This is a genomic window from Caulobacter sp. GW821-FHT09B08, assembly GCF_059418225.1.
Genome location: NZ_JBWKPL010000002.1, coordinates 801,272 through 845,365 on the forward strand (window position 1 = coordinate 801,272; position 44,094 = coordinate 845,365).

The window sequence follows — 44,094 nt, forward strand, 5'->3', positions numbered from 1 at the left end:
TCTTCGCCCTGTTCGACCGGATCCCGCGCACATGACCGGCACGCTGGAGTTCACGATCCTGGGCTCCGGCTCGTCCGGCGGCGTGCCGCGCGCCGACGGCAACTGGGGCGACTGCGACCCCGCCGAACCGAAGAACACCCGCACCCGCTGCTCGATCCTGGCCCGACGCCTGGGCGGGCAGGGGGCCGAGCACGACACCACCGTGGTGGTCGACACCGCGCCCGACTTCCGGCTGCAGGCGGTGGCGGCGGGGATCAAGCGGGTGGACGCCTGCCTGTTCACCCACGACCACGCCGACCAGGCCCACGGTATCGACGACCTGCGCCCGTTCTTCCTCAACAGCCGCCGACGGGTGCCGACCTATATGGACGCGGCCACCACCGCCAACCTGACCCAGCGGTTCGACTACATCTTCCAGACCCGGGGCGGCTATCCGGCCATCTGCGACGCCCAGGCCATTCCGCCCCACGGCCAGCCCTGGGAGATCCAGGGTCCTAGCGGCGCGATCCCCGTGACAACCTTCGACGTCGACCACGGCGAGATCCGCGCGGTCGGCTACCGGATCGGCGGGGTGGCCTATACGCCCGACGTGGTGCGCATTCCCGACGACAGCTGGGCGGCTTTGGAGGACCTGGACGTCTGGATCGTCGACGCCCTGCGCTGGACCCCGCATCCCACCCACGCCACGGTGGAAATGGCCCTGGAATGGATCGCCCGCGCCAAGCCACGCCGCGCCATCCTGACCAACCTGCACATCGACCTGGATTTCAACGCCTTGGCGGCGAAACTTCCGCCGGGCGTCGAGCCGGCCTACGACGGCCTGCGCTTCACGGTCTGACGCCCCTTTACGCTCCCCTTATGTCCCAGGGCTCCATCCGCATGGAGCCCTTACGCGCCTCCGTGGTCCTGTTCCAGCCAAGTTAGCTGGAGGCCGTAGATGGCTGATCTGTTCTTTCTGGCGCTGGGCGGCGGGCTGTTTCTGGCCTTCGCCGCTTTCGCCGCTGCATTGAGGCGCGTGTGACCATGCTGGTGAGCGTGCTGTGGGGAGCCGGGGCGTTCGTCGTCGCGGCATACATGGTCGTGGCGCTGCTGCGACCCGACAAGTTCTGACGGAACTGATCTCATGAATTGGCAAGGCTGGGCGGAAATCGCCCTGACCCTGGGCCTGGCGGTCGCGATCGGCTGGCCGCTGGGCTCGTACATGTCTCGGGTCTGGAACGGGGAGCGCACCTGGCTCGATCCCGTTCTTCGGCCGTTCGAGGCCTTCTTCTACACCGCCTGCGGCGTCGATCCGAAGAAGAGCCAGACCTGGCTCGGCTATGCCGGCGCGCTGCTGGCGTTCAACTTCATCGGCTTCCTGCTGGTCTATGCGGTGCTGCGCCTGCAAGGCGTGCTGCCGCTAAACCCGCAAGGCTTCCCGGGCCTGTCCGGGCACTTGGCGTTCAACACCGCCATCAGCTTCGTGACCAACACCAACTGGCAGAGCTACGCCGGCGAGACGACCATGTCGGCGCTGAGCCAGATGCTGGTCCTGACCACCCAGAACTTCGTCTCGGCCGCCACCGGCGCGACCATCGCCGCGGCCCTGGCCCGGGCGTTCGTCGCCAATCGCGGCGAGGGCGTCGGCAACTTCTGGGCCGACCTGATCCGCACCACCCTCTACGTGCTGCTGCCGCTGTCGTTCGTGGTGGCCGTGGTGCTGGTCGCGCTCGGTATGCCCCAGACCCTGTCGGCGGGCGTCACCGCCCACACCCTGGAAGGCGCCGACCAGAAGATCTCGCTCTACGCCGTGGCCTCGCAGGAGGCCATCAAGATGCTGGGCATCAACGGCGGCGGCGTCTTCAACGCCAACTCCGCGCACCCGTTCGAGAACCCCACGCCGCTGACCAACCTGATCACGGCGATCTCGATCAACGTGCTGGGTTGGGCCGCGTTCTTCGCTTTCGGCCGTAGCGTGTTGGCCAAGAAGGACATTCGCGCCCTCGTGATGGCCGGCATGATCCTGCTCTCGGCCGGCGCGGCGACGGTCTATCTGACCGAAACCCAAGCCGCTCCGGCCCTGGTCGCCGCCCATGTCGACGCCGCGGTCAACATGGAAGGCAAGGAGACCCGCTTCGGCGCGCCGGCCACGGCCGCCTGGGTGGCCATGACCACCGGCGCCTCGAACGGCTCGGTCAACGGCATGCACTCCAGCCTGATGCCGCTGGGCGGCGGCATGGCGATGTTCCTGATGCACCTGGGCGAGATTCTGCCCGGCGGCATCGGCTCGGGCATCGCGATCATGATCGTCATGGCCATCCTGTCGGTGTTCGTCGCCGGCCTGATGGTGGGCCGCACGCCGGAATACCTCGGCAAGAAGATCGAGGCTCGCGAGGTGCAGCTGTCGATCCTGGCGGTGCTGGCCATTCCCGTGGCCACCCTAGGCTTCTCGGCCATCGCCGCGGTGCTGCCCGAGGCGCTGAAGGGCCTGATGCACAGCGGCCCGCACGGCTTTTCGGAGATCCTCTACGCCTACACCTCGGCCACGGCCAACAACGGTTCGGCCTTCGCAGGCCTCACCGCCAACGCCCCCTGGTGGGACGCGACCCTGGGCGTGGCCATGGCCATGGGCCGGTTCCTGCCCATCGTCGCGGTTCTGGCCATGGCCGGCTCGCTGGCGGCCAAGCCGAAACTGGCTCCCTCGGCCGGGACCCTGCCCACCGACGGCGGCCTGTTCATCGGCCTGCTGATCGGCGTGATCCTGATCCTGGGCGGCCTGCAGTTCTTCCCCGCATTGGCGCTGGGTCCGATCGTCGAGCACTTCCAGGTGCTGGCGACCGTGGCCAGCCTCCACTGATCGCAAAGGCGATTTGAAGATGACTTCCATCGATGTCCAAGCCGGGGAGGCCCGGCGCAAGCCGGCCACCCTGGCCGGGGGGCTGACCGCCCCCATCCTGGCCCGCGCGGCCAAGGACGCCTTCGTCAAGCTGGATCCGCGCAAGCTGACCGGCAATCCGGTGATCTTCGCCACCTGGATCGTGGCCCTGCTGTCGACGGTCTCGGCCGTCGCGGCGGTGGCTGAGCACCAGGCTGCGGGCTTCGCCGTCCAGATCGCGGCCTGGCTCTGGGCCACCGTGCTGTTCGCCAACCTGGCCGAGAGCGTCGCCGAGGGCCGGGGCAAGGCCGCGGCCGACAGCCTGCGCGCCACCCGCGTGACCACCAACGCCAAGCTGATCATCGACGAGAAGACCGGCACGGTCATCCCGACCGCCGCTCACAAGCTGGTCCCGGGCGAGGTGATCCTGGTCGAGGCCGGCGACGTGATCCCGACCGACGGCGAGATCATCGAGGGCATGGCCAGCGTCAACGAGGCGGCCATCACCGGCGAGAGCGCCCCCGTCATCCGCGAAAGCGGCGGCGACCGCTCGGCCGTCACCGGCGGCACCACCGTGGTCTCCGACTGGATCAAGGTGCGCGTCACCGCCTCGCCGGGCTCGACGTTCCTGGACCGCATGATCGCCATGGTCGAGGGCGCCGACCGTCGCAAGACGCCCAACGAGATCGCCCTGGCCGTGCTGCTGGCGGGCCTGACCCTGATCTTCCTGATCGCGGTCGTCACCCTGCTGGGCCTGGGCAAGTTCTCGGGCGTGGCCCTGGATCCGCTGGTGCTGGGCGCGCTGTTCATCACGCTCATTCCCACGACGATTGGTGGGCTCCTTTCGGCGGTGGGCATCGCCGGCATGGACCGGCTGATGAAGCACAACGTCCTGGCCACCTCGGGCCGGGCGGTGGAAGCCGCCGGCGACGTCGACACCCTGCTGCTGGACAAGACGGGCACCATCACCTTCGGCAACCGCATGGCCACCGAAGTGATCCCCGCGCCCGGCGTGCGTCCGGAGGCCGCCCTGCGCGCCGCCGTCAGCGCCTCGCTGGCCGACGAGACGCCGGAAGGCCGCTCGATCATCGAACTGGGCCGCAACCAGGGCCTGACGGTCGACAAGCCGGAGGGCGAGACCGCCATCGCCTTCAGCGCCTCGACCCGTCAGTCGGGCCTCGACGCCGGCGGCATGTCCTGGCGCAAGGGCGCGGTGGACGCCGTCTACCGCTCGCTGGCGCTGGATCCCAAGCTGATCCCGGCCGAACTGACCGCAGCCGTCGACCGCATCGCCCGCTCGGGCGGCACGCCCCTGGCGGTCAGCGAGAACGGCGCCCTGGTCGGCGTCATCCACCTGAAGGACGTGGTCAAGCCGGGCGTCAAGGAACGCTTCGCGGACCTGCGCCGCATGGGCCTGCGCACGGTGATGATCACCGGCGACAACCCGGTGACCGCCGCGGCCATCGCCTCGGAGGCCGGCGTCGACGACTTCCTCGCGGAAGCCACGCCCGAGGACAAGATGCGCCTGATCAAGGAGGAGCAGGCCAAGGGTCGCTTGGTCGCCATGTGCGGCGACGGCGCCAACGACGCCCCCGCGCTTGCCCAGGCCGACGTCGGCGTGGCCATGCAGACCGGCGCCCAGGCCGCCCGCGAGGCCGGCAACATGGTCGATCTGGACAGCGACCCGACCAAGGTCATCGAGATCGTCGAGGTGGGCAAGCAGATGCTGATCACCCGCGGCGCGCTGACGACCTTCTCGATCGCCAACGACGTGGCCAAGTACTTCGCCATCATCCCGGCCATGTTCGTGGTGGCCCTGCCGGCCCTGGGGGTGCTGAACATCATGCGCCTGCACAGCCCGCAGAGCGCAATCCTGTCGGCGGTGATCTTCAACGCCTTGGTGATCGTGGCCCTGATCCCGCTGGCGCTGAAGGGCGTGAAGTACCGGGCGATCGGCGCGGGCAAGCTGCTGTCGCAAAACCTGCTGGTCTACGGCCTGGGCGGCCTGGTCGCCCCGTTCGTCGGCATCAAGCTGATCGATCTGATCATCTCGGCCCTGGGGCTGGCCTGATGTCCGGCCCGATCTTTCGCGACCTGCTGTTCGGCGTCGGGGCGGTCGGCCTGATTTTCCTGGTCGCCCTGACCACCCAGTCTCTCTGAGCCTCGTCCTTCGAAGCTCGCCAAGTTTCCTTTTGAAAGAACCTCTTCCATGAGCAAGTTCGCTTTCCCCGTCCTGATCGCCGCCGGCGCCCTGGCCCTGTCGGCCGGCGCGGCCAGCGCCCAGACGGGTGTCCAGTTGAGCTACAATGTCGGCGTCGCCTCCGACTACGCCTTCCGGGGCGTCAGCCAGACCGACGAGAACCCACAGTTGTTCGGCGGCGTCGGCCTGTCGGCCGGCAAATTCTACGCCGGGACCTGGGCCTCCAACGTCGACTTCAACGACTCCACGGACGCCGAGATCGACCTCTATGCCGGCTTCAAGCCGACCCTGGGCATCGCGACCCTGGACCTGGGCGTAATCTACTACGGCTATGTCAACGAGCCGGACGGCGCCGACTACGCCAACACCGAGTTCAAGGTCGCGGCCTCGGTTCCGGCCGGCAAGGGCTCGCTGGGCGGGGCGGTGTTCTACAGCCCCGACAGCTTCGGCGCCGCCGACGAGGCGACCTACTACGAGGTCAACGGCAGCTATCCCGTGGCCGCCAAATGGAGCATTTCGGGCGCTCTGGGTCGCCAGACCTACAAGGGCTCGGGCGACTACGCGACCTGGAATCTGGGTGCGGCCTATGCGATCACCGACAAGCTTGCCCTGGACCTGCGCTATGTCGACACCGACCAGCATGACTTCGGCAAGCTGTACGACAGCCGCGCCGTCGCCACGCTGAAGGCCACGTTCTAGAGGAGGCTGAAACCATGCTCTCGCATCTTCGTCCGGCCATCGTCTCGATGGGGCTGTTCACGGTCCTGCTGGGCCTGGCCTATCCGCTGGCCGTCACCGGCGTCGCCCAGGCGGCGTTCCCGGGCCAGGCCAACGGCAGCCTGGTCAAGGACGCCAAGGGCGCGGTCGTCGGTTCGGCCCTGATCGGCCAGAACTTCGCCCAGCCCGGCTATCTGCATCCGCGCCCCTCGGCGGCGGGATCCAACGGCTACGACGCCTCGGCCTCCAGCGGCTCCAACATGGGTCCGCTGAACGAAGCCCTGGCCGAACGGGTCAAGACCCAGGCCGACGCCCTGCGCGCCGAGAACCCCGGCGCGGTCATCCCCGCCGACGCCGTGACTGCGTCGGGCTCGGGCCTGGACCCGGACATCTCCCCGGCCTATGCCAACTTCCAGGTTCCGCGCATCGCACAGACCCGGGGCGTGGCGGCCGCCGAGGTTCAGGCGGTGATCGATGCTCACGTCCAGGGTCGGCTGTTCGGCTTCGTGGGCCAGCCGCGGGTCAATGTCCTGGCGGTCAACCGGGCGCTCGACGCTCGCTTCACCAAGGGCGGATAGTGCCGGCCGACGATCCGAAACGTCCCGATCCCGAGGCGCTCCTGGCCGCCGCCGTCAAGGCGGGCCGGGGGCGCCTCAAGGTGTTTCTGGGCATGGCGCCGGGCGTGGGCAAGACCTACGAGATGCTGCGCGCCGCCCGACGCCGCAAGGCCGACGGCCAGGACGTGCTGATCGGCCTGGTCGAGACCCACGGCCGCCGCGAAACCGAGAGCCTGCTGCGCGGCATGGAGGTCCTGCCGCGCAAGCCCATCGACCATCGCGGCCACGTGATGATGGAGTTCGACCTCGACACGGCCCTGGCCCGCAAGCCGGCCCTGCTGCTGGTCGACGAATACGCCCATTCCAACGCCCCCGGCTCGCGCCATCCCAAGCGCTGGCAGGACGTGGAAGAACTGCTGGCCGCCGGCATCGATGTCTGGACCACCCTGAACGTCCAGCACCTGGAGAGCCTGGTCGACGTCGTCCAGCGCATCACGGGCGTCCGCCAACGCGAGACCGTGCCCGACAGCGCCCTGTCGCGGGCCGACGCCATCGAGGTGATCGACATCACCCCCGAGGAGCTGCGCGAGCGGCTGGTCGAGGGCAAAGTGTATGTGCCCGAGACCGCGCGCCTGGCCTCGGAAAACTTCTTCAAGGTCGAGAACCTGACAGCCCTGCGCGAACTGGCCCTGCGCCGCGCGGCCCAGACCGTGGACGACCAGCTGGTCGCCACCATGCGCGAGAAGGGCGTGGAAGGCCCCTGGGCGGCCGGCGAGCGCATCCTGGTGCTGGTCGGCGGCGACGCCATGGCCGGAGGCCTGGTGCGGGCCGGGCGGCGGCTGTCGGACATGATGATGGACGCGCCCTGGACGGTCACCCACGTCGACCGTCTGGACCAGCCGGCCAAGGGCCCCGCGGCCACCGCCCGCCTGCGCGACGCCCTGAAGCTGGCCGAGCAGTTGGGCGGCTCGACCGTGGTGCTGGGCGGGTCCGACATCGTGGCCACGGTGATGGCCTATGCTCGCCGCAACAACGTCACCCAGATCGTCATCGGCAAGTCGGCCGACAGCCGCTGGCGCGAGCTGCTGGGCAAGTCCCTGGCCGCCGCCCTGCTGCGCGAGGCCCGGGGCGAGGCGATCCACGTGGTCACGGAGGCTGTTCACGAGACGATCGTCGAGCCGCCCGTGCGCCGGCCGGCGGCAGGCTGGACGTCCTACCTGCTGGCCGCCGGATGCGTGGCCGCCGCCACCCTGGTGGCGTGGGGGCTGGACGTCGCCTTCGACCGGGTGGACCTGGGGATGATCTTCCTGGCGGCCGTGCTGGCCGCCGGGGTGCTGCGCGGGCTGCGGCCGGCCCTGGCGGCGGCGACCGTGGCCTTCTTCGTCTACAACTACCTGTTCCTGGAGCCACGCCAGACCTTCGCCATCGGCTCGCCGACCGACTTTCTCACCCTGGTGGTGTTCTGGGCCGTGGCCCTGGCGGCCGGCGGCCTGGCGGGGCGGGTGCGGGACCAGGGTCGCGACGCCCAACGGCGGGCCTCGGCCGTGTCGCTGCTGCTGGCCGCCAGCCGCACCTTCTCTGCGGCCGCCGGGCGGGAAGCCGCCGCCAAGGCCCTGGCCGAGCAGACCGCCGCGGCGGCCGGCGCCAAGGCCGTGGTGCTGCTGCCGGTCCAGGGCGAGCTGACCCCCGTCGCAGGGGCGCCCAGCCTGGACGAGCTGGACGCCGCGCCCATGGCCGCCGCCCGCTGGGCCTGGGAGAAGGGCGAGGCGGCCGGTTTCGGCACCGGCACCCTGCCTCAGACCCGCTGGACCTTCTGGCCACTGGAGGGCGTGCGCTCGCGGGCCGGGGTGGCCGGCGTCGAGGCCGGGGCGATGGCTCCCGGCTCCGAGGACGAGCGGCTGCTGCTGGCCTTGCTGGAGCAGGGGGCGGTGGCCCTGGAACGCGCCGAGCTGGCCACCGAGGCGGTCGAGACCGAGACCCTGCGCCGCGCCGACCGTTTCCGCTCGGCCCTGCTGAACTCGATCAGCCACGACTTGCGCACCCCGCTGTCGACGGTGCTGGGCGCCTCCAGCACCCTGATCGACTACGGCAAGGGCATGACGGCGGCGGTGCGCGACGACCTGCTGGTCAGCATCCGCGAGGAGGCCGAGCGGCTGAACCGCTATGTCGGCAACCTCCTGGACATGACCCGGCTGGAGGGTGGGGCGCTGCGCCTGCGCACCGACTGGACCGACGTGCGCGACGTGCTGGGCGCGGCGGCCGACCGGGTCTCGCGCCGTCTGGGCGACCGCACTCTGGCGCGCGACTTTCCGGCCGAGCTCAGCCTGGTGCGGGTGGATTCCAGCCTGCTGGAGCAGGCCGTGGTCAACATCCTGGAAAACGCCATCGCCTACAGCCCCGGCGGCACGCGCATCGAGATGGCCGCCTACGAGGACCGCGCCAACCTGGTGATCAGCATCGAGGACGAGGGCAGGGGCATTCCCACCGCCGAACTGGAAAAGGTGTTCGAGAAGTTCCGCCGCATGGAAGAGCCGACCGACCGCAGCCAGGGCGCGGGCCTGGGCCTGTCCATCGCCAAGGGCTTCATCGACTCCATGGGCGGCCGCATCGCCGCCGCCAGCCCGATCCACGACGGCAAGGGCACCCGGATCCTGATCAGCCTGCCCAAGGCGGTCGCGACTCCGCATCATCTGCTATGACTGAGCCATGTCAGCCGTCCGCCAACGCATCCTGATCATCGACGACGAGCCCCAGATCCACCGATTCCTGGCGCCGGCCATGGACGCCGCCGGCTACGAGCCCCTGCGCGCCGACAGCGGCCAGGAGGGCCTGCGCGGGATCGCCCTGTGGTCGCCCGACGCCGTGGTGCTGGACCTGGGCCTGCCCGACATGGACGGCAAGGACGTGCTGGAGAAGGCCCGCGCCTTCTACGAGGGCCCCATCGTCATCCTGTCGGCCCGCGACCGCGAGGCCGAGAAGATCCAGGCCCTGGACCTGGGCGCCAACGACTATGTGGAAAAACCCTTCGGAGTCGGGGAGTTGCTGGCGCGTCTTCGCGTGGCTTTGCGCCAGCGCGGCGCCGCCCACGGTCCCATGGAACCGATCCGCGCCGGGGCGGTCGAGATCGACCTGGAAAAGCATCTGGTGACCCGTGATGGCGCCGTGGTGAAGGTCTCGCCCCGCGAATACGACGTTCTGGCCCGCCTGGCTCAGGCGCGAGGCAAGGTGCTGAGCCACAAGGACCTGCTGACCGCCGTCTGGGGTCCCGCCCACGCCCACGACACCCAGTATCTGCGGGTGTTCGTCGGCCAGCTGCGCCAGAAGCTGGAAGTCGATCCCTCGACCCCCAAGATGATCCTGACCGAGCCCGGGATCGGCTATCGATTCATCGGCGACTGACCTGGCACATGAAATGAAGCGGCGATACTACTGCTATTTCAAACTCATACGCGATCAATCCGATAACCCATGATCATGGTTGGTCAGAGCCTTCGCGCCGTCGGCCGTGATCACCCAGCCGCCGCCGTTGCGCTCTGCCAGGCCGAGGTCGGTCAGGGCCCTGGCGTCGGCGATGTTGATCCAGTCCACCGCCTGACCCGCCTTCTTGCGAGCCAGGTTTCTCAGCGCCACGAGCTGGTTGGGCGAAAGCGCCATCCTATTGCCCGCCCGACAGCGGATCGGGGGAAACCATCGCTCGCCGGCCGCTCACGCGTTCCAGTTCCTGCTGCATCCGCAGGACCTGGCCGCCCAGGCTGACGACGTCGTCCTGCAGTTGGGCGTTGCGGCGCTTGAGATAGTCGTTCTCGCGGCGCAGGGCCTGGGCGTCCTCGTCGGTCATTGGCCGGCCTCGCGGACATCGGGCGTGGCCCGGATGACCGCCCGCAACAGGGCTCTACGCCGCGCCGGCAGGTCCGCAGCCCGCAGCTCCAGCCGGGCGCCCGGCACGACCCGACCCTTGTGGCGATTGCCGAGGAAGAAGGATTCGGCCCGGATTTCCCGGGCGGTGATCTGGTGGATGCCGATGGTTTCCAGCAGGGCGGTCCAGCGCGTCGCCTGACGCGCGTCCGGACGGTCGGACATGGGGTCCTTTCAGGCCGGCGATCCCGCATGGCGCGGGGCGATCACAGGCGCTGTCGATCATAGCGCGGTCGCGCGCCAATAGCTCCGATGCTTTTGAATTAGCTCAGGGCGTCGGCTGGGCCACCAGGCGCGCCGGACTGGCGGGATAGCGCTGGGCGAGCGCATCGGCCTTTCCCGCCAAAGCCTTGTCGCCATAGGCGTCGGCCGCCGCAGCGAACAGCGGCAGGGCTTCGGACGAGGCCTCGTCGGGCCGCAGCTCCGGGTAAGGGAAGTCGGCCTCGCGGCCGACATAGGGCGCCAGGAAGTCGAAGGCGGTGCGCAGGCTTCGGCCGTCGGCGCTCTGGTAGCGCCACAGATCCAGCCCCACGCAGCGCCCGAACTGCGCCGTGCCGACGAGGGCTTCCAGGGCGAAATAGCTATAGTGCAGGGCGCGGGTGCGGGTCAGCTCCAGGGGCAGCGAGCCGTTCGGGGCCACCTGGGTCGCGATCCGCCGCGCACCGGCCTCGGACACCACCTTACGGGCGACGTCGTCCTGGCGAGCGAACAGCGCGAAGCCGGCCAGCTGATAGTCGAACCAGATCCCGTGATTGTTGGCGGCGGCCTGTTCCTCGCGGCCATTCGGGTCGGTGCGCATCCAGGTCGTGTAGTCGGCGAACCAACGCTCCAGACTGTTCTGGTCGGCGTCGGACAGCGCCTTGGACGGCGCCAGCAGGCCGACGCCCTCGATCACCCGCAGCAGGCGATAGGTGTCCAGCACGCCCTCGGCCCGGCCGGTGGTGCGGCCCGGCACGCCCTGGGCGTATTTGGTGTTGGGGTTCATGCGCGTGGCCGGATCCAGGAACCAGACCCGCAGCACCTGGGCGGCCTTGGTCGCGTAGCGGGCGTCGTCGGTGAGGTAGTAGGCCAGGGACAGCGCCTCGACCCCGGCGCTCATGGCGTCCAGGTCGGAGACGTCGAAGGCGTTGGTCGAGCGCTCGGGATTGAACTCGCCGTCGCGGCGCACGTAGGGCTCGCCGTTAGGCTTGGTCGGATCAGGCCACCAGTAGGGGCCCATCGAGATGTAGTCGTGCTTGTCGCCGCTGGGCGGGACGCGGGCCTTGTCGACGACCGTGTAGGTCGGGCCGGCCAGGGCCGCGTCGGCGCGCTTGATCACGGCGGCGTAGGCGGGGGCGATGGCCGGGTCGGTCCGGTGGGCCTTGGCGTAAGTTAGGGCCTCAGGGCTCCAGCGGAAAACGCGGCGCCCACCGAAGGCCGAGGCGGTCCCGTCGCCGCCCTTGCAGACGCCGGTGGGCGCGGTCGGCACCGTAGGCTCGGCGAAGGCAGGCGTCGCCAGGACCGTCGACAGGAGAGCGGCCAGGCCGATCAGAGCCTTCTGGGTTCGCATGATCGGCCTCCCGAATCCCCGACGCTTCCCGACGGGCGTCGCTCCAGGCGCACCATAGCGACCACCGCTCACGGCGCAAGATTGGCCTGACCAATTCTAGATTGGTCAGTTAGGTCGCTGCGCCACGCCAGTCGGCGCCCGTAGCCGCGAACAGCCGCACCGCATCGGCCAGGCGCTGGCCTTGGGCGCGGACCCGCGAGGCCTGGACCTCGTGGACGCGGCGCTGGGCGTCGAGCACCTCCAGCAGCGTGCCGCCGCCCTTGTCGTAGGCGACGCGCGCCAGGCGTAGGCTCTCGCCGGCCTGGGCTTCGGTACGGCCGTAGGCGGCGATGGTGGCGTCGTCGGCCGACAGGGCCGACAGGGCGTCAGCCACCTGGGCGAAGGCTGTCAGCACCGTCTGCTGATAGCGCGCCGACGAGGCCATGGCCGCCTCGCGCGCCTGCTGGCGGCGGGCCTTCAGCGCGCCGCCGTTGAAGATCGGCGCGGTCAGGCCGGCGCCGACGTTCCAGGCGGTGGCGTCATAGGAGAAGATGTCCTGCGGCTTCAGCGAGCCCTGAGTCAGGGAGGCGGTCAGCTTGAGGTCGGGATAGAGATCGGCCGTGGCCACCCCAACATCGGCGGTGGCGGCGTGCAGCTCGGCCTCTGCGGCCAGGATGTCGGGCCGCTTGCGGACCAGAGCCGAGGGCAGAGCGACCGGCACGGGTGCGGCCAGGTTCAACGCGTCCAGGGTGAAGTCCGGCGCGGTCCAGTCGGCGGGCGCGTGACCGACCAGCAGGGCCAGGGCATGACGCGCGGCGGCCAGTTGGCCCTCCAGCGGCGGCAGCAGGGCGCGGTCCTGCTCCAACTGGCTCTGGGCCGAGACCCTCGCCGTGGCGGTCGAGCCGCCCAGGGCGTTGGCCTTGTGGACCAGATCGATATTGGCCTGGTCGGCGGCGATCATCTGGTTCACGGCCGCGATCTGGGCGTTGAGCGTGGCGATGGTCAGGGCCTGGAGGGCGACATTCGAGGTCAGGGTCAGATAGGCCGCGTCGTTGCGCCGGGCCTGGGCCTCCAGACGGGCGGCCGCGCCCTCGATCCGGCGCTTGTTCCCGCCGAACAGATCCAGGTCGTAGCCGACGCTTCCGCCCACCGAATAGAGGCTGAAGGTCGGGTTCTCGAGTTTGAGGTCACCGAAGCTGGTGAAGCCGAAGGCCTGGAGATTGGCGCGCTCGCGGTTGATCCCGGCCGTGGCGTCCACCTGCGGCCCCGCCGCACCGCGCGCCTGGGCCAGGGCCGACTGCGACTGTCGCAGGGTGGCGTCGGCCTCGGCCAGGGTCGGGCTGTCGGCCAGGGCCTGACGGATCGTGGCGTCAAGCGTCGGCGAGCCGAAGACGGTCCACCAGGGGCCGGCGGCCGGCGCGGCGTCGAGGCGCGCCTCGGCGGGCGCGGCATCGCCCTTGGCGGCGTAGGCCGTGGCCTTGGGCGCGTCGGGCGCGGTGAAGTTAGGCCCTACGGTGGTGCAGGCGCCGGCCAGGACGGCCGTGGCGGCGAGGGCGGCGAAGGACTTAGTGGTCGGCGACATGGACGGTCTCTCCCCCCGATTTCTTGGGGGTCTTCATGATCAGGATCAGGGGGGCGCAGAGGAAGGTGACGCCCAGCATCAGCCGGAAATCATCGACATAGGCCAGCATCTGGGCCTGGCGGAAAATCAGGCCGTCGAACCGGGCCATCGCCTCGGTGGTGGCCAGGGCCAGGGGCGCATAGGCGTGGTAGAGCGGATTGTCCGGCCGGGCATGCTCGACCATCATCGCGTGATGGGCCTCGGTCCCACTGACGAAGCGGGCCTGCATGATCGAGATGCCGGCGGCCGAGCCGAAATTGCGGATCAGGGTGAACAGGCCCGCGCCCTCGGCCCGGTGCTGCGGCTGGACGGTGGCGAAGGCGATGGTGCTGAGCGGCACGAAGATCAACCCCGTGCCGATGCCCGACAGGAAACCGCCGACGACGATCAGCTGGCTGTCCATCTGCAGAGTGAACCGGGTCATGAACCACAATCCCAAGGCGCTGGCGCCCAGGCCGATCGACAGCAGCACCTTGATGGGCATCCGGCCGATCAGGTGGCCCACGGTGAACATGGCGATGAACGAGCCGATGCCGCGCGACATGCTGACCACGCCGGTGTGCGAAACCGAATAGCCCAGCAAATTCTGCATCAGCGGCGGCAGCAGGGCCAGGACGCTGAAAATCAGGATGCCGATGAAGAAGCCGAAGACGCAGCTGGTGACGAAGTTGCGGTCGGCCATCAGCATCCGGTCGACGAACGGCTTGTCCGCCGTGGCCAACTGCACCGCGAAGATCCACAACGCGATGACGCCCACGATCAGATAGGCCCAGATCTCGGTCGAGGAGAACCAGTCCTGGCCAGGCCCCCGGTCGAGCATCAGCTGAAAGCCGCCGATGGCGAAGGCCAGGCTCATGAAACCCAGAACGTCGAACCGCTTGTGGGCGCCCTTCTTCTCGGAGAGGAAGATGAACACCCCGATGAAGGCCAGGACGCCGATCGGCAGGTTGATGAAGAACACCCAGCGCCAGTCGAGATTGTCGGTCAGCCAGCCGCCCAGAACCGGACCCAGCAGCGGCCCCAGCACCGCCCCGGCCGACCACATGGCCATGGCCGAGCCGTGCTTCTCGGGCGGGTTGATGTCGAGCAGCACCGCCTGGGACATCGGCACCAGGGCCGCGCCGAACAGGCCCTGGAGCAGTCGGAACAGCACGATCTCGAACAGGCTCTCGGCAATGCCGCACAGCATGGAGGCCACGACGAAGCCGGCGATGGACGCCAGCAGCACGATCTTGCGACCCATCCGGTCGGCCAGGAAGCCGGTCAGCGGGGTCATGATCGTGGCCGCCACGATATAGGAGGTCAGCACCCAGGTGATCTGCTCGGCCGAGGCCGAAACGCTGCCCTGGATGTGGGGCAGGGCGACATTGGCGATCGTCGTGTCCAGCGAGCTCATGACCGTCGCCAGCATGACGGCGATCGTGATCGGGATCCGATTGGCCGCGTCGCCCTTGCCGTTGCCGGCGCCGGTCATTTCGCCGCCGCGTCCTTGGCCGAGCGGATATCGACCTTAACCTTGGCGCTGAGGCCGGCGCTGAGCTGCGGCGCGCTCTCGTCCAGCGCCAGGCGCACGGGCAGGCGCTGGACCACCTTGACCCAGTTGCCGGTGGCGTTCTCGGGCGGCAGCAGGGCGAAGCTGGAGCCGGTGCCGGGGCTGAAGCTGACCACGTGAGCCTTCAGGGTGTGGTCGTAGGCGTCGATCTTGATCGTCGCCGGCTGGCCAACCCGCATGTGGGCCAGCTGGTCTTCCTTGAAGTTGGCCTCGACCCAGGGCTTGCCCGAGACCAGCCAGAACAGGGTCTGGGAGGCGGCGACGCGGTTGCCGACCTGCAGCTGCTCGACCTTGGTGACCACGCCGTCGGCGGGGGCGACGATGGTGGCGTAGCTCAGGTCCAGCCGGGCGCGGTCGAGGGCGGCCTTGGCCTGCATCACCTTGGGCTGACGGTCGGCGGCGACGTCAGGATGGCCGCCGATGTCGGCCAGGGCCGAGGCGATCTGCTGGCGCACCACGGCGACCTGGCGGCGGGCCTGCTCGGCGTCGTGAGCGGCCGCGTCGGCCTGGGCCTTGGTGGCGACCCCAGCGGCGGCCAGGTCCCGCTGGCGGGCGGCCTCGCGCTGGGTGTAGGCGACGGTCTCCTCGGCGGCCGCCAGGTCGGCATTGCGCTGGTCGTAGACGGCGCGCGAGCCTTGGGTCTCAAAGCGGGCGGCGGCCAGGGCGGCCTCGGCCTGGGCCACGGCCACCTCGAAATCGGCCGGGTCGAGACGGAACAGCACTTGGCCCTTCTTGACCGGCTGGTTCTCCGTGACGTCGATCTGGACCACCCGCCCGGCGACGCTGGGGCTGATCGCGGCCCGCGCGGCCTGGACATAGGCGTCGTCGGTGGACTGCGACTTGCCGCCAGTGAGGACGAAGAAGGCCACCACGCCCAGCAGGATCGCCGGAACGCCGATCATCAGGGGCAGGCGCAGCCGCTGTCCCAGGGTGCGCCGCGTATAGGGATCTCGGCCGTGCCGACGGGCCGCCGCTTCATCGAGTTCGGCGATCGTCTGTTCGCCTTGCGCGTCGCTCACACGCTGCTCCACGTCTCAAAGCGGCCGACGTTCGCGCGTCGGCCGCGGGTCTCGCACAGAAGGATGGGAAAGGGCCGGGGAGGGCCTTGCCTTGGCCGGAGATAGGACTCCCCCGCTCATGAGCAAAATGATATTTCGTCACGCATAAGATGAATGAAGCGCATTTCAAAAATCTCGACCTGAATCTCCTCCGCGTCTTCGACGCCTTGCTGGAGGAGGAGAGCGCGACGCGGGCGGGCTCCAAGCTGGGCCTGACCCAGTCGGCGGTCAGCCACGCCCTGGGTCGGCTGCGGCTGTCGCTGGGCGACGAGCTGTTCGTGCGCGGCCCCTCGGGCCTGCAGGCCACGCCGCGCGCCGTCGAGATGGGTCCGTCGATCCGGGCGGCCCTGAAACTGCTGGAAGCGGCCGTCACGATCCCCAGCTTCGATCCCGCCGTCACCGAGCGCGTGTTTCGCATCAGCGCCAGCGCCTACCTTTGCTCGGTGCTGATTCCGGGTGTGGTCCGCCGGATGCGGGCCGAGGCTCCCGGCGTGAAGCTGCGCATCCGGGGGCTGGAAGGATCGCTCTCCGAAGACCTCGACCATGGCCGCCTGGACATCGTCATCGGCGGATTCGAGCAGGTGACGCCGCGCTTCGCCTATACGCCGCTGTTCACCGAGACCGCCGTATGGGTGATCCGCGCCGATCACCCGGCCGCCCAGCGCGAGATCACCCCGCAGATCCTGGCCGACATGCCCTATCTGGTCGTCTCGGGCGGGCAGGAGGAGGCGCGACGCGGCTCGCGACGCGAACTGGGCTTGCGCCGCATCACCAGCTGGAGCGACGACTACGCCGTGCCCTCGTCGCGGGGGCTGGACGGGCCGATCACCGTGCCGGACGCGTCCTCGGCCCTGGTGATCGTCAGCCAGACCGACATGGCGGCCCTGATGCCGCGCCGCCTGGCCACCCTGGCGGCCGAGCGCGGGGCCGTGGTCATGATCGAGCCCAAGCGCCATCCCGAGCCCGCGCGGTTCGGGGCGGTGACCCGCGGCGGCGACAACCAGACCGGCCCGGTGGCCTGGCTGCTGAACATCGTCGCCGAGGTCTCGGCCCAGATCTGAGCCCCTTGCGGCGCGTGGCCCGTTTCCCACAGCCCGCCGACAATCTCGCCGCCAAACCGCCGCCTGGGTCGTTTTTCCGACATAGCCCCGGGATTAGCCCGATTTCCGCCGAGGCCCGCGCCCGGGATAAGTGCGGATTACGTCGGAACCCGCGCCGCCCGCCATGACGGGCGCCGAAACACGCCGCCACAGCCAATGAACAGGCGAGACGTGCGGGTCCGAATTCAGGGGGATCTATGGAATTGAAAGCCAAGTAAAATTTTACACGTCGTCTTGTTTTCGCCGTTTCAATGAAACCTCATGCGCATTGTTTGCATTGATTAACAATTGAAGCTGCTTAGGAATAACCCTTGTTGCTTTAGTCTGATCTGGCTTTTGGATTCGCCCGTCGGGAGTCAACCATGGCGCAGCTTGACGTTCGAAGCTATGGTCCCGCCGTCGTCGGCATCCGGCGGCGCCGTACATCCGTATCTGCTCGCACCCTCGTTTCGCAGCGACATGCCGATGACCAATCTTGAGATCAGAGTCGCCGCGCTCCAGTTCCTGAGTCTTCGGCTCTGCGCGGCGCTGTCGCTCGAGCAGCTGGAAGATATCCGCCAGTCCACCCTGGACGGCGTCAGGGCCTCGGACGCGGAGTCTCTGCAGATGCAGGCCGAGTTCCTGAAGCTGCTCGACGACGCGATCGACCGCGCCCGCCAGAAGCATGCGGCGACGGCGGCGATGACCAATTCGGCCCATCAGGCCTGACACTGGCGTCCCTCAGGGTTTTTCCCGTCTCGTCTAGGGTTTGACCTGATGGCGCTTCGCCCTTGGCGACGGCAATCTGAGCTTGCTCGCCAGCCAAGGCGTCACCCCCGATTTCCCTTGGCAGCCGTGGTCCGCTCATCCCCCAAGAGCCGGTCGCGGTCGCGGGTCGAGAGCCGGTCGACATGTCCCGACGCATGTGTACGACCGGCTCTCCCTGCGGGGAGCTCCAGCCTCACGAACGTTTTCGGAAAACGCCGGACGCCGGCGGTCAGGCTTCGATCAGCTTGTTGCGGATCGCGTAGCGCACGATGTCGGCCAGGGAATGGGCGCCCAGCTTGCGCATGATGTTGCCGCGATGGCTCTCGACGGTCTTGACGCTGATGTCCAGCATCGAGGCGATCACCTTGTTGCTGCGCGACTCCGCCAGCAGTTGGACGATCAGCAGCTCGCGGGTGGTGAGGGTTTCGGATCCCTCGATCACCTCGCCCAGGCCGTGACCGCCGGGCGAGAGATAGCCGCGCAGCACCGCGTCGGTGATGCCCGGGCAGAAATAGGGCTTGTGGTTCAGCAGCGAGGCCACGGCGGCGATGATGTTGTCGGTCGAGGCCGACTTGAGCACGAAGCCGCGCGCGCCGGCGCTGAGCACCTCGCGCACCAGCTGCTCGCTATCGTGCATGGTGAAGATCAGGAGCTCGGTGTGGGTCTTCAGCTTGCGCACGTCGCGGGCCACGATCACGCCGCTCAGATCCGGCATGCTGATGTCCAGGATCATCACGTCCGGCACCAGCTCCTTGGCCATGCGCAGGGCGTCGCGCCCATTGGAGGCTTCGCCGCAGATCGTCCACCCCGGTTGCGACTCCAAGGCCTCGCGCAATCCGGCCCGGACGATCGAGTGATCGTCGGCCAGCAGGATGGTCGGGGCGTTCGGCAAAGGCATTTGCGATTCTCGCTCCGGTGGCAATTCAGACTATAATTGTCCGATTTTATGCGAAATACTTCGTGAATTTTCGGCGGTAGGTTGAGGTTTATTTCAGCAGAGAAACCCGAGGACGCGCACAACCTCAAATCGTGCGCGCCCCTGGTTCGGATCAAGGCGCCGTTACGACCACATAGGTCACGCCCGACCCGGCATAGCGCGGCTGGTACCAGACCGAACCGCATTGGAAGTAGGTGAGGTCGCCCCGAAACACCGTCACGCAGTTCGACGGCAGGGCGGTGACGGTCGATCCCAGGGCCGCCGAGGTGATCGCGGCGGTCGTGCCGGCCACCACTCCGACCGCGGCGGCGGTCGCCAGGGGATAATCCCAGAACGGATCGTCGTCCCAACCCCATCCCCAAGGTCCCGGCCCCCAGGGGCCCGGTGGCGGGGGCGGCGGCGGCGGATGCGGTCCGGGACCCGGCCCAGGGCCAGGGCCAGGCGGATGAGGACCTGGACCGGGTCCAGGCCCAGGACCAGGATGAGGACCCGGTCCCGGATGCGGCTCCGGGCCAGGCCCGGGATGGGGGCCTGGTCCCGGGCCCGGTCCAGGACCCGGCCCGGGATGAGGCCCATGCGCCTCGCCACCGCCGTGGAAGCCGGGACCGCCCGGCGCGTGCACGTTCATCGCGGTGGGGCGAAAACCACCGCCGCGCAGGTGCGGCGGCGCGGCCCAGGCGGGCAGGGCGCCGCCGACGACGAGGCCCAGGGCGCCGGCCAGGCAGGCCAGGGCGGGGCGGATCGCGCGCGGGCTCATTGGTCGATCCTCGCCATGGCGATCGGCTTGGCGTCGGTCGCGGGCTTGAAGGTGAAGGCGTCGGGCGCGAAGCTGGCCGAGGTGTTCCAGGTGAGGTTCGCGGTGAAGGCCGGCTTGGCCGGATCGTCGATCGTGACGATGCGCATCTTGCGGGGCAGGGGCGTGTCGCCGCGCTGGATCCACACCTCCCAGGACAGGCCCGGCCCCGCGAAAGCGTAGTGGTCGGTGTCGAAGCCGCCGACCTTTTCCTGACCCAGGCGCTTGGCCGAGGTGACCATGTCGGTGGGCTGGGCGTCCGTGCCCCAGTAGAAGAGATCGGCCAGGGGCAGGATCACCCCGTACTGCTCGTAGATCACGTCGACGGTCTGATCGATGGTGGCCGGGGCCGAGACGGTGGCGAAATAGCCGACCTTGGGCGCGAACACGGTGAAGGACTTGCCGTCGTAGATGAAGCGCCGCGCCTTCTTGGCCGTCGTGATGTCGACCACGAACCCGTCGGGCCGCCGCACCTTATAGGCGCCGGTCACCGAGGTGACGGTCTTGGTTCCCTTGTCGTCGGTCACCTCTTCCAGGCTGGCCGAGGAGGTCACCTCGAAGCTCTGGAGCGATCGCAGATAGGCGCCCATGCGGTTGGCGGCCTGGAAGGCGACCGGATCGATCACGGGCGTCGCCGCCGGTTTGGCGGCCTGTTCATCGGCGAAGGCCGGCACGACATTTCCGCTCGCCAACAGTACGACGCCGGTCAGCGCCACGACTAAGCTGCGCATTTTGAACATTCCATGCTCTAACCCATGAGCACGGTTGCAGCGCTTTGGCGCATGCATCTACTAGGTGAAACCCTTAGTTATTCACCCTAGATCCCTGATGCACTTTCGCTGGGTCCGATCCGACCCGCCAATACCGAAAGCCCTGCTCGGGAGCACGGGCTTCACCTGATTGTCGGAATTCCAACGGCGTCCAAGGTTGGCGGACTTTCTCGCTGAAAGGCCGCCGTCGTGCGCCATCTGCTCCTTTGCGGACTCCTCGCCGTACTGCCGACGCCCCTGTGGGCGCAGGACGTCGAGTCGACCACCGCCGCCATGCGCGCGCCCGTCGAGCAGGTGGGACACGTCAAGCCCAGCTTCGTGATCATGCCCATTCCCATGGCCAATCCGGCCATCGGCAACGGCCTGGGCGTGGCGGCCCTGGCCATCTACCAGCCCGGCGGCTCGGCCCGCCCATGGACCAGCGGCGCCGGCGGGCTCTACACCGACACCAAGAGCTGGGGCGTGGCGGCCTTCCAGAAGGCCTATCTGGGCGGCGACAAATACCGGATCACGGCCGGCGTCGGGACGGGCGTGTTCAATGTCGACTTCTTCGGCATCGGCTCGGACGCCGGCTCGGAGGGCCGCTCGATCTCGCTGGAGCAGAAGGCGTCGGGCGGCGTGGCCGAGGTGCTGGCGCGCCTGGGCGAGCACGTCCACGGCGGGCTTCGCTACCGCTACATCAAGATGGACACCACGGTCGACACGGCCAGCATCCTGCCGCAGTTCCAGCTGCCTCAGATCGAACTGGAGAGCCAGGTGTCGCAGCTGGGCCTGGCCGGCGAGTTCGACAGCCGCGACAACGAATACAATCCCCGGACCGGCGTCTACGCCAACGCCCAGTGGCTGTACGCCGACAGCGCGCTGGGCAGCGATTTCGACTATCCGCGGATCACGGCGGCGGTGAACGGCTATCACGCGGTCGACGACAAGACCGTCCTGGCCTGGCGTGGCTCGATCTGCCGGTCGGGTGGCGGCGCGCCGTTCTACGACCTGTGCAACTACGGCCAGAGCAACGACCTGCGCGGCTACACGTCCGGCCAGTACCGCGACCACGCCATGTTCGCCGTCCAGGGCGAGGTGCGGCGCAAGCTCTACAAGCGGTTCGGCGCCGTGGCCTTCGTGGGGGTCGGCGAGGTGGCCAGCGAGTTCTCCAAGCTCAACACCAAGGACCTGTTGCCGGCCGCCGGCGTGGGGGCCCGTTTCGAGGCGTCCAAGAAGTACCGGGTCAATGTGAGCATCGACTACGCGGTCGGGGACGGAACGTCGGCGCTCTACTTCTACATCGGCGAGGCCTTCTGACGCCGCCCCGTCGTTTCTCGGGGCCATGGCCCCATTCCCTGGAGGCTTAGATGCGTAGACTTCTCCTGCTCACCGCCGTCGCCCTGATGGCCGCGTCCGGCGCCAACGCCCAGGCGCTGCTCGCCGACGCCAACAAGGACGGCAAGGTGACCCAGACCGAATACCAGGACAATCGCCGCGCCTTCCTGATGCGCGCCGACCACGACAAGGACGGCAAGATCAGCGCCGCCGAATGGGCCAAGGGCGCCGAGCGCGTCCGGGCCGAGGCTCGCGAGGAAGGCGTCGACGGCTGGCCCAAGGTCGGCAAGGCCGGCCTGTTCGAGGCGCTGGACACCGACAAGGACGGCTATGTGACCCCCGCCGAGATCGACGCCGCCACCGGTCCCAGGTTCGTGAAGTACGACCTGAACAAGGACGGCGTGATCACCCGCGCCGAGGCCGCCAAGCTGGACAAGATGGCCGCCGCCCAGCACTAGCCGCCGCGCCGAACCACGCCCGTCGACCCGAAGTCGGCGGGCGTTTTCGCGCCGCTAGCGGGACTTTTCCCGAAACAGCCGCGACCAGTCGTCCTTCATGCTGACCACCGTCCAGCCGCGTTCGGCCGCGACGCCCAGGGCCACGTCCAGTTTCCCGACGTGGGTGTCCTTGTCGTAGGCGTATTCGCGCTCGGGATCGTCGTGATGCAGCAGCATCGCCAACCGCCGGCCGGGACCGGAATCTGCGTATTGCAGCATGGCCAGGTCGCCGTCGGAATTGCCGAACGCCAGGATCGGCCGCCGTCCGATGTGCAGGGCGATGTTCAGCGGCTTCTCGGCGTATTCGTTGAACGAATTGACCTCGGGCAGCTTGCGGATCTCGGCCCGGCGGCCGTTGAGGCGGAACTCGGTCTTGCCGCTGGAGCCGATCACCCGTTCGCGCGGCACGCCGTAGGTCTGCTCGCTGAACATCCGAACCACGTCGACCCCGCCGGCCGTGACGATGAAGTTGCGAAAGTCGTTGGCGGCCAGATAGGCCAGCAGCTCGCGCATCGGCTGGTAGGCGAGGGCGGTATAGGGCTTGTCGAAGCGCGGGTGCCGGGCCTCGGTCAGCCAGGCGGCGACCTCCAGGGCGAACGACTCCTCGGTGGCGTGAGCGTGCAGCTGCAGCAGCAGCTCGACCACCGCCTGCTTGCCGCACGCGGCCAACCCCGGCAGGTCCTGGTGCACGAAGGCCTGAAACGCCGGGGTGGCGGCCAGCTCGGGATGCGAGCCCGCCATGCTTTTGGCGCGCTCCAGGGCGAACATGCCCTGGGCGTAGAGCGGATGCTCGACCCACAGGGTGCCGTCGTTGTCGAACACCGCGACGCGGTCGGCCGGCGCCACGTAGTCGCGGCCGCCCGGGCGGGTGACGCGGGCGACGAAGTCCAGGATCTTCCGTCGCGGCGTCGTATCGGACCAGCTGGGCAGGGGCACCTTGGTCATGTTCGCGCCTCCGAACGGATCAGCCGCTGGATCGGGCGATGCAGCGGAACCCCACATGCGACGCGGACGTGTCGATCGGCTGGGCGTGCCGCGCCGCCGGGCGATAGCGCTTGCAGTAGCTGGGCGCGCACAGGTGCGATCCGCCCTTCAGCACCTTGCGCGGAATGCCCAGGCCGTCGGCCTCGCAGCTGGCCTCCTGGCCGCCGCCGCGCGGGTTCTTGGCCGCGCAGCAGCGGGGCGCGGCGTCTGCGAGATCCGGCGTCGACCACCAGTCGGCCGTCCACTCCCAGGTGTTGCCGATCATGTCGTACAGGCCATGGCCGTTGGGCGGATAGGCGCCGACCGGCGAGGTGCGGGACCAGCCGTCCTCCAGGGTGTTCTGGTGCGGAAAGTCGCCCTGCCAAGTGTTGGCCATGTGCCGGCCTTCCGGCTGGAAGTCCTCGCCCCAGGCATATTCGGCGTCGTTCAGCCCGCCGCGCGCGGCCAGCTCCCACTCCGCCTCGGTCGGCAGTTCCAGCCCCGCCCAGTCGGCATAGGCCACGACGTCGACCCAGGCCACGTGCACCACCGGGTGATCGTCCAGCCCTTCCAGGCTGCTGCTGGGACCATAGGGATGACGCCAGTCCGCACCGGGGACGAAGGCCCACCACTGAAGGGGATGGCGCAGGTCGACTGGACCCCGAGGCGGGTTGAACACCATCGACGAGGCCACGAGCATGGCGGGATCGGCGCCGGGATAGTCGGCGGGATTGGGCGGAAGCTCGGCGAAGGTGACGTAGCCGGTGGCCGCCACGAAGCGGGCGAACTGACGGTTCGTCACCGGGCTAGGATCGATCCAGAAGCCGTCGACCGCCACCCGGCGGGACGGCCGCTCCTCGTGATAATGCCGGTCCGACCCCATGGTGAAGACCCCGCCGGGAATCCACACCATCGCCTCCCGCAACGGCTTCGCGCCGGACGGCGACGAGGGAACGGGATTGAGGAGGCTCTTCATCGGATGCTCCGCCGACAGGTCTTCTAGTGATCATGGGCGGCGGCCCTGATCGATCAGGCGATCCCCCCGGCGCCGAAGGGAAATTTCCCTAGCCTCGCGGTGTTCGATGCAGGTTTCACCGGGGGCGGCCCGGCGCTTCGCCGGATGGCGCGGGCGGGGCGATTGCCGTTTGCTGAGGGCCTCCAACGCGGTCCGACGCGAGGTCTCCCCATGGAAAATCTGCTGCGGGAATGCGCCAACTATGTCGCGCTGGCCGCCGAGCTGTGTTCGGTGGTCTGCATCGCCATCGGCATGGTGGAAACCCTGGTCAAGGCCGCCCTGGTGGTCGGCTCCGGCCGCGACCGGTCCCGCCGCGTGCGGCGCGAGGTCTGGACCAAGTTCGCGATGTGGATCGTCCTGGCCCTGGAGTTCGCCCTGGCCGCCGACATCGTCCGCACCGCCATCGCCCCCACCTGGGACGACATCGGCCGCCTGGGCGCCATCGCCCTGATCCGCACGGCGCTGAACTACTTCCTCGAACGCGACATGGAGGAGTTCAACACCGAGGACGACGAGACCGCGGACGCGGGAACGCGCCCGTGAGCGAGCGGCTCGACCGCGCCGACCTGATCGAAATCGCCGCCGCCGTGGTGATCTCGGTGGCGGCGGCCATGACCTCCTGGGTCAGCTTCCAGGCCGCCCTGTGGGACGGCGAACAGGCCGCGCACTACACCCAGGCCAGCGCCGCGCGGGTGCAGGCCACCAGCGCCGCGACGGCGGCCGGTCAGTTGGAGACCGCCGACCTCCTGATGTTCCAGGGCTGGCTGAGCGCGACCGCCCAGAAGGAGCCGCTGCTCCAGGCCTTCTACCGCCAGCGTTTCCGGCCGGAATTCGCCGTCGCCTTCGAGGCCTGGCTGCGGGCCGAGCCCCTGACCAATCCCGCCGCGCCGCGAACCCCCTTCGCCATGCCGCAGTATCACTCGACCAGGCTGGCGGAATCCCAACGTCTGCAACGCCAGGCCGACGCCCTGTTCGAACGGGGCCAGAAGGACAACGACATCAGCGACAGATTCGTGCGCGGCACCGTGCTGCTGGCCGTCGCCCTGTTCTTCGGTGGCATCAGCCAGACCTTCAAGGGAACCCGGGTCAAGGCGGCCCTGATCCTGATCGCCTTCGTCATCTGCGCGGTCAGCGCCGCCCAGGTGGCCCATCTGCCCACCCTGTCGCTGAAGGGCTTTTTCTGACGGAGTTTCCCATGCCCACGCGCAGAACCCTGCTGGGCCGCATCGCCGCCCTGGCCCTGGCGGCCGGGATCGTATCGAGCTCCGCTCTGGCGAGCCCGCCGGCGGCCGATCCCTTGCCCTCCTGGAACGCCGGCCCGGCCAAGACCGCCATCACCGCCTATGTCGCCCGGGTGACCCGGCCCGGCGCCGACTTCGTGCCCCCGGCCGAACGGATCGCCGTGTTCGACAACGACGGCACCCTGTGGGCAGAGCAGCCCATCTATTTCCAGGTCGCCTTCGCCATGGAGCGGATCGGCCAGATGGTGGCCAAGGATCCCAAGCTGCGCGAGAGGCCCGCCTTCGCGGCCATCGCCGACCACGACCAGGCAGCCATCGCCAAGCTGAGCGAGCAGGAACTGGCCGAGGCCGCCTTGGCCGTCCAGGTCGGGCTGACGACGCAGGAGTATCAGGCGGTCGCCAAGGCCTGGTTCGACCAAGCCCGCCATCCGCGCTTCAAGACGCCCTACACCGCGCTGACCTATCAGCCCCAACTGGAGCTGCTGGCCTATCTGCGGGCGTCGGGCTTCAAGACCTACATCGTCTCGGGCGGCGAGGTGCAGTTCATGCGGACGTTCGCCGAGCAGGCCTATGGCGTGCCGCCCGAACAGGTGATCGGCTCCAGCCTGAAGACCCAGTTCGAGATCCGGGACGGGAAGGGGGTGCTGGTCGCCCAATCGGCCCTGAATAGCCTGGACGACGGCCCCGGCAAGCCCGCCAACATCGACCTGCATATCGGGCGCGCGCCGCTGGTGGCGGTCGGCAACTCCGACGGCGACCTGCAGATGCTGCAGTACTCGGCCTCCAGCGCCCGACCCAGCCTGCAGGTCCTGGTCCATCATGACGACGCCGCGCGCGAATACGCCTACGACCGGCAATCGAAGATCGGCACGCTGGACAAGGCCCTGGACGAAGCCACCGCCCACGGCTGGACCGTCGTCAGCATGAAGGCCGACTGGAAGACCGTGTTCGCGGCAAAGCCCTAGACGGCGCGGTCTTGGGTCGGATTTCCCCGGCCCTTCTGGCGGGCCGGTTTCCGCCAATCGCTCAACTCAAGAGATTACGTCCCACGGTCAGGGTTTCACCTGATTGAGACCGCCGCCGCGCAGGCGGAGAGTTCGAGCATGAACCGCACCCAGGCGCGGTCGCGCGACGCAGACAGGAGTTCGTCCGATGCCGTCCAGGATCATGCCCCCCAAGATCATGCCTCGGGCGCTTCTCGCCGCCACGGCCGTCGCCTGCCTGGCCCTCGCCGGATGCGAAAGCCCTGGAGGCAAGGTGTCGGTCCTGTCCGGCCAGACCCCGATCGCCGGCTCGACCTATGCCTGGGCGCCGGACGCCCAGCCCGGCTCGGGCGACCCGCGCGTCGACAACGACATCATCCGCGAGCGCATCCGGACGGCGGTCGACACCAACCTGGCCGCCAAGGGCTACCGCCAGGTCGCCGCCGGCCAAGCCAAGGTGCTGGTCGCCTATCACATCGGCCTGCAGAACCGGACCGACTATTCGGCGTCCAGCATGGGCGGTCCCGGCGGCGTGGCCTGCGGCGTGCGCGGCTGCATCGGCGGTTACGGCTGGGGCATGTACGGCGCCCCGATGGACGTGGACGTCAAGTCGATCAACTACGTCGAGGGATCCCTGATGCTGGACCTGGTCGACACCGCCAGCGGCAAGCTGGCCTGGCGCGCCACCTCCCAGAAGCGCGTCGACCAGAAGGACGTCACCCAGGACGGGATCAACGCCGTCGTCGCCGACATGCTCAAGACCCTGCCGCCCGGCGCGCCGCCCGCCGGCTAGGACGACTGCCTCGTCACTTCGAACGCCCCTCGAATTTCGGAGACGTCCATGACGGACCTGAGCCCCACCGAGAAACTCCTGCAGACCTCGGCCCGCTGGGCGGATGCGGATACCGACGCCGGCGTCGCGGGCGTCGCGGGCGAGACCCGCAGCTTCGCCCCTCCCGCCGAACGCACCGCCCTGGACGACGCGGAGTTCCGGCGGCAGGTGGTGGCCAGCATCCCGGTGCTGCGGTCCTTCGCCCGCGGCCTCTGCGGCGACGCGGCCGCCGGCGACGACCTGGCCCAGGACGCTCTGCTGAAGGCCTGGCAGCACCGCAAGCAATTCAGCGTCGGCACCAATTTCAAGGGCTGGATCCTCAAGATCGCCCGCAACCACTTCTACTCCCAGCGCCGCCGGATCTGGCGCGAGACGCCGCTGGACGAGGCCATGACCGCCCAGGTGCCCGCGACGGGGACCGACCAGGTCCAGTCGCTGATGCTGAACGACCTGCGCAACGCCCTGAACGCTCTGAGCGACGAGCAGCGCGAGGCGGCGATCCTGGTCGGGGCGGGCGGCTTCTCCCACCGCCAGGCCGCCGAGATGTGCGACGTGCCCGAGGGCACCATGAAGAGCCGGGTCTGCCGGGCGCGCGCCAAGCTGGCCCTGCTGCTCGAGAACGGCGACCTGGACTACGACGCCACGCCGGCCTCGCTGGCGGCGGGGCTGATCATGGCCGAGCTGTCGGCCCTGTCGGACGCCCGCGGCTAGACTGGCGCCTCGCCTCAGGTCCGCCTAAGAGGAGCGGACAGGGCGAGGCGACCATGACCGCGATCCATTCCTACGACCCCAAGGCCGGTCACGGCCTGAGGCACGATCCCTTGAACGCCATCATCGCGCCCCGGCCGATCGGCTGGATCTCCAGCGTCGGCGCGTCGGGCGTACGCAACCTGGCGCCCTACAGCTTCTTCAACGCCTTCAACTACAAGCCGCCGATCATCGGCTTCTCCAGCACCAGCTGGAAGGACACGGTGCGCAACATCGAGGAGACCGGCGAGTTCGTCTGGAACCTGGCGACCCGGTCCCTGGCCGAGGCGCTGAACGTCACCTCGGCGACGGTGGACGCGGCGGTGGACGAGTTCGAACTGGCGGGCCTGACCGCCGCGCCGTCCAAGAAGGTGGCCCCGCCGCGCGTGGCCGAGAGCCCCGTGGCGTTCGAATGCCGCCTGACCCAGCTGATCCGCCTGACCGACGCCGAGGGCGCGCTGGTGGACGCCTGGATGACCCTGGGCGAGGTGGTGATGGTCCATATCGACCAGGCGCTGCTGGTGGACGGCGTCTACGACACCGTGGCCGCCGAGCCGATCCTGCGCGGCGGCGGCCCCGCCGACTATTTCACGGTCGGCGAGGCCCAGAAGTTCCTGATGCGGCGGCCCGCCTAGCGGGGGGCGTTGACCACCACGTACTGCACGGTCGTCCCGGAGTAGCGGGGCTCGTACCAGGTGCTGCCGCACTGCGAATAGCTGATCCCGTTGACGATCACGGTCGAGCAGCTGGGCGGCACGCTGTAGACGATCGAGCCCACCACCGCCGCCGTCACCGCCGCCGTGGCGCCGATGGCCACTCCGGTCGCGATGGGGTGGTAATGGTCGTCCCAGCCGTTGTGATAGTCGTAGTGATTGTCGACGTTCACGTTGACGTTCCGGTTCACGTTCGTGTTGCGATTGATGTTGGTGTTCCGGTTGGCGTTGACGTTGTGATTGACGTTGGCGCTGGCGTTGGTGCGCACGCCCCGGTTCCCGCCGCCGCCCGGGGCGGGACGGGCCGATCCGCCGCCTTGGCGAGACGCCGGACGGGCGCCGCCTCCGCCGCCGCGACGCTGGCAATCGGCGGTCGAGGCGGACTTGGGCAGCAGGGATTCATACAGCGCGGATCGAGGGGCCGGAACGTCGGCGGCGACGGCGGCGGCCGGCGCCGTCAGGCCCAGGGCGGCGGCCGCGGCGATCAGGGCAGGTTGGATCTTGGTCATGGGGAAAGCCCTCATTTCGCGCCGGCGGCCGACAGGTCGGCCAGGGTGATGCGGTGTGCGTCGGCGGGCGGAGCGAAGGTGTAGGCCGACTGGGCCGGCGCCTTGGCTTCCCACTTCATCACGGCCGTGTATTGCGGCTGGGCCGGGTCCTGGGTGGTGGTGATCACCATCTTGCAGGGCAGTGCGGGGCCGTCGGTGCGGATCCAGATCTGCCAATCGGCGGCCTTCTGCCGGAAGGCGTAGTGCTGGCAGGCCAGGCCGTCGACCGTCTCGGGCCCGACGTTGAAACCGGACTGGATCCGCGCCGTCAGGGTCGGGTCCGTGCCCAGGTAGAAGAGGTCGGCCAGCGGGATCTCGACGCCATACTTCTCCTTGGTCACGTCCAGGGTCGCGCCGATGGTCGGCGGGGCGGGGACCGAGGCGTAGTAGCCGACCTTGGGCGCGAACAGCGTGATCGACTTGCCGTCGTAATAGATCTCGCGCGCCTGGTGGTCGGTGCTCATGGCGATCTTGAAGCCACTGGGGCGCTGGGCCTCGATCTTCAGGTCGCCGCCGAACTGCAGCTTCTGGCCGCTGTCGAGCACCTGTTCGGTGGTGACGTCGGCGGTGACGGTGAAGGCGGTCATGGCCCGCAGCGCCTCGCCCATCTTGTTCAGCGCCGCCAGCGCGTCGGCGTCTGGCTTGGCGGCCGCGGCCGGCGCCGGCGTCTGCGCCTGGGCCAGGCCGCCAAGGCCGAGGGCGACACACAGGGTCGCCGAAGCCGCCAGGAACATGCGAAGGGGTTTCATGGGTTTGGCCTCCAGGCCCGGTCCTCGAACAGCCGGCAGGATGGGCTCGGGGGGCGGGTGGTGGGTATCGGGGCATTTCCCTAGACGCCGCCCGTCAGAACCCTGGCCCGGCCGGAACATCTCCCGGGGCCGGAAAAGCGGGACATAACGTCGCGACACCGCCTCTTTCCCTTGCGCGGCAACGCTCAGAGGCCTGACGTTCCCCAAGGCTAAGGATTGCGTTAACCATATCGCGTCCAGGTTTGCCGATCGGATGACGGGAGAGCGCCGTGACTCGGGGTGGCGTGATTCAGAAGCTTTCAGCGCAAGAGGCGCATCTGGAGCCGGTGGCCGTGGCGCGTCCGCGCCTGCCGACGGCCGACGCGATCCTGCCGTACCTCCAGCGCATCGACACCGCGCGCTGGTACTCCAACTTCGGCCCGCTGCTGGCCGAGATGGAGGACCGCCTGGCCGCGCGCTTCGGCGCCGGCGCGCGCGTCGTCACCACGGTCAACGCCACCCAGGCCCTGACCCTGGCCCTTCAGGCCATGGAACTGCCGCGCGGCACGCTGTGCGCCGTGCCGTCCTGGACCTTCGTCGCCACCGCCCACGCCGTGGTCCAGGCCGGGCTGACGCCCTGGTTCGTGGACGTCGACGCCGAGACCTGGATGCTGGACGCCGAGGCGACCCGCGCCGCCCTGGCCCGCGCGCCGGGCTCGGTTTCGGCCGTGATCCCGGTCGCCGCCTTCGGCCGCATGCCCGATCTGGAAAGCTGGAAGACCTTCCAGGACGCCACCGGCGTGCGCGTGCTGATCGACGCCGCCGCCGCCTTCGACACCGCCAACGACGCCGACCTGCCGATGGTGGTCAGCCTGCACGCCACCAAGGTGGCGGGGATGGGAGAGGGGGGCTTCCTGGCCACCCGCGACGAGGGCCTGGCCGACCGCGTGCGCCAGCAGACCATGTTCGGCTTCAACGGCAGCCGCGACGCCCTGCGCGCGGCCACCAACGCCAAGCTCAGCGAATATTCCGCCGCCGTGGGCCTGGCCGCCCTCGACGCCTGGCCGGCCGACCGGCTGCGCTGGTTCATGACCGCCCAGACCCTGCGCCGGTCGCTGATCGCCCTCCCGGAAGTCCGCTTCCAGGCCGGCTGGGGCGAGCGCTGGACGACCAGCGTCTGCGTGGTCGGCCTGCCCGACGGTTCGACCGACGCGGTCGAGGCCGCCCTGCACGCCGACGGCGTCGCCACCCGCCGCTGGTGGGGCCAGGGCTGCCATGTCAGCCCGGCCTTCGTCGACGCCCCTTGCGACGACCTGAGCAACACCCGCCGGCTGGCCAACGCCACCCTGGGCCTGCCGTTCGCCATCGACCTGACGCCGGCCGATATCGCCCGCGTCTCGGACTCGCTGGCCCGCGTTCTGGGCTAAGGCTCGCTAGCGGGAACGGCCTCGCGCCGAGACCGGCCACAGGGCCACCAGGGTGTCGCCCTCGACCACGTGATAGGTGTCGTAGAGGTTCACGGTCGGGTCGCAGTGCGGCGCGCCCAGGATCACCCGCTCGGCCAGGCCCGGCGTCGCCTCGCCCGGCGGCGGCAGGATCGCGCCGTGCTCGTCGCCCATGAAGAAGTAGCGCGAACCCTCCGGCGCGCCGCCCAGCACCTTGGGCGGCTCCGCATCGGTCGACAGAGCCTTGAAGCCCGCGTCGACGGTGACCATGCCCGGCGTGTTGGCGCTGACCACCCGGGCGTCGATCAGCAGCGAGGCCTCGTAGGGGCTCTCGTCGGCCCCGTCGCCGGCGATGTCGCAGACCAGGTACTGGCCGTCCATGAACACGTACGAGCCGACCTGGAACTCGGTGAAGATGCCCAGCTCCGCGTCGATCCGGTGCGAGCCGGTGCCCGAGCCCGAGATGATCGGCGGCGCGCCGCCGGCGGCGGTCAGGGCGTCGATCACGGTGCGAATATAGGCCCCGCGATCCTCGAGATTGGCCTTGCGGTCGGCGAAGCTCTCGATGTGCTGCTGCATGCCGCAATAGCATTGCAGGCCGGTATAGATCAGGCCGGGCTGGGCCTGGATGTCCTGGAACAGGGCCACCGCCGCCTCGGGCGAACCGACGCCGGTGCGGTGGATGCCGGGATCCAGGTCGATGATCACCTTCAGCGGCTTGCCCGCCGCCTCGGCGGCCGCGCCCAGGCCCATGACGTTGGCCGGGTTGTCGACCACGGTCATCAGGTCGTCGGTCTTGCCGTTCAGGGCGATCAGGCGGGCGATGGCCGGGGCCGAGACCACCGGCGAGGTGATCAGGAGGCCCGTCGTCACCCCGCCCTCGGCCAGGACCTCGGCCTCGCCGATCTTGGCGCAGCACAGGCCCACCGCGCCGGCGGCGACCTGCAGCTTGGCGATGTCGACGCTCTTGTGGGTCTTGGCGTGGGGCCGCAGCTTGACGCCCTTGCTCGCGGCGAAATCGGCCATGCGGGCGATGTTGCGCTCCAGGGCAGGGCGGTCGATCACCAGCACCGGGGTGTTGAGCTCGCGGCGCGAGCCGGGCGCGCCGATCAGGCCGGCATGCAGGTCTTGGTCGGTCATGGCGGTTCTCTAGAGGCCGAAGAGTTCGGTGAGGTGAACGTTGGCGAACTTGCCGGTCGGGTCCCAGGTCTTGCAGGCCGAGACGAAGTCGCCGGCGCGCGGATAGAGCCGGTGGACGTCGGCGGTCGTCAGGGTGTGGCGCTTGGCCCAGTGTGGGCGGCCCGCGCCGTCGGCCAGCACGGCTTCCATCTCCTTGAAGAGCGCCTGCCAGGGCATCTTGGCGTACTGGTGGAACGAGATCGACGCGCCGGGGCCGCCGTTGAAGGGGCTCATCCAGATGTCGTCGCCGGCCGCCAGGCGGAACTCGAACGGGAAGGTGACCGGCAGGCGGCGCTTGCGGATGTGGGCCATGGCCGCCTTCAGCGTCGGGATGCCGGCGGCGCGCGGCAGCTCGTACTCCATCTCCTCGAAGCGGATGTTCCGCTCGGACGGGAAGATCTCGTAGGCGGGACCGGCGCGACGGGTGGGCTTGCCCATGGTCTTCATGACCAGGCGCTGCAACGGCCCGGTCAGCACCGGCAGGGCGGCGCAGAGGTCGCAGACCGCCTTGAAGCTGGCCTCGGTGTCCTCGCCGATCTCCTTGGCGGGACGACCGGGATCCTCGGCCGGGACGGGGTTCAGGGTCTTGAAGATCACGTCGTCCGAATAGGGGAAGACGAAGAACTCCATGTGGCGCGTGGCGGCGGCCAGCTCGTCCAGGCGTTCGGCCACCTCGGCCAGCGGCCGGCGCTCGACGCGTTCTTCCAGATAATAGGCCGGCACGACGTTGATGCGGATCTCGACGGCCACGCCCAGCAGGCCCAGGGACAGGCGCTGAGCCTGGTAGAGCCGAGGGTTCAGGTCCGGGCCGCATTCGACGATCTGGCCGTCGGCGGTCATCAGGCGGAAACCGCAGGCCTGGGTCGACAGGCTGCCCAGCTCGGCCCCCGTGCCGTGGGTGCCGGTCGAGATCGCCCCGGCCAGGGATTGGGGATTGATGTCGCCCTGATTGATCAGCGACAGGCCTTCCGCCCACAGGGCCGCCGTCAGCCGCTTGAGGCTCCAGCCGGCCGGCGCCCAGACGGTCTTACGGTCGGCCGCGATGTCGACCGCGCCCTCGTAGTCCGACAGGTTCAGCAGCAAGTCGCCGGTTTCACAAAGCGGCATGAACGAGTGGCCGGCGCCGACCACGCGGACCTTGCCGGCCTGACCGATCAGCGAGGCAAGTTCGGCGGCCGTGCGCGGCTTGGCGATCAGGCGAGGGGAGGAGGCGACGCTGCCCGACCAGTTGTTCCACCCCGACATGCCCGTCTCCCCGTTCGCGATGCAGGTATGATAGTAAAAACTACCGTTCTTGCAATACGTCGTTCCACGGAACCAGGGACGGGTCGCCGAAGGTGTCGAAATAGCGCTCGAACAGCAGGCAGACCTCGCGGCTCAGGGCTTCGGCGTCCTGGTCAGGTTCCTCGACGGCCATCTCGGTGGCCGAGTAGGTCAGCTCGACCATCATCCGCATGGCCATGCGGGCGCGGGCTTCGGAGGCGCCGGGATAGCGCTGCATCAGCACCTCGGCGAACTGGCCGGCCACCATGTCGCGCGAGGCGAAGCGCAGCTGCTGCAGCATGGGCACGGCGCGTAGGGCACGGCCGATCGCCGCCCCACCGGGGAAACGGCGGGTCATCTCGATCATCTCGGTCAGCATCAGCACGTTCTTGCCGATCCGCTCGGCGGGCGTGTCGCCCTCCATGCCGCCGGCCTCCATCCAGGCGAACACCATGTCGTCCTGGGCCTTCATCAGCCGGTCGCCCAGCTCCTTGAGGATGGCGTACTTGTTGGGAAAGTAGCGATAGAGGGCCGGCGGGGTCAGGCCGGCGCGCTTGCAGATGGCGTTGGTGGTCAGTTGCTCGAAACCGATCTCGCCCAGCATCTCGCCGGCCGTGGCCAGGACGATCTCGTAGGTGTCCTGCGCCCGCGCCTGGGTGGGCTGCAGCTTGGCGTCCAGCGCGATGTCGGGGCCGGCGGTCTTCCTGGCCGTCGCCTTCGGCATGCGGTTTCTCCTTCAAGTCTCCCTGGACTAGAGCGCTTTTAGGGAAAAGCCAATCGAGCCGACCGCTTAGCGCGACTTCGTCAGGTGCAGACCGGCCACGACCGCCAGGGTGACCACCGCCAGGCCCGCGCCCAGCCACACCGCCGGACGCACGTCGGCGCCGGTCACCACGAACGAGGCCAGCAGGGGCCCCGCGCCGCAGCCCAGCAGGCTGGCGCCTGGTCCCAACAGGGCCGCGCGACGGCTGGGATCGGCCTCGATGGCCAGAGGCGTCAGGAGGGGCGAGGCGAACAGCCAGACGAAGCCGAACACGCCCGAGGCCGCCAGGAACACCCCCGCCGGCGGCAGGCTGACCATCACCAGCAGGGCGGCCAGGGCCACGACCACCGCGACGGCCAGCGACCAGAACCACGACAGCCGCCCGGCCAGGGCCGTGGCGGCCGCGCCTCCGGCCACCTGGGCGGCCAGGGAGACGGCGAAGGCCGCGCTGGCGACGCTGGCCGCGTGTCCGGCCTGGCGCGACAGCGGCTCGGCATAGATCCAGACGGCCAGTATGAAGGCCTGGAAGCAGAAGACGGCCGCCAGGGCGACCCAGCCGCGCGGCGAGGGCAGGCCCTTGGGATTGTCCTCGGCCTTGGGCAAGGGCTCATAGATACGGGGCGCCGCAAGGCCGGCGACGGCGGCCGAGACGGTCAGCACGGCCAGCACCAGGAAGCCGCCGTCGGGGCCGAACCGCCCCACGACGAAGGCCCCGATGGCGCTCACCACGCCCAGCTGGACCAGGGTCTGGATGGTCAGGTAGAGGCCCGACCACCGCTCGGGCCGGGGCGAGCGGACGATCATGCCGGTGATCAGCCAGATCATGGCGCCGGCCGGCAGTCCGGCCAGGGCGCGCACCAGGATCAGCAGGTCGCCGGACGTTCGCGTGGTCGCCAGGTCCAGCGCCGCCAGCAGCAGGCCGCAGGTTACGGCCGCCAGCCGCAGCCGGCGCTCGCCGAACAGCGGGCCGATCACCGCCGCGCCGATGCCCATGGCCACCAGTTCGCCCATGCCGGCCACGCCGATCTGGCCGGCGGTCAGGCGGCCAGCCGCCTCCATGCCACCCAGCAGCAGGGGTCCGACGCCCGGAAACAGCACCCCGACCAGGCCGATCCAGAAGACCGCCAGCCGCTGGCTCAGGCTCGGCGGATCACCGATCCAGGCCCCGTCGGCGACGGGCGGCTCGGCGAGCGCCGGGGACTCGGCCGCGCTCAATACTTGGCTCGGAAATAGACGCCGTAGGTGCGCGGCGGTCCCATGCTGAACACGTCGAAGCCGAAGGCGGCGATCGCGGTGATGTCGGAGATGTTGGTGGTGTCGGCCAGGTTCTTACCCCACACGCCCAGTTCGTAGCGGCCATCGGCGAAGGCCCAGCCGACCTGGCCGTTGACATAGGCGCGCGCCTTGTCGCTGAGCCGCTCGGTGTTGGCCGTGTCGTAATAGACCTTGCTGCGGTAGGTGAAGTCCAGCTGGGTCGTCAGGTCGCCGCCGCCCACCGGATGGGTGTAGCGCGCCGCGCCGTTCAGGCTGGCCTTGGGCGCCGACGGCAGGGTGTTGCCCGAATAGTCCTCGGCCAGCGACTGGAAGTCCTTGTATTCGGCACTGAGCAGCGACGCGCCCAGGGTGAGGGACAGGCCCGTCACCGGCCGCGCCTCGATCTCGGCCTCGCCGCCATAGACCCGGGCCGCCGAGGCGTTGGTGAAGAACTGGGTGGGCGGCATGTTGGGACGCGCCAGGATCGTATAGACCTGCAAGTCCTTGTAATCGTAGTAGAAGGCCGAGACGTTGACGCGCAGGCGACGGTCCAGGAACTCGCTCTTGGCGCCGATCTCGTAGGCGTTGACCGTCTCGTCCTTATAGGGCTTCAGGTCCTCCTCGACGACCGTCTGGCCGCTGAAGAAGCCGCCGCTCTTGGTGCCCCGGTTGTAGGTCGCATAGACGTTGGCGTCGTTGCTGAGCGCATAGCGCAGGCCAAGGCGCCCCGAGACCGAGCTGAAGCTCTTTTCGTCGTCATGCACGAACAGGGTCAGCAGGCCGTAATCGACGTCGCTGACATAGTGGAAGGTCTTCTTGTCCTGCGACCAGCGCAGGCCGCCTGTCAGGGTCAGGCGCGAGGTCAGGTCGTAGTCCACCTGGCCGAAGGCGGCGTAGCTGGTGGTCTTCTGGTGCAGCGGCCAGCCGAACACGCCGATGCTGTTGGCGGGATCCATGCCCGTGGGGTTGTTGACCGGATCGGGGACGCGGGCCACCTCCAGCACGTTGTAGTGGCTGTCATTGTCCAGGTTGTCGCGCGCGGCGTAGACGCCCGCCACCCAGCGCAGCTGGGTCGGACCGTTCGACTGCAGCCGCAGTTCCTGGCTCAGGGTGTCCTGCTGGGCGATGTAGCGGGCGTCGAAGATCGAGATCGGGTTGGCGTCGGTCTCTTCGTAGTCGTCGCGCTTGGCGCTCTGGTAGCCCGTGATCGAATAGAGGCTGACCGGGCCGAAGTCGTAGGTGATCGCGGTCGTGGCGCCGAACAGCTTGACGATGTCCTTGCCCTCGAACCGGTAGTCGCCCTCGTACTTGTTGGTGCTGGTGTTGGCGTAGCCGGCGACGTTCGTGCACTGGCCGGAGGTGTAATATTCCGGCTTGCAGAAGATGTAGCCGAAGGTCGGATCGGGCGTGGCCGTGCTGGCCGCATCGGCCGTCTGGGCCACCAGCGAGCGGTTGTAGGTCAGGATCGAGCCGCCCTTGGACTTGCTGTAGCTGGCCGAGACGTCGACCGTCAGCTTGTCGTCGGGCGTGAAGCGCAGGGCGCCGCGAACGGCCCGGCGGTCGGCGTCGTTGCCCTTGTTCCCCGTCAGGCGATTGAGCGTGTAACCGTCGCTCTTGTCGAAGAGGCCGCTGATCCGGAAGGCCAGGGTGTCGGCGACGGGGCCGCCGAACCCGCCCTCGACCTTGATCGAGTTGAAGCGCCCGTAGTCGACGGCCAGGTCGCCCTGCGGCGTGCTGGTCGGCTTCTTGGTGGTGACGTTGATCGCCCCGCCGGTGGTGTTGCGACCGTAGAGCGTGCCCTGGGGCCCGCGCAGCACCTCGACCTGCTGCAGGTCGTAGAAGCCGGCCATCTGAGCGAGGGGCGAGGCCACATAGACCCCGTCCACATAGACGCCCACGGCGCTGGCGGTGGCTGGGTTGAAGTCGTTGACCCCGATGCCGCGGATGAAGATCCGGGGGTTGGCGGCGTTGTCGTCGGTCTTGATCTGCAGGCCCGGCGCCAGGCCCGACAGGGCCAGGACGTCGCCGACCCTTTGGTCCCTGAGCTGGTCGGCGGTCATGGCGGTCACCGAGACCGGCACGTCCTGGAGGTTCTCGGACCGTTTCTGAGCGGTGACGACGATCTCCTCGAGAGCGGTCGCCTCCTGCGCCGCGGCCTGTTTGGCCGCCACCATCATCGCCGCGCCGGCGACGCCCGCGAGCACTTGAAGCTTCCGCATTCCACACCCCCGCTACTGATTTATTGGGGATATAGTAGTTATAGCTATCGTTATGGCAAGCGCCGTTCACTGAGCGACGTTCGACTGCCCATCACGCCCTATTCACGGGCATTCCTAGCGATCGACGCCCGAATTTCGGACTGCCGACGCCCATGCAAAGGCTAGGATTCGCCGGCGCCATGGTCAGGGTTCGGCCGGATTGAACGCCGCCACCGAGTCGGCAGAGTGCTTCAGACCGAGGGAGCACATCATGCATTCGTCCCACTTCTGGCAAAGCGCCGGCCTGCTCGGAATCATCCTGGGCGCGGCCATACTGTCGGCCATGATCGGATCGAGGGCCCACGCCGGAGACATCCCGGCGCGGGCGGCGATCACGGCCTCGATCTGACCTCAGGCGCCGCGCGGCTTCTTCCTGGGCTTGGACATGTTCAGCGCCACGGCGGCGCGGATCAGCGCCTTGAACGCCGCCTCGTCGATCGTCTCGCCCTCGCGGAAGTCGATGGCCCGCCGCGTATTGCCCTCGAGGCTGGAGTTGAACAGGCCCGACGGGTCCTCCAGCGACGCGCCCTTGGCGAAGGTCATCTTCACGACGGCCTTGTAGGTCTCGCCGGTGCTGATGATGCCGTCGTGCTCCCAGACCGGAACGCCGCCCCATTTGACAGTCTCGACCACCTCGGGGTCGGCCTCGTGGACGAGCGCCCGAATCCTGGCCAGCATCTCACCGCGCCAGTCGCCCAGGGCCTTGATCTTCGCGTCGATCTGAGCGGCGGCGTCGCCCGCTTCGGCGGTCGCGTCGCTGGTCTTCTTCATCATGATCTCACCTCTTGGGGGTCGTTCGGAACTGCTCGCCGGGCAGTTGGCTGGCCTGTTTCACCCAGTCGGCGAACAGAGCCTCGTCCAGCGCGTCGTTCTCGTGGATGTCCAGGTAGCGCACCAGCGCCTGCTTGGACGCGCCGGGTGGGGGAGGGGTCAGGTTCGCGCCCTGGAAGAAGGCCACCTTGACGTAGCGGGCGTAGCAATGGACGGCCAGGAACCAGCCCTGGCCCTCCACGCCGTAGAAGGGCGAGTTCCACTTGACCGCCTTGGCCACGCCGGGAACCGCCCGGGTGATGACGGCGTCCAGGCGGCGGCCGACATCGCTCTTCCAGCCTGGCATGGCGGCGATATAGGCCTGCACCGGCGCCTCGCCGTCGCCCTTGGCGATCCGGGGATTGCCGCCGGAGAGCAGTTCGGGTCCGGACGTCACGACCTCCGCCTCGCGACATAGGGCAGGGCGAACAGGTAGAGCCCCGTCACCAGCAGCAGGATCAGGGGAACCAGGGCGAAGAGGCCCAGCCAGGCCGGCGGCTGCCCCTGGCTCATGGCGACCATGTAGGTGATGACGCCCAGGGTGAAGGCGATGGAGATCCAGCGATGGATCTGCCGCACCCACGTGTTCCAGTTCATGTCCAACTCCCTTCAATGATGCGCCCGCGACTCCGCGCTGCTCGTGACGACGATCAGTCCAGTCCCGAGACCACCTGGTCCAGCTTCTCCAGGAACGTCTTCCAGCCGGCATGCGCGCCGCCGTAGGCCTGCTTCTGGTTGGGCCGGAACCCGGACTGCTCGACGCGCAGATGCGTGCCGTTTCCCGTCGGGGTCAGGGTGAAGGTCACCACGCTGGTCAGGTCGTAGGCGGGATCCTCGTGCTTGAAGTTCCAACTGTAGGACAGCGACCTGTGCGGCTCGATGGCCAAGACCTCGCAATCCAGCACGCCGCCCCATTCGCCGCGCAGATTGAAGCGGTGGCCCACGTCCGGCTTGAAGTCGTTCTTCATCAGCCATTCCTCCATCAGGTGGGGCTGGGTCAGGGCGCGCCAGAGCTTTTCCGGCGCGTGGCCGATGTCGCGCTCGACCACCACGGAGCGGATTTCGGGGGCGAGGGGGCTCATTGATCCATCCTATCGAGCAGGTTTTCGAGGCTGTCGAAGCGGGCTTCCCAGAACCCCGCCATCCGGTTCGTCCAGTCGGTCAGCGGGGCCAGGGCGCCCAGCTGGGCGCTGAAGTGGGTGTGGCGTCCCTCGTGCCGGTCGCGCACCAGGCCGGCTTGCTTCAGAACGCCCAGATGCTTGGAGACGGCGGGTTGGGACACGCCGGCCTGCGCCGTCAACGCCCCGACCGTCTGTTCGCCGTCGCGGCACAGCCGTTCGAAGAGAGCCCGCCGGGTCGGGTCGGCGAGGGTCCTGAAAAGGACGTCGTGAGCATCGGGCATGGGCGTCGACATGGAAAAGATAACTCTCCAGCTATCGATCAACTCATAACTCTAGAGATATGCATTTGCCAAGCCGGAATTTCGCGACGCGATCGACCGGACCCGGCGCGGTGAGACTCGGCAAATTGGGCGAAGAGATCACCGTAGGCCCTTCGGACTCTACCGGATTCACTGAAGCTCCCAGGTTGGCGATACTCCGTGCAGGGCAGGTCGATGGGCGAGGGAGCCACGGGTCATGCGCACCCTGGGCGGGCAACAGCGGCGATCGAACAAGTCGCCGCGTTTCATCAGGTGGCTGGAGGCGCAGACCGATCGCGACGACGAGATCGGCTTCCTGGCGCGCAACGCCCGCGCGGACGCGGCCCGCCTGGGCCTAGACGAGCTGGAATATCTCGCCCGCCTGGGATCGCAGGAAATCGAGGCGCCCCAGGCGCGCGACGCGCTGTTCGAGGCCATGGTCGTCTATGTCAACGACCGCATGAACTGATCCTTCCGGTCCCGGCGCAATCTTCGATGGCCTTGAGTCGGTCTCTGGCTTACGGCGAAGATGCGTGGCGGGGGCAGGGCGGATCATGGCGCTTGGACTGATGAGGAGATTGGCGCCGGCGGCCCTGGCGGTCGCCCTCGCGATCTCCTCGTCGGCGACCGCCGCCTCCCTGACCAGCGACTACAAGCACGTCCGCTGGTCGGTCGAGAACGGCGCACCGGGCCGGATCAACACCATCGGCCAGTCGCGGGACGGCTATCTGTGGCTGGGCGGCGTCGAGGGTCTTTTCCGCTTCGACGGCGTCACCTTCGAGAAGATCGAGAGCGAGGCCGCCAAGCCGGCGCGACTGGTGGTCGCCGAGGTGCTGGGCGCCCGTTCGGGCGACGTCTGGGTGGGGCTGGCGCGCGGCGGCGGGGTGGCGATCTATCGCCGGGGCCATCTGATCGACGCGCGCATGCCCAATCCCTCGCGCGAGGTCACCGGCCTGGCCGAAGGGCCGGACGGCGCGATCTGGGTAGCCCGGGGAGGGCGCGGCGCCGACACCCTGGCGCGCTGGCGCAAGGGGCGATGGGACGAGATCGGCCCGGAATCCGGCCTGCCGTCCGGGCGCGTCTGGCACATACACGTCTCGCGCGACGGCGCCCTGTGGGTGGTGCTGAACAACACGGTGGTGTTCAAGCCCGCCGGCGCGACGCGCTTCCAGCCGACCGGCGAACAGGTCACGCCCCGCGCCAGCATCGGCGAGACCCCGGACGGCGCGATCTGGGTTTCCGACACGCGCTCCACCCGCCCGATCCGGCCGCGCGCCCGGCCGTTGGCCGACCAGGCGCTTCCCCAGGCCGGCGAGGTGGGCGGCGCCCGCATCCTGTTCGACCGTCGCGGCCAGCTGTGGGGCACCACCTGGACCGACGGAGTGTTCAATGTCGCGCGGCTGACCCAGGGTCGGCCGAGCGCCTTCACCGCCCGCGACGGCCTGACGTCCGACCAGACCCACGCCCTGTTCGAGGACCGGGAAGGCAATATCTGGGTCGGCACCGAATTGGGCTTGGACATGCTGCGGCCGGCGGCCGTGGTGGTCGAGCCGAACATCCCCCAGAACTCGGCCCAGGGTTACCGCCTGGCGGCGCGCGGGGACGGGACGGTGTTCGTCAGCGACACCGACACGCTCTACGCCATCGCGCCCGGAGGATCGGCGCGGGCGACGACCAAGGTGAACGCTCTGCCGGCCGCGCTCTGCGCCGGTTCCGGCGACAGCCTCTGGATGGCCCTGAACGCCGAGGTGGTGCGGCTGGGGCCCGGCGGCCGGTCGGTGTTTCCGCGTCCGGCCGAGGCCTATTCCTACGGCTGCGCCGAGGACGGGGAGGGCAGGCTGTGGATTCCCGCCCTGGAGGACGGGCTCAACCAGCTGACCGGCGGACGCTGGTTCAACTGGCCCGTGGCCCCAGGCGGCGGGCCGCCGGCCAATGTGGTGCGCGATCCGCGGGGGCGGGCGGTCGTCCTCTACCGAGGCGCGCCACGCGGCGGCGAGGGCCCGTTCGTGGCCGTCCACCGCGAGCGGATGGGCGTCGGCGAGATCGAGGGCGTCATGGCTGGGCGCTCGGCCGTGTTCGTCAGCGGCGGGAAGGGGATCGCGCGCCTCGCGGCGGAAAAGGTCCAGATGCTCGGCGCCCAGACCTATCCCTGGCTGGCCTCGGTCAACGGGCTGGTGCAGACGCGGGCCGGGGACACCTGGACGATCGGCGACGCGGGTATCGTGCGCATGCGCACCACCGACCTGGACAACGCCTTCGCGCGACCGGGCGTCCCGCTGCCGCACCAGGTGTTCGACTTCCGCGACGGCCTCAACAGCTATCCGCAAAAGATTCCCGGCGCCCAGGCGGCCGAGGGGGGCGATGGCCGGATCTGGTTCCTGACGCGCCGCAACGTGCTGGTGATCGACCCTGCAAGGCTGACGCGCAACGCCACGCCGCCGCCCGTGGCGGTCCGTTCACTGACCGCCGGCGGCCACAGGATCCGCGATCCCCAGGACACGACCCTGCCGGCCGGGACCCGAAGCCTGTCGGTGGGCTATGCGGCCGGAAGCCTCTCGGTGCCCAGCCGCGTGCGGTTCCGCTTCCGGTTGGAGGGCCTGGATTCCAACTGGATCGAGGCGGGCGACCGGCGCGAGGCCTTCTTCAACGACCTGCGCCCGGGCCACTACCGCTTCCAGGTCATGGCGGCCAACGAGGACGGCGTCTGGAACACCGAAGGGGCGTCGCTGGCGATCGTCATTCCGCCGACGCTGATCGAGACCTGGTGGTTCCGGCTGCTCTGCGCGGCCGCGGTCGGCTTCGCGCTCTGGATGCTCTATTCGCTGCGGCTGCGCCGCGTCGCCCGCAACATCCGCGAGCGGCTGGAGGAGCGCACGGCCGAGCGCGAGCGGATCGCCCGCGAGCTGCACGACACCTTGCTGCAGGGAGTGCAGGGCCTGATCCTGCGGTTCCAGGCCGCCGCCGACCATCTGCCGGAGGCGCATCCGGCCCGCAACGCCATCGACACCGCGCTGGAGCGGGCCGAGACGGTGCTGGTGGAGGGACGCGACCGGGTCCGCGACCTGCGTTCGCCGGACGGCCGGCGGCTGGAGGCCATCCTGCAGGAGCTGATCGAACAGCAGCCGTTCGCGCCAGGCCAGGATGTCGCCGTGACCAGCCAGGGCGCGCCGCGCGCGCTGGAGCCCCAGATCGCCGACGAGACCGCGCGCATCGCCGGCGAGGCGCTGTTCAACGCCGCGCGCCACGCCCAGGCCCGCCAGGTGCGCGTGCTGGTCGAATACACGTTCGGCGGCCTGCGGGTCACGGTGCGCGACGACGGACGCGGCTTCGACACCGCCGCGCCACCGCGCTCGCGCGAGGACGGCCATTTCGGCCTGGTCGGCATGCGCGAACGCGCACGCCGGATGGGCGCGACCCTGACCCTGGAAAGCCAGCCCGACGCCGGCTCCAGCGTCGCGCTGCATATCCCGGCCTCGGTGGCCTACGCCCGCCGCCGCAGCCGCTGGCTACGCGATCTGGCCGGACGCGCGGTGGGCGTCTGGAAGGGGTTGGGATCGACGCGGAAGTGACGGAAACCAGGATGGCCGGGGCTCGGGAGGGATTTAGATGTTTATCGCCTAAGTAATATTATCAGAAATATAACCATAGAGCGTTCTCGTCTGGACGCCTGGACGCCTGGACGTCTGGACGCCTGGACGCCTGGACGCCTGGACGCCTGGACGCCTGGACGCCTGGACGCCTGGACGCCTGGACGCCTGGACGCCTGGAC

General features: G+C 69.1%; 47 protein-coding genes (1 of these 47 running past the window's edge). 23 read left to right on the forward strand and 24 right to left on the reverse strand.

All coding sequences use genetic code 11. From position 1 onward, the window contains the following. From AC07OA_RS10040 to AC07OA_RS10080, 9 genes are all read left to right on the forward strand, one after another. Positions 1 to 35: the 3' portion of a TatD family hydrolase gene (locus AC07OA_RS10040; RefSeq protein ID WP_494663649.1), read on the forward strand. The gene continues 745 nt to the left of window position 1, outside the view; only the last 35 of its 780 coding nucleotides appear in the window; its start codon lies beyond the left edge, outside the window; it ends in the stop codon at positions 33 to 35. Beyond that, positions 32 to 838 (forward strand): MBL fold metallo-hydrolase, encoded by an 807-nt coding sequence (locus AC07OA_RS10045; RefSeq protein WP_494663650.1) that lies wholly within the window; start codon positions 32 to 34, stop codon positions 836 to 838. The genes AC07OA_RS10040 and AC07OA_RS10045 overlap by 4 nt, the downstream gene beginning before the upstream one ends. A 179-nt stretch (positions 839 to 1,017) precedes the next feature. After that, the gene (locus tag AC07OA_RS10050) at positions 1,018 to 1,110 is read left to right on the forward strand and encodes a potassium-transporting ATPase subunit F (protein ID WP_494663651.1); all 93 of its coding nucleotides are present in this window, start codon (positions 1,018 to 1,020) and stop codon (positions 1,108 to 1,110) included. 13 nt (positions 1,111 to 1,123) lie between these two features. Beyond that, a complete protein-coding gene (gene kdpA, locus AC07OA_RS10055; RefSeq protein WP_494663652.1) occupies positions 1,124 to 2,836 on the forward strand; it encodes a potassium-transporting ATPase subunit KdpA in 1,713 nt (570 codons plus the stop codon). Between the two features lie 19 nt (positions 2,837 to 2,855). Beyond that, positions 2,856 to 4,925 carry a potassium-transporting ATPase subunit KdpB gene (gene kdpB / locus AC07OA_RS10060; RefSeq protein WP_494663653.1) on the forward strand — a complete coding sequence of 690 codons (2,070 nt, stop codon included), beginning with the start codon at positions 2,856 to 2,858 and terminating at the stop codon, positions 4,923 to 4,925. A 138-nt stretch (positions 4,926 to 5,063) separates the two neighbouring features. Then, the gene (locus tag AC07OA_RS10065; RefSeq protein WP_494663654.1) at positions 5,064 to 5,753 is read left to right on the forward strand and encodes a TorF family putative porin; all 690 of its coding nucleotides are present in this window, start codon (positions 5,064 to 5,066) and stop codon (positions 5,751 to 5,753) included. Between the two features lie 14 nt (positions 5,754 to 5,767). After that, entirely contained in the window at positions 5,768 to 6,349 is a 582-nt protein-coding gene (gene kdpC / locus AC07OA_RS10070; RefSeq protein WP_494663655.1) for a potassium-transporting ATPase subunit KdpC, read from the forward strand. After that, positions 6,349 to 9,027 (forward strand): DUF4118 domain-containing protein, encoded by a 2,679-nt coding sequence (locus AC07OA_RS10075; RefSeq protein ID WP_494663656.1) that lies wholly within the window; start codon positions 6,349 to 6,351, stop codon positions 9,025 to 9,027. The genes kdpC and AC07OA_RS10075 overlap by 1 nt, the downstream gene beginning before the upstream one ends. Positions 9,028 to 9,034: 7 nt before the next feature. Next, complete coding sequence (locus AC07OA_RS10080; protein WP_494663657.1) at positions 9,035 to 9,727, forward strand: response regulator; 693 nt, start codon at positions 9,035 to 9,037, stop codon at positions 9,725 to 9,727. Between the two features lie 54 nt (positions 9,728 to 9,781). Here AC07OA_RS10080 and AC07OA_RS10085 read toward each other — a convergent pair whose 3' ends face one another. The 7 genes from AC07OA_RS10085 to AC07OA_RS10115 form a co-directional block, all read right to left on the reverse strand. After that, entirely contained in the window at positions 9,782 to 9,982 is a 201-nt protein-coding gene (locus AC07OA_RS10085) for a hypothetical protein (protein WP_494663658.1), read from the reverse strand. 1 nt (position 9,983) lies between these two features. Continuing rightward, positions 9,984 to 10,166, reverse strand: a complete 183-nt coding sequence (locus AC07OA_RS10090; RefSeq protein ID WP_494663659.1) for a coiled-coil domain-containing protein — start codon at positions 10,164 to 10,166, stop codon at positions 9,984 to 9,986. Continuing rightward, positions 10,163 to 10,408: a hypothetical protein gene (locus AC07OA_RS10095; protein WP_494663660.1), complete on the reverse strand. Its 246-nt coding sequence runs from the start codon at positions 10,406 to 10,408 to the stop codon at positions 10,163 to 10,165. The genes AC07OA_RS10090 and AC07OA_RS10095 overlap by 4 nt, the downstream gene beginning before the upstream one ends. A gap of 103 nt (positions 10,409 to 10,511) precedes the next feature. Continuing rightward, positions 10,512 to 11,792 carry an alginate lyase family protein gene (locus AC07OA_RS10100; protein WP_494663661.1) on the reverse strand — a complete coding sequence of 427 codons (1,281 nt, stop codon included), beginning with the start codon at positions 11,790 to 11,792 and terminating at the stop codon, positions 10,512 to 10,514. Between the two features lie 109 nt (positions 11,793 to 11,901). Then, positions 11,902 to 13,353: an efflux transporter outer membrane subunit gene (locus AC07OA_RS10105; protein ID WP_494663662.1), complete on the reverse strand. Its 1,452-nt coding sequence runs from the start codon at positions 13,351 to 13,353 to the stop codon at positions 11,902 to 11,904. After that, positions 13,337 to 14,866 carry a DHA2 family efflux MFS transporter permease subunit gene (locus AC07OA_RS10110; protein ID WP_494663663.1) on the reverse strand — a complete coding sequence of 510 codons (1,530 nt, stop codon included), beginning with the start codon at positions 14,864 to 14,866 and terminating at the stop codon, positions 13,337 to 13,339. The genes AC07OA_RS10105 and AC07OA_RS10110 overlap by 17 nt, the downstream gene beginning before the upstream one ends. Then, entirely contained in the window at positions 14,863 to 15,963 is a 1,101-nt protein-coding gene (locus AC07OA_RS10115; protein WP_494663664.1) for an HlyD family secretion protein, read from the reverse strand. The genes AC07OA_RS10110 and AC07OA_RS10115 overlap by 4 nt, the downstream gene beginning before the upstream one ends. Positions 15,964 to 16,112: 149 nt before the next feature. Between AC07OA_RS10115 and AC07OA_RS10120 the strand changes: the two genes are divergently transcribed. Both AC07OA_RS10120 and AC07OA_RS10125 read left to right on the forward strand, forming a co-directional pair. After that, entirely contained in the window at positions 16,113 to 17,063 is a 951-nt protein-coding gene (locus AC07OA_RS10120; protein ID WP_494663665.1) for a LysR family transcriptional regulator, read from the forward strand. A gap of 504 nt (positions 17,064 to 17,567) precedes the next feature. Continuing rightward, positions 17,568 to 17,810, forward strand: a complete 243-nt coding sequence (locus tag AC07OA_RS10125; protein WP_494663666.1) for a hypothetical protein — start codon at positions 17,568 to 17,570, stop codon at positions 17,808 to 17,810. Positions 17,811 to 18,078: 268 nt separating this feature from the next. On the opposite strand, the gene AC07OA_RS10130 is transcribed toward AC07OA_RS10125, so the two are convergent. The 3 genes from AC07OA_RS10130 to AC07OA_RS10140 form a co-directional block, all read right to left on the reverse strand. Further along, the gene (locus tag AC07OA_RS10130) at positions 18,079 to 18,747 is read right to left on the reverse strand and encodes a response regulator (protein WP_494663667.1); all 669 of its coding nucleotides are present in this window, start codon (positions 18,745 to 18,747) and stop codon (positions 18,079 to 18,081) included. A gap of 151 nt (positions 18,748 to 18,898) precedes the next feature. Continuing rightward, positions 18,899 to 19,078, reverse strand: coding sequence for a hypothetical protein (locus AC07OA_RS10135; RefSeq protein ID WP_494663668.1), 180 nt, complete (start codon positions 19,076 to 19,078; stop codon positions 18,899 to 18,901). A 461-nt stretch (positions 19,079 to 19,539) separates the two neighbouring features. After that, positions 19,540 to 20,310, reverse strand: coding sequence for a DUF2092 domain-containing protein (locus AC07OA_RS10140; protein ID WP_494663669.1), 771 nt, complete (start codon positions 20,308 to 20,310; stop codon positions 19,540 to 19,542). A gap of 228 nt (positions 20,311 to 20,538) precedes the next feature. Between AC07OA_RS10140 and AC07OA_RS10145 the strand changes: the two genes are divergently transcribed. Both AC07OA_RS10145 and AC07OA_RS10150 read left to right on the forward strand, forming a co-directional pair. Beyond that, positions 20,539 to 21,648, forward strand: a complete 1,110-nt coding sequence (locus AC07OA_RS10145) for a BamA/TamA family outer membrane protein (RefSeq protein WP_494663670.1) — start codon at positions 20,539 to 20,541, stop codon at positions 21,646 to 21,648. A 50-nt stretch (positions 21,649 to 21,698) separates the two neighbouring features. Continuing rightward, entirely contained in the window at positions 21,699 to 22,124 is a 426-nt protein-coding gene (locus AC07OA_RS10150; protein WP_494663671.1) for an EF-hand domain-containing protein, read from the forward strand. A gap of 54 nt (positions 22,125 to 22,178) precedes the next feature. On the opposite strand, the gene AC07OA_RS10155 is transcribed toward AC07OA_RS10150, so the two are convergent. Together AC07OA_RS10155 and AC07OA_RS10160 are read right to left on the reverse strand one after the other, a co-directional pair. Then, entirely contained in the window at positions 22,179 to 23,108 is a 930-nt protein-coding gene (locus AC07OA_RS10155) for an HAD family hydrolase (RefSeq protein ID WP_494663672.1), read from the reverse strand. Between the two features lie 19 nt (positions 23,109 to 23,127). After that, complete coding sequence (locus AC07OA_RS10160) at positions 23,128 to 24,102, reverse strand: formylglycine-generating enzyme family protein (protein ID WP_494663673.1); 975 nt, start codon at positions 24,100 to 24,102, stop codon at positions 23,128 to 23,130. 210 nt (positions 24,103 to 24,312) lie between these two features. Between AC07OA_RS10160 and AC07OA_RS10165 the strand changes: the two genes are divergently transcribed. The 6 genes from AC07OA_RS10165 to AC07OA_RS10190 all read left to right on the forward strand — a co-directional run bounded on the left by AC07OA_RS10165 (position 24,313) and on the right by AC07OA_RS10190 (position 28,579). Beyond that, positions 24,313 to 24,684, forward strand: a complete 372-nt coding sequence (locus tag AC07OA_RS10165; protein WP_494663674.1) for a DUF1622 domain-containing protein — start codon at positions 24,313 to 24,315, stop codon at positions 24,682 to 24,684. Continuing rightward, entirely contained in the window at positions 24,681 to 25,325 is a 645-nt protein-coding gene (locus AC07OA_RS10170) for a hypothetical protein (protein WP_494663675.1), read from the forward strand. The genes AC07OA_RS10165 and AC07OA_RS10170 overlap by 4 nt, the downstream gene beginning before the upstream one ends. An 11-nt stretch (positions 25,326 to 25,336) precedes the next feature. After that, on the forward strand, positions 25,337 to 26,347 hold the full coding sequence (locus AC07OA_RS10175; protein ID WP_494663676.1) for an HAD family hydrolase: 1,011 nt from the start codon (positions 25,337 to 25,339) through the stop codon (positions 26,345 to 26,347). A gap of 187 nt (positions 26,348 to 26,534) precedes the next feature. Next, positions 26,535 to 27,158, forward strand: coding sequence for a DUF4136 domain-containing protein (locus tag AC07OA_RS10180; protein ID WP_494663677.1), 624 nt, complete (start codon positions 26,535 to 26,537; stop codon positions 27,156 to 27,158). A gap of 48 nt (positions 27,159 to 27,206) precedes the next feature. Beyond that, positions 27,207 to 27,908, forward strand: coding sequence for a sigma-70 family RNA polymerase sigma factor (locus tag AC07OA_RS10185; protein ID WP_494663678.1), 702 nt, complete (start codon positions 27,207 to 27,209; stop codon positions 27,906 to 27,908). A gap of 53 nt (positions 27,909 to 27,961) precedes the next feature. Beyond that, complete coding sequence (locus AC07OA_RS10190) at positions 27,962 to 28,579, forward strand: flavin reductase family protein (protein ID WP_494663679.1); 618 nt, start codon at positions 27,962 to 27,964, stop codon at positions 28,577 to 28,579. On the opposite strand, the gene AC07OA_RS10195 is transcribed toward AC07OA_RS10190, so the two are convergent. After that, complete coding sequence (locus AC07OA_RS10195) at positions 28,576 to 29,166, reverse strand: hypothetical protein (protein WP_494663680.1); 591 nt, start codon at positions 29,164 to 29,166, stop codon at positions 28,576 to 28,578. The genes AC07OA_RS10190 and AC07OA_RS10195 overlap by 4 nt on opposite strands. A gap of 11 nt (positions 29,167 to 29,177) precedes the next feature. Then, positions 29,178 to 29,954, reverse strand: coding sequence for a DUF2092 domain-containing protein (locus tag AC07OA_RS10200; protein ID WP_494663681.1), 777 nt, complete (start codon positions 29,952 to 29,954; stop codon positions 29,178 to 29,180). 269 nt (positions 29,955 to 30,223) lie between these two features. On the opposite strand from AC07OA_RS10200, the gene AC07OA_RS10205 reads away from it, so the two are divergent. Beyond that, positions 30,224 to 31,360 carry a DegT/DnrJ/EryC1/StrS family aminotransferase gene (locus AC07OA_RS10205; RefSeq protein WP_494663682.1) on the forward strand — a complete coding sequence of 379 codons (1,137 nt, stop codon included), beginning with the start codon at positions 30,224 to 30,226 and terminating at the stop codon, positions 31,358 to 31,360. 6 nt (positions 31,361 to 31,366) lie between these two features. Here the strand turns inward: AC07OA_RS10205 and AC07OA_RS10210 are convergent, their stop codons facing one another. The 5 genes from AC07OA_RS10210 to AC07OA_RS10230 all read right to left on the reverse strand — a co-directional run bounded on the left by AC07OA_RS10210 (position 31,367) and on the right by AC07OA_RS10230 (position 38,056). Next, positions 31,367 to 32,518, reverse strand: coding sequence for a DSD1 family PLP-dependent enzyme (locus AC07OA_RS10210; RefSeq protein ID WP_494663683.1), 1,152 nt, complete (start codon positions 32,516 to 32,518; stop codon positions 31,367 to 31,369). Positions 32,519 to 32,527: 9 nt separating this feature from the next. Further along, positions 32,528 to 33,802 carry a D-arabinono-1,4-lactone oxidase gene (locus AC07OA_RS10215; protein ID WP_494663684.1) on the reverse strand — a complete coding sequence of 425 codons (1,275 nt, stop codon included), beginning with the start codon at positions 33,800 to 33,802 and terminating at the stop codon, positions 32,528 to 32,530. Between the two features lie 40 nt (positions 33,803 to 33,842). After that, positions 33,843 to 34,544, reverse strand: coding sequence for a TetR/AcrR family transcriptional regulator (locus tag AC07OA_RS10220; protein ID WP_494663685.1), 702 nt, complete (start codon positions 34,542 to 34,544; stop codon positions 33,843 to 33,845). Between the two features lie 66 nt (positions 34,545 to 34,610). After that, positions 34,611 to 35,798 (reverse strand): MFS transporter, encoded by a 1,188-nt coding sequence (locus AC07OA_RS10225; protein ID WP_494663686.1) that lies wholly within the window; start codon positions 35,796 to 35,798, stop codon positions 34,611 to 34,613. Continuing rightward, complete coding sequence (locus AC07OA_RS10230) at positions 35,795 to 38,056, reverse strand: TonB-dependent receptor (RefSeq protein WP_494663687.1); 2,262 nt, start codon at positions 38,054 to 38,056, stop codon at positions 35,795 to 35,797. The genes AC07OA_RS10225 and AC07OA_RS10230 overlap by 4 nt, the downstream gene beginning before the upstream one ends. Before the next feature lie 250 nt (positions 38,057 to 38,306). Here AC07OA_RS10230 and AC07OA_RS10235 point away from each other — a divergent pair, with 250 nt between their 5' ends. Continuing rightward, on the forward strand, positions 38,307 to 38,444 hold the full coding sequence (locus AC07OA_RS10235) for a hypothetical protein (RefSeq protein ID WP_494663688.1): 138 nt from the start codon (positions 38,307 to 38,309) through the stop codon (positions 38,442 to 38,444). A 2-nt stretch (positions 38,445 to 38,446) separates the two neighbouring features. On the opposite strand, the gene AC07OA_RS10240 is transcribed toward AC07OA_RS10235, so the two are convergent. From AC07OA_RS10240 to AC07OA_RS10260, 5 genes are read right to left on the reverse strand one after another with little or no spacing between them, the layout of a single operon-like run. After that, complete coding sequence (locus AC07OA_RS10240) at positions 38,447 to 38,869, reverse strand: DUF1801 domain-containing protein (protein ID WP_494663689.1); 423 nt, start codon at positions 38,867 to 38,869, stop codon at positions 38,447 to 38,449. A gap of 4 nt (positions 38,870 to 38,873) precedes the next feature. Next, positions 38,874 to 39,302, reverse strand: a complete 429-nt coding sequence (locus AC07OA_RS10245; RefSeq protein WP_494663690.1) for a DUF1801 domain-containing protein — start codon at positions 39,300 to 39,302, stop codon at positions 38,874 to 38,876. After that, positions 39,299 to 39,502, reverse strand: coding sequence for a hypothetical protein (locus tag AC07OA_RS10250; RefSeq protein WP_494663691.1), 204 nt, complete (start codon positions 39,500 to 39,502; stop codon positions 39,299 to 39,301). The genes AC07OA_RS10245 and AC07OA_RS10250 overlap by 4 nt, the downstream gene beginning before the upstream one ends. A 53-nt stretch (positions 39,503 to 39,555) precedes the next feature. After that, the gene (locus AC07OA_RS10255; protein ID WP_494663692.1) at positions 39,556 to 39,987 is read right to left on the reverse strand and encodes an SRPBCC family protein; all 432 of its coding nucleotides are present in this window, start codon (positions 39,985 to 39,987) and stop codon (positions 39,556 to 39,558) included. After that, positions 39,984 to 40,307: an ArsR/SmtB family transcription factor gene (locus tag AC07OA_RS10260; protein ID WP_494663751.1), complete on the reverse strand. Its 324-nt coding sequence runs from the start codon at positions 40,305 to 40,307 to the stop codon at positions 39,984 to 39,986. Before AC07OA_RS10260 ends, AC07OA_RS10255 begins: the two co-directional genes overlap by 4 nt. A gap of 235 nt (positions 40,308 to 40,542) precedes the next feature. Here AC07OA_RS10260 and AC07OA_RS10265 point away from each other — a divergent pair, with 235 nt between their 5' ends. Both AC07OA_RS10265 and AC07OA_RS10270 read left to right on the forward strand, forming a co-directional pair. Beyond that, a complete protein-coding gene (locus AC07OA_RS10265) occupies positions 40,543 to 40,794 on the forward strand; it encodes a hypothetical protein (protein WP_494663693.1) in 252 nt (83 codons plus the stop codon). 100 nt (positions 40,795 to 40,894) lie between these two features. Continuing rightward, positions 40,895 to 43,894: a sensor histidine kinase gene (locus AC07OA_RS10270; RefSeq protein ID WP_494663694.1), complete on the forward strand. Its 3,000-nt coding sequence runs from the start codon at positions 40,895 to 40,897 to the stop codon at positions 43,892 to 43,894. Positions 43,895 to 44,094 lie beyond the last annotated feature (200 nt).

Excerpts from the sequence above, each read along its gene's own strand:
- AC07OA_RS10045 (WP_494663650.1), top strand. The coding sequence starts at position 32 with ATGACCGGCACGCTGGAGTTCACGATCCTGGGCTCCGGCTCGTCCGGC.
- kdpA (WP_494663652.1), top strand. The coding sequence starts at position 1,124 with ATGAATTGGCAAGGCTGGGCGGAAATCGCCCTGACCCTGGGCCTGGCG.
- kdpB (WP_494663653.1), top strand. The coding sequence starts at position 2,856 with ATGACTTCCATCGATGTCCAAGCCGGGGAGGCCCGGCGCAAGCCGGCC.
- AC07OA_RS10065 (WP_494663654.1), top strand. The coding sequence starts at position 5,064 with ATGAGCAAGTTCGCTTTCCCCGTCCTGATCGCCGCCGGCGCCCTGGCC.
- kdpC (WP_494663655.1), top strand. The coding sequence starts at position 5,768 with ATGCTCTCGCATCTTCGTCCGGCCATCGTCTCGATGGGGCTGTTCACG.
- AC07OA_RS10080 (WP_494663657.1), top strand. The coding sequence starts at position 9,035 with ATGTCAGCCGTCCGCCAACGCATCCTGATCATCGACGACGAGCCCCAG.
- AC07OA_RS10085 (WP_494663658.1), bottom strand. The coding sequence starts at position 9,982 with ATGGCGCTTTCGCCCAACCAGCTCGTGGCGCTGAGAAACCTGGCTCGC.
- AC07OA_RS10090 (WP_494663659.1), bottom strand. The coding sequence starts at position 10,166 with ATGACCGACGAGGACGCCCAGGCCCTGCGCCGCGAGAACGACTATCTC.
- AC07OA_RS10095 (WP_494663660.1), bottom strand. The coding sequence starts at position 10,408 with ATGTCCGACCGTCCGGACGCGCGTCAGGCGACGCGCTGGACCGCCCTG.
- AC07OA_RS10100 (WP_494663661.1), bottom strand. The coding sequence starts at position 11,792 with ATGCGAACCCAGAAGGCTCTGATCGGCCTGGCCGCTCTCCTGTCGACG.
- AC07OA_RS10105 (WP_494663662.1), bottom strand. The coding sequence starts at position 13,353 with ATGTCGCCGACCACTAAGTCCTTCGCCGCCCTCGCCGCCACGGCCGTC.
- AC07OA_RS10110 (WP_494663663.1), bottom strand. The coding sequence starts at position 14,866 with ATGACCGGCGCCGGCAACGGCAAGGGCGACGCGGCCAATCGGATCCCG.
- AC07OA_RS10120 (WP_494663665.1), top strand. The coding sequence starts at position 16,113 with ATGAATGAAGCGCATTTCAAAAATCTCGACCTGAATCTCCTCCGCGTC.
- AC07OA_RS10125 (WP_494663666.1), top strand. The coding sequence starts at position 17,568 with ATGACCAATCTTGAGATCAGAGTCGCCGCGCTCCAGTTCCTGAGTCTT.
- AC07OA_RS10130 (WP_494663667.1), bottom strand. The coding sequence starts at position 18,747 with ATGCCTTTGCCGAACGCCCCGACCATCCTGCTGGCCGACGATCACTCG.
- AC07OA_RS10140 (WP_494663669.1), bottom strand. The coding sequence starts at position 20,310 with ATGCGCAGCTTAGTCGTGGCGCTGACCGGCGTCGTACTGTTGGCGAGC.
- AC07OA_RS10150 (WP_494663671.1), top strand. The coding sequence starts at position 21,699 with ATGCGTAGACTTCTCCTGCTCACCGCCGTCGCCCTGATGGCCGCGTCC.
- AC07OA_RS10155 (WP_494663672.1), bottom strand. The coding sequence starts at position 23,108 with ATGACCAAGGTGCCCCTGCCCAGCTGGTCCGATACGACGCCGCGACGG.
- AC07OA_RS10160 (WP_494663673.1), bottom strand. The coding sequence starts at position 24,102 with ATGAAGAGCCTCCTCAATCCCGTTCCCTCGTCGCCGTCCGGCGCGAAG.
- AC07OA_RS10165 (WP_494663674.1), top strand. The coding sequence starts at position 24,313 with ATGGAAAATCTGCTGCGGGAATGCGCCAACTATGTCGCGCTGGCCGCC.
- AC07OA_RS10175 (WP_494663676.1), top strand. The coding sequence starts at position 25,337 with ATGCCCACGCGCAGAACCCTGCTGGGCCGCATCGCCGCCCTGGCCCTG.
- AC07OA_RS10180 (WP_494663677.1), top strand. The coding sequence starts at position 26,535 with ATGCCGTCCAGGATCATGCCCCCCAAGATCATGCCTCGGGCGCTTCTC.
- AC07OA_RS10185 (WP_494663678.1), top strand. The coding sequence starts at position 27,207 with ATGACGGACCTGAGCCCCACCGAGAAACTCCTGCAGACCTCGGCCCGC.
- AC07OA_RS10190 (WP_494663679.1), top strand. The coding sequence starts at position 27,962 with ATGACCGCGATCCATTCCTACGACCCCAAGGCCGGTCACGGCCTGAGG.
- AC07OA_RS10195 (WP_494663680.1), bottom strand. The coding sequence starts at position 29,166 with ATGACCAAGATCCAACCTGCCCTGATCGCCGCGGCCGCCGCCCTGGGC.
- AC07OA_RS10200 (WP_494663681.1), bottom strand. The coding sequence starts at position 29,954 with ATGAAACCCCTTCGCATGTTCCTGGCGGCTTCGGCGACCCTGTGTGTC.
- AC07OA_RS10210 (WP_494663683.1), bottom strand. The coding sequence starts at position 32,518 with ATGACCGACCAAGACCTGCATGCCGGCCTGATCGGCGCGCCCGGCTCG.
- AC07OA_RS10215 (WP_494663684.1), bottom strand. The coding sequence starts at position 33,802 with ATGTCGGGGTGGAACAACTGGTCGGGCAGCGTCGCCTCCTCCCCTCGC.
- AC07OA_RS10220 (WP_494663685.1), bottom strand. The coding sequence starts at position 34,544 with ATGCCGAAGGCGACGGCCAGGAAGACCGCCGGCCCCGACATCGCGCTG.
- AC07OA_RS10230 (WP_494663687.1), bottom strand. The coding sequence starts at position 38,056 with ATGCGGAAGCTTCAAGTGCTCGCGGGCGTCGCCGGCGCGGCGATGATG.
- AC07OA_RS10235 (WP_494663688.1), top strand. The coding sequence starts at position 38,307 with ATGCATTCGTCCCACTTCTGGCAAAGCGCCGGCCTGCTCGGAATCATC.
- AC07OA_RS10240 (WP_494663689.1), bottom strand. The coding sequence starts at position 38,869 with ATGATGAAGAAGACCAGCGACGCGACCGCCGAAGCGGGCGACGCCGCC.
- AC07OA_RS10250 (WP_494663691.1), bottom strand. The coding sequence starts at position 39,502 with ATGAACTGGAACACGTGGGTGCGGCAGATCCATCGCTGGATCTCCATC.
- AC07OA_RS10255 (WP_494663692.1), bottom strand. The coding sequence starts at position 39,987 with ATGAGCCCCCTCGCCCCCGAAATCCGCTCCGTGGTGGTCGAGCGCGAC.
- AC07OA_RS10260 (WP_494663751.1), bottom strand. The coding sequence starts at position 40,307 with ATGCCCGATGCTCACGACGTCCTTTTCAGGACCCTCGCCGACCCGACC.
- AC07OA_RS10265 (WP_494663693.1), top strand. The coding sequence starts at position 40,543 with ATGCGCACCCTGGGCGGGCAACAGCGGCGATCGAACAAGTCGCCGCGT.
- AC07OA_RS10270 (WP_494663694.1), top strand. The coding sequence starts at position 40,895 with ATGAGGAGATTGGCGCCGGCGGCCCTGGCGGTCGCCCTCGCGATCTCC.